This window comes from Proteus sp. MB838, from assembly GCF_054767435.1.
In genome coordinates this window covers 1-56,124 of record NZ_BAABMO010000025.1, presented here as the reverse complement: position 1 = coordinate 56,124, position 56,124 = coordinate 1, and the positions used below count along the sequence as shown (strand labels likewise).

Annotated in this window: 61 protein-coding genes; 26 read left to right on the top strand and 35 right to left on the bottom strand. The window is 40.6% G+C overall.

Annotation, left to right across the window (positions count from 1 at the left end):
* On the bottom strand, window positions 1–960 hold a 960-nt coding region (locus ACYUCW_RS12075), incomplete at its 3' end, for a cation transporter (protein ID WP_460408676.1).
* A gap of 170 nt (window positions 961–1,130) precedes the next feature.
* The gene (locus ACYUCW_RS12070) at window positions 1,131–1,757 is read right to left on the bottom strand and encodes a lysoplasmalogenase (protein WP_071233660.1); all 627 of its coding nucleotides are present in this window, start codon (window positions 1,755–1,757) and stop codon (window positions 1,131–1,133) included.
* 146 nt (window positions 1,758–1,903) lie between these two features.
* Between ACYUCW_RS12070 and ACYUCW_RS12065 the strand changes: the two genes are divergently transcribed.
* Window positions 1,904–2,308 carry a DUF2500 family protein gene (locus ACYUCW_RS12065; RefSeq protein WP_017827656.1) on the top strand — a complete coding sequence of 135 codons (405 nt, stop codon included), beginning with the start codon at window positions 1,904–1,906 and terminating at the stop codon, window positions 2,306–2,308.
* Between the two features lie 63 nt (window positions 2,309–2,371).
* Here the strand turns inward: ACYUCW_RS12065 and ACYUCW_RS12060 are convergent, their stop codons facing one another.
* A complete protein-coding gene (locus tag ACYUCW_RS12060; protein ID WP_460408674.1) occupies window positions 2,372–2,665 on the bottom strand; it encodes a DUF1145 family protein in 294 nt (97 codons plus the stop codon).
* A gap of 17 nt (window positions 2,666–2,682) precedes the next feature.
* Complete coding sequence (gene rsmD / locus ACYUCW_RS12055) at window positions 2,683–3,267, bottom strand: 16S rRNA (guanine(966)-N(2))-methyltransferase (protein WP_004252744.1); 585 nt, start codon at window positions 3,265–3,267, stop codon at window positions 2,683–2,685.
* Between the two features lie 227 nt (window positions 3,268–3,494).
* On the opposite strand from rsmD, the gene ftsY reads away from it, so the two are divergent.
* The 5 genes from ftsY (at window position 3,495) to ACYUCW_RS12030 (ending at window position 9,245) form a co-directional block, all read left to right on the top strand.
* The gene (ftsY, locus tag ACYUCW_RS12050) at window positions 3,495–5,165 is read left to right on the top strand and encodes a signal recognition particle-docking protein FtsY (RefSeq protein WP_460408673.1); all 1,671 of its coding nucleotides are present in this window, start codon (window positions 3,495–3,497) and stop codon (window positions 5,163–5,165) included.
* A 5-nt stretch (window positions 5,166–5,170) separates the two neighbouring features.
* Window positions 5,171–5,836, top strand: a complete 666-nt coding sequence (gene ftsE, locus ACYUCW_RS12045; RefSeq protein ID WP_004245385.1) for a cell division ATP-binding protein FtsE — start codon at window positions 5,171–5,173, stop codon at window positions 5,834–5,836.
* Entirely contained in the window at window positions 5,829–6,806 is a 978-nt protein-coding gene (gene ftsX, locus ACYUCW_RS12040) for a permease-like cell division protein FtsX (protein ID WP_004248880.1), read from the top strand. Before ftsE ends, ftsX begins: the two co-directional genes overlap by 8 nt.
* A gap of 341 nt (window positions 6,807–7,147) precedes the next feature.
* The gene (gene rpoH, locus ACYUCW_RS12035; protein ID WP_004245383.1) at window positions 7,148–8,002 is read left to right on the top strand and encodes an RNA polymerase sigma factor RpoH; all 855 of its coding nucleotides are present in this window, start codon (window positions 7,148–7,150) and stop codon (window positions 8,000–8,002) included.
* Between the two features lie 94 nt (window positions 8,003–8,096).
* Entirely contained in the window at window positions 8,097–9,245 is a 1,149-nt protein-coding gene (locus tag ACYUCW_RS12030; RefSeq protein WP_004245382.1) for a glycerate kinase, read from the top strand.
* Here ACYUCW_RS12030 and panM read toward each other — a convergent pair.
* Both panM and ACYUCW_RS12020 read right to left on the bottom strand, forming a co-directional pair.
* On the bottom strand, window positions 9,221–9,637 hold the full coding sequence (gene panM, locus ACYUCW_RS12025; RefSeq protein WP_004245381.1) for an aspartate 1-decarboxylase autocleavage activator PanM: 417 nt from the start codon (window positions 9,635–9,637) through the stop codon (window positions 9,221–9,223). The two genes, ACYUCW_RS12030 and panM, sit on opposite strands and share 25 nt — an antisense overlap.
* A gap of 11 nt (window positions 9,638–9,648) precedes the next feature.
* Window positions 9,649–10,836: an MFS transporter gene (locus ACYUCW_RS12020; RefSeq protein ID WP_036969696.1), complete on the bottom strand. Its 1,188-nt coding sequence runs from the start codon at window positions 10,834–10,836 to the stop codon at window positions 9,649–9,651.
* Between the two features lie 114 nt (window positions 10,837–10,950).
* On the opposite strand from ACYUCW_RS12020, the gene ACYUCW_RS12015 reads away from it, so the two are divergent.
* Entirely contained in the window at window positions 10,951–11,427 is a 477-nt protein-coding gene (locus ACYUCW_RS12015) for a MarR family transcriptional regulator (protein WP_017628211.1), read from the top strand.
* Window positions 11,428–11,466: 39 nt separating this feature from the next.
* On the opposite strand, the gene loiP is transcribed toward ACYUCW_RS12015, so the two are convergent.
* The 5 genes from loiP to ugpB all read right to left on the bottom strand — a co-directional run bounded on the left by loiP (window position 11,467) and on the right by ugpB (window position 16,909).
* Complete coding sequence (gene loiP / locus ACYUCW_RS12010) at window positions 11,467–12,219, bottom strand: metalloprotease LoiP (RefSeq protein WP_036969674.1); 753 nt, start codon at window positions 12,217–12,219, stop codon at window positions 11,467–11,469.
* Between the two features lie 489 nt (window positions 12,220–12,708).
* Complete coding sequence (ugpC, locus tag ACYUCW_RS12005; protein WP_004248885.1) at window positions 12,709–13,803, bottom strand: sn-glycerol-3-phosphate ABC transporter ATP-binding protein UgpC; 1,095 nt, start codon at window positions 13,801–13,803, stop codon at window positions 12,709–12,711.
* A 1-nt stretch (window position 13,804) separates the two neighbouring features.
* On the bottom strand, window positions 13,805–14,653 hold the full coding sequence (gene ugpE, locus ACYUCW_RS12000) for a sn-glycerol-3-phosphate ABC transporter permease UgpE (protein ID WP_163748425.1): 849 nt from the start codon (window positions 14,651–14,653) through the stop codon (window positions 13,805–13,807).
* Window positions 14,653–15,537, bottom strand: coding sequence for a sn-glycerol-3-phosphate ABC transporter permease UgpA (gene ugpA / locus ACYUCW_RS11995; protein WP_104459391.1), 885 nt, complete (start codon window positions 15,535–15,537; stop codon window positions 14,653–14,655). The genes ugpE and ugpA overlap by 1 nt, the downstream gene beginning before the upstream one ends.
* A 67-nt stretch (window positions 15,538–15,604) precedes the next feature.
* Entirely contained in the window at window positions 15,605–16,909 is a 1,305-nt protein-coding gene (gene ugpB / locus ACYUCW_RS11990; protein ID WP_004248888.1) for a sn-glycerol-3-phosphate ABC transporter substrate-binding protein UgpB, read from the bottom strand.
* Between the two features lie 175 nt (window positions 16,910–17,084).
* Between ugpB and ACYUCW_RS11985 the strand changes: the two genes are divergently transcribed.
* Window positions 17,085–17,801 (top strand): glycerophosphoryl diester phosphodiesterase, encoded by a 717-nt coding sequence (locus tag ACYUCW_RS11985; protein WP_004248889.1) that lies wholly within the window; start codon window positions 17,085–17,087, stop codon window positions 17,799–17,801.
* 62 nt (window positions 17,802–17,863) lie between these two features.
* Here ACYUCW_RS11985 and ACYUCW_RS11980 read toward each other — a convergent pair whose 3' ends face one another.
* Entirely contained in the window at window positions 17,864–19,060 is a 1,197-nt protein-coding gene (locus tag ACYUCW_RS11980) for a cyanate transporter (RefSeq protein WP_460408669.1), read from the bottom strand.
* Between the two features lie 287 nt (window positions 19,061–19,347).
* On the opposite strand from ACYUCW_RS11980, the gene ACYUCW_RS11975 reads away from it, so the two are divergent.
* Window positions 19,348–20,313: a hypothetical protein gene (locus tag ACYUCW_RS11975; RefSeq protein ID WP_004248891.1), complete on the top strand. Its 966-nt coding sequence runs from the start codon at window positions 19,348–19,350 to the stop codon at window positions 20,311–20,313.
* Window positions 20,314–20,343: 30 nt separating this feature from the next.
* On the opposite strand, the gene ACYUCW_RS11970 is transcribed toward ACYUCW_RS11975, so the two are convergent.
* Window positions 20,344–20,760 carry a hypothetical protein gene (locus ACYUCW_RS11970; RefSeq protein ID WP_004248892.1) on the bottom strand — a complete coding sequence of 139 codons (417 nt, stop codon included), beginning with the start codon at window positions 20,758–20,760 and terminating at the stop codon, window positions 20,344–20,346.
* Between the two features lie 38 nt (window positions 20,761–20,798).
* Here ACYUCW_RS11970 and ACYUCW_RS11965 point away from each other — a divergent pair, with 38 nt between their 5' ends.
* Together ACYUCW_RS11965 and ACYUCW_RS11960 are read left to right on the top strand one after the other, a co-directional pair.
* Window positions 20,799–21,119, top strand: coding sequence for a hypothetical protein (locus ACYUCW_RS11965; RefSeq protein WP_036971311.1), 321 nt, complete (start codon window positions 20,799–20,801; stop codon window positions 21,117–21,119).
* 86 nt (window positions 21,120–21,205) lie between these two features.
* On the top strand, window positions 21,206–21,640 hold the full coding sequence (locus tag ACYUCW_RS11960; RefSeq protein ID WP_004248896.1) for a DUF1240 domain-containing protein: 435 nt from the start codon (window positions 21,206–21,208) through the stop codon (window positions 21,638–21,640).
* 40 nt (window positions 21,641–21,680) lie between these two features.
* Here the strand turns inward: ACYUCW_RS11960 and fis are convergent, their stop codons facing one another.
* The 9 genes from fis to acuI all read right to left on the bottom strand — a co-directional run bounded on the left by fis (window position 21,681) and on the right by acuI (window position 29,827).
* Window positions 21,681–21,977 carry a DNA-binding transcriptional regulator Fis gene (gene fis, locus ACYUCW_RS11955; RefSeq protein ID WP_004245342.1) on the bottom strand — a complete coding sequence of 99 codons (297 nt, stop codon included), beginning with the start codon at window positions 21,975–21,977 and terminating at the stop codon, window positions 21,681–21,683.
* 20 nt (window positions 21,978–21,997) lie between these two features.
* Complete coding sequence (gene dusB, locus ACYUCW_RS11950; protein ID WP_004248899.1) at window positions 21,998–22,969, bottom strand: tRNA dihydrouridine synthase DusB; 972 nt, start codon at window positions 22,967–22,969, stop codon at window positions 21,998–22,000.
* A 321-nt stretch (window positions 22,970–23,290) separates the two neighbouring features.
* Complete coding sequence (prmA, locus tag ACYUCW_RS11945; RefSeq protein ID WP_460408666.1) at window positions 23,291–24,172, bottom strand: 50S ribosomal protein L11 methyltransferase; 882 nt, start codon at window positions 24,170–24,172, stop codon at window positions 23,291–23,293.
* A 24-nt stretch (window positions 24,173–24,196) separates the two neighbouring features.
* Window positions 24,197–25,642 carry a sodium/pantothenate symporter gene (gene panF, locus ACYUCW_RS11940; protein ID WP_004245338.1) on the bottom strand — a complete coding sequence of 482 codons (1,446 nt, stop codon included), beginning with the start codon at window positions 25,640–25,642 and terminating at the stop codon, window positions 24,197–24,199.
* Window positions 25,632–25,880: a YhdT family protein gene (locus ACYUCW_RS11935; protein ID WP_004252713.1), complete on the bottom strand. Its 249-nt coding sequence runs from the start codon at window positions 25,878–25,880 to the stop codon at window positions 25,632–25,634. The genes panF and ACYUCW_RS11935 overlap by 11 nt, the downstream gene beginning before the upstream one ends.
* A gap of 230 nt (window positions 25,881–26,110) precedes the next feature.
* Window positions 26,111–27,460 (bottom strand): acetyl-CoA carboxylase biotin carboxylase subunit, encoded by a 1,350-nt coding sequence (gene accC / locus ACYUCW_RS11930; RefSeq protein ID WP_004245336.1) that lies wholly within the window; start codon window positions 27,458–27,460, stop codon window positions 26,111–26,113.
* A 12-nt stretch (window positions 27,461–27,472) separates the two neighbouring features.
* Window positions 27,473–27,943: an acetyl-CoA carboxylase biotin carboxyl carrier protein gene (accB, locus tag ACYUCW_RS11925; protein WP_004245333.1), complete on the bottom strand. Its 471-nt coding sequence runs from the start codon at window positions 27,941–27,943 to the stop codon at window positions 27,473–27,475.
* A 32-nt stretch (window positions 27,944–27,975) separates the two neighbouring features.
* Entirely contained in the window at window positions 27,976–28,419 is a 444-nt protein-coding gene (aroQ, locus tag ACYUCW_RS11920; protein WP_004245332.1) for a type II 3-dehydroquinate dehydratase, read from the bottom strand.
* A 433-nt stretch (window positions 28,420–28,852) separates the two neighbouring features.
* The gene (gene acuI / locus ACYUCW_RS11915; protein ID WP_012368829.1) at window positions 28,853–29,827 is read right to left on the bottom strand and encodes an acrylyl-CoA reductase (NADPH); all 975 of its coding nucleotides are present in this window, start codon (window positions 29,825–29,827) and stop codon (window positions 28,853–28,855) included.
* Window positions 29,828–30,513: 686 nt separating this feature from the next.
* Here acuI and mreB point away from each other — a divergent pair.
* The 10 genes from mreB to ACYUCW_RS11865 all read left to right on the top strand — a co-directional run bounded on the left by mreB (window position 30,514) and on the right by ACYUCW_RS11865 (window position 42,332).
* A complete protein-coding gene (gene mreB, locus ACYUCW_RS11910; RefSeq protein WP_460408664.1) occupies window positions 30,514–31,557 on the top strand; it encodes a rod shape-determining protein MreB in 1,044 nt (347 codons plus the stop codon).
* Window positions 31,558–31,658: 101 nt separating this feature from the next.
* A complete protein-coding gene (mreC, locus tag ACYUCW_RS11905) occupies window positions 31,659–32,705 on the top strand; it encodes a rod shape-determining protein MreC (RefSeq protein ID WP_063215785.1) in 1,047 nt (348 codons plus the stop codon).
* A 5-nt stretch (window positions 32,706–32,710) separates the two neighbouring features.
* Complete coding sequence (mreD, locus tag ACYUCW_RS11900) at window positions 32,711–33,199, top strand: rod shape-determining protein MreD (RefSeq protein ID WP_026090452.1); 489 nt, start codon at window positions 32,711–32,713, stop codon at window positions 33,197–33,199.
* 51 nt (window positions 33,200–33,250) lie between these two features.
* Window positions 33,251–33,838 (top strand): Maf family protein, encoded by a 588-nt coding sequence (locus ACYUCW_RS11895; RefSeq protein ID WP_004248907.1) that lies wholly within the window; start codon window positions 33,251–33,253, stop codon window positions 33,836–33,838.
* Complete coding sequence (gene rng / locus ACYUCW_RS11890) at window positions 33,835–35,304, top strand: ribonuclease G (RefSeq protein ID WP_046335258.1); 1,470 nt, start codon at window positions 33,835–33,837, stop codon at window positions 35,302–35,304. Before ACYUCW_RS11895 ends, rng begins: the two co-directional genes overlap by 4 nt.
* 44 nt (window positions 35,305–35,348) lie before the next feature.
* Complete coding sequence (gene yhdP / locus ACYUCW_RS11885) at window positions 35,349–39,152, top strand: AsmA2 domain-containing protein YhdP (protein WP_460408661.1); 3,804 nt, start codon at window positions 35,349–35,351, stop codon at window positions 39,150–39,152.
* Complete coding sequence (nit1, locus tag ACYUCW_RS11880) at window positions 39,149–40,009, top strand: deaminated glutathione amidase (RefSeq protein ID WP_460408659.1); 861 nt, start codon at window positions 39,149–39,151, stop codon at window positions 40,007–40,009. Before yhdP ends, nit1 begins: the two co-directional genes overlap by 4 nt.
* A complete protein-coding gene (tldD, locus tag ACYUCW_RS11875) occupies window positions 40,006–41,451 on the top strand; it encodes a metalloprotease TldD (RefSeq protein ID WP_004245322.1) in 1,446 nt (481 codons plus the stop codon). The genes nit1 and tldD overlap by 4 nt, the downstream gene beginning before the upstream one ends.
* Before the next feature lie 93 nt (window positions 41,452–41,544).
* Window positions 41,545–42,051, top strand: coding sequence for a ribonuclease (locus tag ACYUCW_RS11870; RefSeq protein WP_012368831.1), 507 nt, complete (start codon window positions 41,545–41,547; stop codon window positions 42,049–42,051).
* Complete coding sequence (locus tag ACYUCW_RS11865) at window positions 42,051–42,332, top strand: barstar family protein (RefSeq protein ID WP_004245317.1); 282 nt, start codon at window positions 42,051–42,053, stop codon at window positions 42,330–42,332. The genes ACYUCW_RS11870 and ACYUCW_RS11865 overlap by 1 nt, the downstream gene beginning before the upstream one ends.
* Window positions 42,333–42,422: 90 nt before the next feature.
* Here ACYUCW_RS11865 and yjgA read toward each other — a convergent pair whose 3' ends face one another.
* Complete coding sequence (gene yjgA, locus ACYUCW_RS11860) at window positions 42,423–42,983, bottom strand: ribosome biogenesis factor YjgA (RefSeq protein WP_460408678.1); 561 nt, start codon at window positions 42,981–42,983, stop codon at window positions 42,423–42,425.
* A 186-nt stretch (window positions 42,984–43,169) separates the two neighbouring features.
* Between yjgA and pmbA the strand changes: the two genes are divergently transcribed.
* On the top strand, window positions 43,170–44,498 hold the full coding sequence (pmbA, locus tag ACYUCW_RS11855; RefSeq protein ID WP_004252702.1) for a metalloprotease PmbA: 1,329 nt from the start codon (window positions 43,170–43,172) through the stop codon (window positions 44,496–44,498).
* Between the two features lie 105 nt (window positions 44,499–44,603).
* On the opposite strand, the gene rnk is transcribed toward pmbA, so the two are convergent.
* The 12 genes from rnk to ACYUCW_RS11795 all read right to left on the bottom strand — a co-directional run bounded on the left by rnk (window position 44,604) and on the right by ACYUCW_RS11795 (window position 53,265).
* Complete coding sequence (gene rnk / locus ACYUCW_RS11850) at window positions 44,604–45,014, bottom strand: nucleoside diphosphate kinase regulator (protein ID WP_004245312.1); 411 nt, start codon at window positions 45,012–45,014, stop codon at window positions 44,604–44,606.
* A 174-nt stretch (window positions 45,015–45,188) separates the two neighbouring features.
* Entirely contained in the window at window positions 45,189–45,461 is a 273-nt protein-coding gene (gene npr, locus ACYUCW_RS11845) for a PTS phosphocarrier protein NPr (RefSeq protein WP_004245309.1), read from the bottom strand.
* Window positions 45,458–46,312: an RNase adapter RapZ gene (gene rapZ, locus ACYUCW_RS11840; RefSeq protein ID WP_004245308.1), complete on the bottom strand. Its 855-nt coding sequence runs from the start codon at window positions 46,310–46,312 to the stop codon at window positions 45,458–45,460. Before rapZ ends, npr begins: the two co-directional genes overlap by 4 nt.
* A gap of 84 nt (window positions 46,313–46,396) precedes the next feature.
* Complete coding sequence (gene ptsN, locus ACYUCW_RS11835) at window positions 46,397–46,864, bottom strand: PTS IIA-like nitrogen regulatory protein PtsN (protein ID WP_004245307.1); 468 nt, start codon at window positions 46,862–46,864, stop codon at window positions 46,397–46,399.
* A 155-nt stretch (window positions 46,865–47,019) separates the two neighbouring features.
* A complete protein-coding gene (gene hpf / locus ACYUCW_RS11830) occupies window positions 47,020–47,307 on the bottom strand; it encodes a ribosome hibernation promoting factor (protein WP_004248916.1) in 288 nt (95 codons plus the stop codon).
* A 23-nt stretch (window positions 47,308–47,330) separates the two neighbouring features.
* Window positions 47,331–48,806: an RNA polymerase factor sigma-54 gene (gene rpoN, locus ACYUCW_RS11825; protein ID WP_004248917.1), complete on the bottom strand. Its 1,476-nt coding sequence runs from the start codon at window positions 48,804–48,806 to the stop codon at window positions 47,331–47,333.
* A gap of 59 nt (window positions 48,807–48,865) precedes the next feature.
* Entirely contained in the window at window positions 48,866–49,591 is a 726-nt protein-coding gene (lptB, locus tag ACYUCW_RS11820) for an LPS export ABC transporter ATP-binding protein (RefSeq protein WP_004245304.1), read from the bottom strand.
* Between the two features lie 6 nt (window positions 49,592–49,597).
* Window positions 49,598–50,131, bottom strand: coding sequence for a lipopolysaccharide ABC transporter substrate-binding protein LptA (gene lptA, locus ACYUCW_RS11815; RefSeq protein WP_004245303.1), 534 nt, complete (start codon window positions 50,129–50,131; stop codon window positions 49,598–49,600).
* Complete coding sequence (lptC, locus tag ACYUCW_RS11810; RefSeq protein WP_004245302.1) at window positions 50,112–50,690, bottom strand: LPS export ABC transporter periplasmic protein LptC; 579 nt, start codon at window positions 50,688–50,690, stop codon at window positions 50,112–50,114. The genes lptA and lptC overlap by 20 nt, the downstream gene beginning before the upstream one ends.
* Before the next feature lie 17 nt (window positions 50,691–50,707).
* Entirely contained in the window at window positions 50,708–51,265 is a 558-nt protein-coding gene (kdsC, locus tag ACYUCW_RS11805) for a 3-deoxy-manno-octulosonate-8-phosphatase KdsC (protein WP_004245301.1), read from the bottom strand.
* A gap of 27 nt (window positions 51,266–51,292) precedes the next feature.
* The gene (kdsD, locus tag ACYUCW_RS11800; protein ID WP_004245300.1) at window positions 51,293–52,267 is read right to left on the bottom strand and encodes an arabinose-5-phosphate isomerase KdsD; all 975 of its coding nucleotides are present in this window, start codon (window positions 52,265–52,267) and stop codon (window positions 51,293–51,295) included.
* 17 nt (window positions 52,268–52,284) lie between these two features.
* Complete coding sequence (locus ACYUCW_RS11795) at window positions 52,285–53,265, bottom strand: calcium/sodium antiporter (protein WP_460408655.1); 981 nt, start codon at window positions 53,263–53,265, stop codon at window positions 52,285–52,287.
* 243 nt (window positions 53,266–53,508) lie between these two features.
* Between ACYUCW_RS11795 and mlaF the strand changes: the two genes are divergently transcribed.
* The 4 genes from mlaF to mlaC all read left to right on the top strand — a co-directional run.
* Entirely contained in the window at window positions 53,509–54,321 is an 813-nt protein-coding gene (gene mlaF, locus ACYUCW_RS11790) for a phospholipid ABC transporter ATP-binding protein MlaF (RefSeq protein ID WP_460408653.1), read from the top strand.
* A 3-nt stretch (window positions 54,322–54,324) separates the two neighbouring features.
* Complete coding sequence (gene mlaE, locus ACYUCW_RS11785; protein WP_004248921.1) at window positions 54,325–55,104, top strand: lipid asymmetry maintenance ABC transporter permease subunit MlaE; 780 nt, start codon at window positions 54,325–54,327, stop codon at window positions 55,102–55,104.
* Between the two features lie 3 nt (window positions 55,105–55,107).
* On the top strand, window positions 55,108–55,644 hold the full coding sequence (gene mlaD / locus ACYUCW_RS11780; protein WP_004252690.1) for an outer membrane lipid asymmetry maintenance protein MlaD: 537 nt from the start codon (window positions 55,108–55,110) through the stop codon (window positions 55,642–55,644).
* Between the two features lie 75 nt (window positions 55,645–55,719).
* A partial coding sequence (mlaC, locus tag ACYUCW_RS11775; RefSeq protein WP_460408651.1) for a phospholipid-binding protein MlaC occupies window positions 55,720–56,124 on the top strand: 405 nt, incomplete at its 3' end.

Below are 56,124 nucleotides of genomic sequence, written 5' to 3'. Positions count from 1 at the left end.
GCGCGCACCTGGTGCAATTTCAATAATATCGCCGGGGCGCAATTGAGCTACAGGGACTGTCTGTTTTTTACCCTCTTTGATTACCACCGCTTCTTCTGGTACAAGAGCCATTAATGCGCTGACTCCGCGGCGTGCACGACCCGCAGCGTAAGACTCAAGCATTTCGCCAATCATAAACAGCAAAATTACCATTGCCGCTTCTTCGGTGGCATTAATAAACAGTGTCCCAATAGCCGCAACACTCATCAAGGTTTCAATCGCGAATGGGGTACCACTACGAATGAGTCGTAGCGATTTTTTTACAATAGGGAATAACCCGATTAATGTCGTTGCAATAAAGGCAGCGCGACCTGCTTGTGGATCAATAAACTCGGCACCCCAACTTATCGCCATTAAAATCGCTAAGATAATGACGAATGAGCTCTCTTTTAAGAGGCTTTGTTTTGCAGGAGGCTGAGATCCCGCTGATGAGATATCAAATAGTTCAAAACCGGCACTTTTAACGGCACTAATCACATCAGTACGTAAATCGGTATCGGCATCGACAACCAGTTTTTCAGTGGCAAACAAGATCTTCGCTTGTTTAACGCCGACCACTTTCAGTACTGCTGTCTCTATCTTTTGCGCGCAGCTTGGGCAATCCATTCCTTGCACTTTCCAACTAAAACGTTGCTGTGCAATTTTTTCAGGCTCTACATTAGAGACAGGGGCGTTGCTGTCACAACAGCCATGGGCATGATCATGACCATCATGAGCGTGATGATTATGCTCATGTTGATGGCCATGATGATGTTCTTCTTCACATTCAGGATCACTCTTATCGATTTTGCTATGAGTGTGTCCACTTTCAGTATGTGAGTGCATACTACTATTATCTGCCTGATTAGAGCAGCATTGAGAGCTTGAACAGCAAGCATCGGTATGTTTATGGTTATCGTGTTGATGAGCGTGTTTAGACATACGCCTCTCCTCGTTCAACAAAGTACAGTTTTATCAATTACCGATACTTTACAGCTTGGAGTAGAGTCCAGAGTCAAGATAAACAGAGCGTATTGATTGTCAAAAAGTGCGGATTTGTTAAATCAATTAATCCCTTGTTTCTATTGATAAAGAAACAAGGGATCAGGGTTTTACAGAAAAAGGGCTCTAACAATAAAGAAGTGACCAATAAAGTAACAGGCACTTACCAGTCCTTTAGAGGCTGAAAAAGAGAAGCGGAAACGGTTGATAAGCCAAATAGAGTAAGCAATTACTAACAAGAGTGAGCCTATCATGATAGAAAAGTTGTAGTCGTTGCTCAGGTAGAAGAATTTCTCTCCTGCAACCCAAAACATCGCAAAAGCCGCTAATAAAGTCAGTAATACAGGAATGGCAAATTTATCCAGTTTAGTCCAGATGATGGCTAACACGATAATTGCGGCAACGATAACAAAACCAAGCAAAGGAAGATAAAAAGAGATTTGTAATGGTAAGGTAAAACTAATTAGGTAGAGAATATAACTTAGGAATAACAAGGCTAAAGAAGGTAGTAAATACTTACCTTCAAACATTTTTAATACATCAGAAAGTAATGTTGCTAATAAAGCGCCGACAATAAGATAACTATTAATGCTATGCTCAGGGACTTGCCATGCCCAAAGGAGTAATAGTAGTAGCGTAATAGGACGGAATAGCCATCGTTGCCAATTAGGGCCACGATACGCGGCATCGATATAAAGCCACCCAGAAAATAAGACAGCGAGAAAAGGCCAACTCATAATATCTTCCTTATTCTTATATAGAGAACTCTTTTATTATTCATAACAGAAAGCATAATTTAAGAATAGCGATTAATGAAGAAACTGGCGTATTAATTAAAATTAACTACAGATAAGCACAATGTGAATTTATAACGATAATAGGAATGAGTGTAATGAATAAAGCGGGAATGTTAGGTATCGCGGTGCTGATTATCATTATCGCTAGCGCAACATATCGTTTTTTTGAGCAAAGAAAACAGCGTATCAGTGATGATAATTCACCCGTTAAATTATATATGGTAGAAGTTGTTGATAAGCAACAAATACCGAAAAACGATCGACGTTCAAGAGAAAATGATGTTAATGGGCCAGAAACAACCTATTACTATCAAGTGACTTTTCGTTTAACAACGGACTCTCAGCAAGATATTATCTTACGTGTGGATAAAACCACTTTCTCAAATGTAGCGCTGGAGATGAAAGGGCGATTATTTATGCAAGGTAGTCGTTTCGTGCAGTTTGAAACCGATGCACCAGATAATGAGAGTGGTAAAACATCAACTAAATAAGCATCAGAGCATCAGAAACTGGGGAGTTAGCGTGTTATCCCCAGTGACTTGAATAGACGATGATTATTGGTTTTTATTTTTTTGTTTTTCTAGATACTCTTTGCGCAACTCTTTTTGTATTCTCAATAGCTCAAAAATACCAAAAAAGAAGATCTTAAATTGGAGTAAGCCAGAAGGTTTTTTATCTTCGGGTTGGCCTGCTTTATACATGGCAATTTGTAAGCCGTGCATAATCACCATAAAGATTAATGCGATATTCATAAAGTACTTTAAAGGTTTAGGGAATGGGGAAATAAGATTTAAACAAAGAAATCCCCACACACCGATCATTAAAAATCGACCTAAAAAGATTAACATAGCAGCTCCATAACAAATTAAGCAGATAAATTGCGAATATAAAGACGATAGGCGACTTGGCCTGCGATTTTTTCTCTATGTAATCGCCAATTTTCTGGTAAAGAATAAACCTGTGCGTTTACTTCTTCTTCAATATAAATATAACAACCTTCGGCTAACCATTGGTTATTTTCTAATAATTGCAGGGTGTTTGCCAACATACCTTGATGAAAAGGAGGATCTAAAAACACCACATCATATGCAGTACCTTGTTTAGCTAGATAATTTAACGCACTATCTTGAATAACATGCCCATTATCAGCGCCAAGCAGCGCTAAATTAGCAGTAATTTGTTGCGCGACTTTACGGTCGAACTCAATGAATGTCGTTTCTTTTGCATAGCGAGAGAGTGCTTCAATACCTAGCCCACCACTGCCGGCAAAGCAATCTAAGCAACGAGCGTCCTGAATAACGGGCATAAGCCAATTAAACAGTGTTTCTTTGACTCTATCGGTGGTGGGACGTAATCCTTGGCTATCAAGCACAGGAAGTTTCCGACCACGCCATTTACCTCCGATTATTCTGATTTGTCCCATCGGCGTTTTTTGTGGTTTCTTAGCCATATTTTTCTGATATATATCGTTTAAGCGTGAATTTTGGCGTGTTTTAATGTTTCAAGGAACAAGTTTGTTGATAACTTGATAACTTACCTTGATTTAAGCGCGAATAATTTACCATAAAATTCGTATAAAAGATGCGTTTATCCTCGATCAAATGATAGACTTCATTATTATTTTTAATATCGTCAATGTTATCGCGCCATGATTTAGTGCGAGGAGTTTAGTAGCTAATGGCAAAAGAAAAAAAAGGTTTTTTCTCGTGGCTCGGATTTGGCCGTAATAAAGAAGAAAATACTGCACAAGAGAAAGAACAACAACGTTTAGAGGCCGAACGTGCAGAGCAGGCGCGTTTAGCCAAAGAAGAAGCTCAACGTCAAGCGCAACTAGAAGCTGAACAAGTGCGCCAAGAAGCGCAAAGAGCAGAAGCTGAAAAATTAGCTGCTGAACGTGCGGAGCAGGCACGTTTAGCCGAAGAAGAAGCTCAACGTCAAGCGCAACTTGAAGCTGAACAAGCACGCCAAGAAGCGCAAAGAGTAGAAGCTGAAAAATTAGCTGCTGAACGTGCAGAGCAAGCGCGTTTAGCCGAAGAAGAAGCTCAACGTCAAGCACAGCTAAAAGCAGAACAAGCACGCCAAGAAGCGCAAAGAGCAGAGGCAGAACGATTAGCTGCTGAACGTGCAGAGCAGGCGCGTTTAGCCGAAGAAGAAGCCCAACGTCAAGCGCAACTAGAAGCTGAACAAGCACGCCAAGAAGCGCAAAGAGCAGAAGCTGAAAAATTAGCTGCTGAACGTGCGGAGCAGGCGCGTTTAGCCGAAGAAGAAGCTCAACGTCAAGCGCAACTTGAAGCTGAACAAGCACGCCAAGAAGCCGAAGCTGAAGAAAAAGCGCGTATTGCACAAGCACAAGCCGAAGCGGAAGATATTGTCGCGTTACGCGAAGAGGTATTAGTCGATAAACCCGTAGAGCAAGAGAGACCGAAAAAAGAAGGCTTTTTCTCTCGCTTGAAAAAGGGATTATTAAAAACACGACAAAATTTAGGCTCCGGTTTTATGGGGCTATTCCGCGGTAAGAAAATTGATGACGAGCTTTTCGAAGAGTTAGAAGAGCAGTTGTTAATTGCCGATGTGGGAATGGATACCACTAGCAAGATCATTAACAGTTTGACTCAGCATGCTAGTCGTAAAGATCTCAAAGATGCTGAATCTCTTTATGGTAAGTTGCGTGAAGAGATGGGCGATATTTTAAATAAAGTGGATAAGCCATTAAATATTGAAGGTAAAAAACCTTTTGTCATTTTAATGGTCGGAGTTAATGGGGTCGGTAAAACGACCACTATCGGTAAGTTAGCCCGCCAATACCAAGCTGAAGGTAAATCGGTGATGTTAGCTGCGGGAGATACCTTCCGTGCAGCGGCGGTTGAGCAATTACAAGTTTGGGGTGAGCGTAATCATATCCCTGTTATTGCTCAGCATACGGGGGCTGATCCAGCATCGGTTATTTTTGATGCTATTCAATCGGCGCAAGCAAAAGGTGTCGATGTTCTGATTGCGGATACCGCGGGACGATTGCAAAATAAATCTCATTTAATGGAAGAGCTGAAAAAAATCGTCCGTGTAATGAAAAAATTAGACGAGGAAGCACCACATGAAGTGATGCTGACACTCGATGCCAGTACAGGGCAAAATGCTGTTAGCCAAGCAAAATTGTTTAATGAAACGGTTGGGCTGACAGGATTAACCTTGACGAAACTAGATGGTACTGCAAAAGGGGGCGTTATCTTCTCTATCGCTGATCAGTTTGGTATTCCTATTCGCTATATCGGCGTCGGTGAAGGTATTGAAGATTTACGTCCGTTTAAGGCCGACGATTTTATTGAGGCTCTGTTTGCCCGCGAGGAGTAGTTGTAATGATCCGCTTCGAACACGTCAGCAAGGCTTATTTAGGTGGAAGACAAGCATTACAGGGGGTTGATTTTCATCTTCGCCCTGGTGAGATGGCTTTTTTAACCGGACATTCTGGTGCTGGTAAAAGTACATTGCTTAAATTAATTTGTGGCATAGAACGTCCAAGTGATGGCGCTATTTGGTTTGCTGGTCATGATATCAGTAGGCTAAAAAATAGTGAGATCCCTTTTTTGCGTCGTCAAATAGGGATGATCTTCCAAGATCACCATTTGCTGATGGACAGAACGGTTTATGACAATGTCTCTCTACCTTTGATTATTGCAGGCGCAAGTGAAGAGGATATTCGACGCCGAGTTTCAGCCGCCTTGGATAAAGTCGGACTACTTGATAAAGCGAAAAATTACCCTATCCAGCTTTCAGGGGGGGAACAGCAACGAGTGGGAATAGCTCGTGCTGTTGTGAATAAACCCACGGTGTTATTGGCTGATGAGCCAACAGGGAATCTTGATGGTGAACTTTCAGAAGGCATTATGCGTCTGTTTGAAGAGTTTAATCGCGTGGGGGTTACCGTGTTAATGGCAACGCATGATATGACACTTGTAGAGCGCAGGAATTACCGTATTCTAACCTTAGGTCAAGGGCGTATGGTGGGAGGACAAAATGGCTAAAGGAAAACACTCCCGTAAGGCAATGCCAACACCAAAAGCGAAAACAAAAGCATTACGTGGTGGACGCCGTGAGCAGTGGCGTTATGCATGGCGTAATACCATGGCCGACTTTTTACGCCAACCTCTCTCTTCTTTCTTAACGGTGATGGTAGTAGCGATTTCATTAACACTACCTAGTATCTGTTACATTGTCTGGAAAAATGTATCAACAGCCGCAGAGCAGTGGTATCCCACTCCGCAACTGACGGTCTATCTTGATAAATCTCTAGATGACAGCTTAGCGCAGGCAACGATAAAAAATATCGAGGCATTAGATAAAGTCGAAGAGGTTAATTATCTTTCTCGTCAAGATTCATTAGTGGAGTTTCGCTCATGGTCTGGATTTAGTAGCGCATTAGATATGCTAGAAGAAAATCCATTACCCGCTGTCGCGATTGTGACTCCTGTTATGGATCCTAATGACGAGCAATTAATGGTTAATCTGCGTGATGCAGTGGCAAATATTGCCGGTGTTGACGAAGTGAGAATGGACGATAGCTGGTTTACTCGGTTATCTACTTTAACCTCATTAGTTGGACAAATCGCAATGGTGATCGGTAGCTTAATGATTGTGGCACTGCTATTGGTTATTGGTAATAGTGTTCGTCTTAATATTTTCAGTCGTCGTGATACCATTAATGTGATGAAATTAATTGGTGCTACTGATGGCTTTATCATGCGTCCCTTTTTAAATTGGGGTTTAGTACTCGGCTTTATCGGGGCTATTTTTGCGATTATTTTCTCTGCATTATTGGTATGGAAGTTATCTGATGTCGTTACGCAAGCGGCGACCGTATTTGGAACAACTTTCTCAATATCTGGATTAGGTTTTGATGAATCGGTTATTTTGATCCTCGTTTCGATGACCATTGGCTGGTTTGCTGCTTGGTTGACCACCATGCAACATTTACGTCAATTCACACCAGAATAGCCATATTAGTCCCTTTTTCCCATTTTATTATGGCGGGTTGCATTATTATGGCAACCTTGCCATTTTATCAAACCCCTATCTTTGGCATAATAATGTTCTACACTTAACCTAGATGAATTGAGTACTATTTTTAATAGATGAATTTGCGGTTTGCTTGGTAAAGTACAAAGATATGTAAACATAGATGCGATATGAACCTTTAGTCTTTATGCTGGTCAATAATGTTGTAAAAACATAATATCTACCACCAACGATGACCTGTTAAGTACTATTAGAAGGTTCTTCCTGCTCACCATACAGTATTAATATTAATTATCTATTTGATTTTCATGAGGATTTGAATGACAAAAGAAATGCAATCCTTAGCATTGGTTCCGCAAGGCAGCATTGAAGCGTATATCCGTGCAGCCAATTCCTATCCGATGTTAACGGCAGAGGAAGAAAAGGAACTGGCTGAACGGCTGCATTACGAGGGCGATTTGGAAGCAGCGAAAACGCTGATCCTTTCTCATTTACGCTTCGTTATTCATGTTGCTCGCAGTTATTCAGGATATGGTTTACCTCAGGCGGATCTTATCCAAGAAGGTAATATTGGTTTGATGAAAGCGGTGCGTCGCTTTAACCCTGAAGTTGGGGTTAGACTGGTTTCTTTCGCCGTGCATTGGATCAAAGCCGAAATTCATGAATATGTGTTACGTAATTGGCGTATCGTGAAAGTCGCGACAACGAAATCACAGCGTAAACTGTTCTTTAATTTAAGAAAAAACAAAAAACGCTTAGGGTGGTTTAACCAAGATGAAGTCGAGCTAGTTGCGAAAGAGCTTGGGGTTTCTGAGAGCGATGTGCGTGAAATGGAATCTCGCATGTCGGCACAAGATATGGCATTTGACATGAGTGCTGATGATAGTGATGACTCACATCCTGTAGCTCCGGTGCTATTCTTAGAAGATAAATCTTCTGACTTTGCTGATGGTATTGAAGAAGATAACTGGGATAACCATGCAGCTGACCGACTGACTTTAGCGATAAAAACACTGGATGAACGTAGCCAAGACATTATCCGCGCTCGCTGGTTAGAAGATGATAATAAATCAACTTTACAGGAGCTTGCAGATAAATATGGTGTTTCTGCTGAGCGAGTTCGCCAGTTAGAAAAAAATGCGATGAAAAAATTGCGTTTAGCGATTGAAGATTAATCACATTTTAAAGCCAATCCAACCTCTCTGATTGTAGAGTATGATATAAAAGCGATATTGATATATCGCTTTTTTTATACGCGGAGAACATGACGTGAAAGAGATAAAAATAGTTATCGCCCCAGATCCTTTTAAAGAGAGCTTAAGTGCCAAAGAGGTGGCAGAGGCGATTAAACAAGGCTTTTCACGTTATTTACCTGATGCTGATTATTGTTGTATTCCTATGGCCGACGGCGGTGAAGGTACAGTAACGTCATTAGTTGATGCTACCCATGGTCGTTTTATCACAACGCCAGTTTGTGATCCATTAGGTAAACAGGTAACAGCCACTTGGGGAGTGTTAGGCGATAATACTACTGCCGTGATTGAAATGGCACAGGCATCAGGTCTTCATCTTATCCCTTCATCTCAACGCAATCCCAATTTAACGACGAGTTATGGTACCGGTGAGTTAATTTGTGCCGCACTAGATTTGGGGGTTAAAAAGATCATTTTAGGCTTAGGAGGAAGTGCCACAAATGACGGCGGTGCAGGTATGATGCAAGCGCTCGGTCTTGGTCTTAAAGATAAGTCTGGAACATCTCTGCCTTTTGGTGGACATGCATTAAGTCAACTTCATTCTATAGATATCAATCAACTACATCCAAAACTTGCCTCTGTTGATATAGAGATCGCCTGTGATGTAACTAATCCATTATGTGGCGAATTGGGGGCTTCAAAAGTCTTTGGCCCACAAAAAGGGGCGACAGAACAAGATATTGCGCAACTGGATAGCGCACTACACCATTTTGGTACTTATCTTGAGAAAATGACACAACGCACTCTTATCAATATTGCAGGAAGTGGTGCAGCAGGAGGATTGGCTCTGCCTTTGCTGGCATTTACGCAAGCAACACTTTCACCAGGTATTGATTTGGTTGCTAACGCTGTTGAATTAGAAAAACAGTTAATCGATGCAGATTTGGTCATAACTGGCGAAGGGCGAATGGACAGCCAATCGGCGCAAGGTAAAACCCCGATAGGTGTTGCTAAATTAGCTAAAAAATACCATCGCCCAGTGATTGCATTAGTTGGTGGTTATTTACCAGATTATGATGTGGTTCATCAGCAGGGTATTGATGCGGTTTTCTCTATCATGCCTGGTGTTGCCACTTTACAACAAGCCTTTGATAATGCTGAGCAAAATTTACAGGAAACCGCTTATAATGTAGCGAGGCTTTATGCTTTATCATTGCAGAAATAATCATAAGTATCAGCCTGTAATGAAGTAGCAAAATGATGATGCGCTAAAAAAGCCTGTGCTACAGGATCGTTGATTTGCCCTGTTTTCAATAAAGCTTGCCAATGTGTAATGGTTGGATTTTTTTCAAGGCATTGTGTTAGTAAGTAATGCCCAACACCACGACGACGAGTCACTTCTCTTACCATAAAATCACTGATAAGCGCTGTTTTTGCTTGGTATTTTATACGACAAGCCGCTAGTAATCGCCCGTTAAAACGGGCGACAAAAAGAGCATGCTCTGTGGTGATTGGTGCAGTGAGTGCCATTTGGTACTCACTATCTTGCCAAATTTTCCCTAAATCTATTTTATCTTGTGCTGAAAGCTGCGGCAGATTTTCAATGGTTAGTTTCATCAAATGTCCTGTTAGTCGATGGTTTGTCGTTGTTGTTTTAATGTGGAAAGTAGCGTTTTGATGGCAAAACACAATGCCAAACTTGTTAAGATCACACAAGAATAAAAGACATATTGATAATGATTATCGGTGACAAAATAGCTTGCGACCATAGGCCCTGCTGCCATACCACAGTAGCGGATAAAATTATAAATACCCATTGCCGTTGCTCTTACTGAACTAAAGTGGCTGGTTAATAAGGTCGTGTGTGTAGGCATAGTTAATCCTAAAGAGAGACCATATAACACCGTTAATATTAACATTATTGGTAATGAGATTTGCCAAAATAGGGCAAATAACGACAACATGGCAAGGTTTATACATGAAGTTATGATCACACCATATTCAGCGCTAAACAAATGACAAACCTTACGGTAAAGGTAACTGCCTAACACCAGTGCAATGGACATAGGAACATAAAGCCCACCAATTTCACTGCTATTTAAGTGATAAAGGTGAAAAGCAATTAAGGGTAAAAATACTAATAGGCAGAAGTAGTTATAAAACACCATAAAACTTATCACAAAAACAGATTTACCCTCTGGGGCGGCGAGCACTTGTCGCATAGCAGATAAGCTTTTAACGAACTGTTTTTGTTCTGGGCGAGTTTCAGGTAAATAAAATAGATGGGCAATCAGCAAAACAAGTCCCACCATACTTAAGAAAACAAAAATACTTTGGTAGTGATAATGTTGTGCTAAATAGCCGCCTAATAAAGGACCACTCGCTGGTGCTAATGCTAGTAACATTTGGTAACTTCCCATTGCTTTAGCACGCTCATTCCCTTGATAGAGATCGCCTAAAATAGTTGCTGCGACAACAGGGATGGCAGCGATACCTATGGCTTGGATCACTCGTCCAAAAATTAATAGGTTAATAGAATTAGCCCATATACAAATAAGTGCGCCGATAATTGAAATCGTTAACCCACTGAGCAAAATAGGTTTTCTGCCCCATTTGTCAATCAATGAACCATAACATAACTGCATAACAGCCATAGCAAAAGTGAAAGCTGATACCGTAAGGTTAACCAGTGATAATGTGGTATTAAATTGCTGCTGGATCAATGGCAGCACAGGAGTATAAATATTTTGTGCTAGAGAGCCTAATAAAGCGCTAAAGCAAACAAGGTAAAACAGACTACGGATTGATAATTTCATTATATTGCCTCTTAGTTTTGTTTCCATGGAAACAAAATAGATAATAGCGATATTTTGATTGTTGTAAATAGTTTTGGTATTATTTTTTTAAAATATTTTTTCCAAGGAAACAAAATGACAAGACAGCAAGTAACCACACAGGAATTGCTTAATGGTTTAAGTGAATTGTTGCACTTAAAAGAAGCGAATAATGATGAAGGTCATAAGAAAGTATTAGCAGAGAAGGGGTTAGAAAATTATTCACTCACAGAGCTTCATGTGATCCATTGTATTGGTGAAGAGAGTATGCGCAACCTCACAACGATCAGTGATTATATGGCAATGACACGTGGGGCAGTCTCAAAAATTTGTCGTCGCTTACAGAGTAAAGGCGCTATTGAGAAAATAAAATTAGCGGATAACCAAAAAGAGATATTTTTTATTTTAACTACTGAAGGGGAAAAGCTGTTTCACACTCATGAATTGTTACATCAACAATCTCAGGCAAAATGGATAACCTTATTTGAACAGTATGATCAAAATGAAAGGCTGGCAATTAAACGCTTTTTAGCTGATGTTGCAAATCGTTTTCGCCACAAGGAAAAAGCATAAAGAAAACCCCCATATGGTTAAATATAGGGGCGATAAAGTTTATTTTTTATCTTCGGCAATGCGGTTACGAATATTGTCAGCACGCTCTTTTGATGGTGGGTGAGAATCAAACATGCTTGAATCACTACCACCTAATTTAGCTAATTTTTCAAAGCCAGTCACTAAGCCTGAAGTATTAATACCGCGTTTTTTCAGCAGATCGTAAGAGAAGTTATCAGCTTGTGTTTCTTGGTGTTGAGAGAACTGGGCATTAACCAGTTTTTCACCCATTTCTGCTAACTGGGAACTACTTAATTGTGCTGCTACTCCCCCCGCTGAAGAGGCTGCAGTACGTGCCGCAACGGTGGCATGTGCTACTTGGATTGCTTTACGTGTATGGCCTAATGCCACGTGTCCCATTTCATGGCCCAATACACCTTCCACTTCGTTGTCAGTCATGATGTCCATTAAACCGCTATAAACACGCACACAGCCGTTTGCCATCGCCCATGCATTGACATCTTTAGTGAGATAAACTTTATAGTTTACTGGAGTACCATTAACTTCATTACCTAACGCTTTCGCGATATTATTTAAGCGTTTAGTGTAGTTACTATTTGCAGGTGCAATTTTGTTTTTAGCATCCATTTCTTTACATGCATCATTAGTTAGCGCTTTGACATCGTCATCACTTAATGTTGCCGCTTGGAAAAGTTGTGTACCTGATTGCGCTAACATAGAAGTATCAAGATTTTTACAGCCAGAGAGTAATGCCGCGGATACCATCACTGTCGCAAGTAGTTTTATTTTCATTATCAATTAAGTCCTTTTCTGCTTAGCAGTTTAATATTATTAGTTGCACATCAAATGCGAGCAAAAGAATAGCAGTGCTTATCTAGTGGTGCAATATGCGGATATTCTAATGATATTATTCTACTGCTATAAAAAATTATTTTTATTATTTTAAACGCGTATTTTTCTATTTTTTAAACTTATTATATAAAATATTAAAATCCTTAATAAGTGTACTTTTATTAATGTAAGTAATCATGGTTTTTAAAATGGATTTAAAGGTATTTATTGTAAAATTTTTATTAAATTTTAATATGTTGTAAATTTTTTATCATCTCTCTTTTAGCAAAGATTAATCGCAATGGATAGCATCAAAATAATCTACTTTATACATTTTAAGTGTTAAGTATATTGATGTTATGTGTGTTTTCTCATCGATGAAAAAATAATAGCAATGCTAAAAACATTGCTATTAAGATTAAACTGAAAATGAATCACAGTGAGAATAAATTAAGAGACTAATCGTTCACTTAACAACATGGTAGGACGTTCAATCCGTTTTTGGGTTTGTCGATCAAAAAAATGTAGATTTTCTGGATAAATAGCAACACCTATTCTATTACCCACATTAACACCATGATCGTTTGCGGCTCGAATAACAATAGATTGTTGGTCACAAGTGGTGGCGTAAATTAAAACATCAGCCCCTAAAGCTTCAATAAAATCGACATTAGCATGAAACAGTGGATTTTGTTGATTTATGAGCAAATGTTCAGGACGTAATCCTAGTTGGATCTCACCATTAGGTAATGAGTGGGCAGAAATAGCAAGATGACCATCCGCAATTTCAATAATACCGCGATTGATATGAGTGGTTAAAATATTCATCGCCGGTGATCCCATAAATGTTGCCACAAATACAGAAGCTGGGCTTTCATAAATCTCTAAGGGGGAGCCAACTTGTTCTATATGACCTTGGTTTAGTACTACTAATTTATCCGCCAAGGTCATGGCTTCCACTTGATCATGAGTGACATAAACAGAAGTAGTGGCTAATTTTTGCTGCAGCTTTTTGATTTCAAGACGCATTTGTACGCGTAGTTTGGCATCAAGGTTAGAGAGCGGTTCATCAAATAAGAAGACTTTGGGATCACGGACAATCGCTCTGCCCATGGCAACGCGTTGGCGTTGTCCACCAGAAAGCTCTTTAGGTTTTCTATCCAGTAAATGGCTTATTTCTAGCATATGAGCAGCGCGATCGACTCGGGCTATGATTTCAGCTTTGGGGACTTTTCGATTACGCAAACCATACGCCATATTGTCATAGACAGACATATGTGGGTAGAGGGCATAATTTTGAAAAACCATCGCAATATCTCGCTCACTAGGCTCATGTTCATTTACGCGTCGATTATCAATCAGTAAATCGCCATCTGTGATGGTTTCTAATCCCGCTATCATGCGCAGTAGTGTTGATTTTCCACAACCACTAGGCCCTACTAAAACCACCATTTCGCCTTGCTCAATAGAGAGATTGAGCGTGGAAATTGCTTGATAACCATTAGGATAACGTTTTTCTAAATTAGTCAGTGTTACGGTAGTCATATTATTTCTCCGTATCAACAAAGCCTTTAACAAAGGCTCTTTGCATCAAAATGACGATAAAGACAGGTGGCAACATTGCAATTAAAGTGGTTGCCATAATTTTGTTCCACTCAATCACGCCATCAGATACGGCCACCATCTGTTTGATGCCCATGACAATGGTGTAGTACGGAGTATCTGTGGTGATAAGCATTGGCCAAAGATATTGATTCCAGCCATAGATAAAGGTGATAACAAAAAGCGCGGCAATATTGGTACGGGATAAAGGCAATAAAATGGTAAAGAAAAATTTTATTGGCCCTGCACCATCAATTTTGGCCGCTTCAATCAGCTCTGGGGTGATGGTAAGAAAAAATTGGCGAAACAAAAATGTAGCCGTTGCACTCGCAATCAGTGGAATGGTCAGTCCTGCATAGGAGTTCAACATATTAAGATTTGTCACTACCTCAAAGGTCGGCATGATCCGCACTTCGACGGGGAGCATCAAGGTAAAGAAGATTGTCCAAAAAGCCAGCATTCTGCCAGGAAAACGAAAGAACACCACGGCGTAAGCGGAGGCAATAGAGATAACCAATTTACCAATAGTGATCACTAACGCCATAACTAAAGAGTTCAATAGCATACCATTAATGGTAATTGCACTATTTTGAGTCGTTCCCGCTGATGAAAAGAGCGTTTTAAAAACCTCGATACCCTCCTGACCAAACCAAAGAGGCGAGCCTGTGGCAAATTCGGTATTTTGGTGGGTAGTCGCAACAACAGCGATCCATACCGGAAATGCTACAGAAAGAATGCCAACAATCAGAATAAGATGGCAAAAAGCGTGGAAGAGAGGTCTACGTTCAACCATTAGTAAGCCACCTTTTTCTCAACATAACGAAATTGAATAATGGTCAATATGGCAACAATCAACATTAAAATAACCGATTGTGCCGCTGATGAGCCTAAATCTAATCCAACAAATCCATCGTTATACACTTTATAAACTAATGTTGAGGTGCTATTACCGGGGCCACCTTGGGTCATGGCATGAATGATGGGAAAGGTGTCAAAAAAGGCGTAGGCAAAATTAACCACCAATAAGAAAAAAGTTGTCGGCGAAATTAATGGCAAACCAATGGTAATAAAACGTTTAATTGGACCACTGCCATCAATGGCTGCTGCTTCTAGCAACGATTTAGGCACAGATTGTAACGCGGCAAGAAAAAACAGGAAGTTATAGCTTATCTGTTTCCATGTGGCGGTTAAAATCACCATCCACATTGCATGAGATGTATTTAAGACCGGATCCCAATTGATACCGATTTTGTTTAATACTCTGCTTAATACACCAATGGTAGGATCGAGCATAAACAACCAGAGAAAACCTGCGATAACAGGAGCAATAGCATAAGGAGCGATAAGTATTGTGCGGTAAAACAATTTACCCCGTAATATTTGCTCAGCAATACCCGCTAAAATAACCGCAGATAACATTGAAAGTAATACAACACTGGTACTAAAAATAAGCGTGGTGATTAAGCTGTCAAAATAATAATTATCATTAAATAAGCGCTGAAAATTTTCTAAACCAACAAATTCACGACTAAGGCCAAAAGCATCTTCTAACTGAAAAGATTGCAACAATGCTTGTCCAGCCGGCCAAATAAAGAAAATTAAAGTAATGGCTAATTGAGGGAAGATCAGCGCGATAGGTAACCATTTTTGTTTAAAGTAAACGGATTGGGAAGCCATACTGTATCCAGAGATCTGACAAAATAACAGGCGAACACTTATTGATGTTCGCCGAATACCAAATACCTTACTGAGTGCGTTCAAATCGGCGTAGTTGTTCATTTCCCCGTTTAACCGCATTATCCAAGGCGGCTTGTGCGCTCTGTTTGCCTGACCACACTTTTTCTAATTCTTCATCGACGATTTCTCGCGTTTGTAAAAAGTTACCAAAGCGCAAGCCTTTTGAGTTTGCTGTAGAGTCAGAGGTGGTCATTTGTAAAATAGCCGTATCAGCACCAGGATTTTGCTGATAGAACCCCTGTTGTTGTGTTAATGCATAAGCGGCTTTCGTCACAGGTAAATAACCGGTTGCTTGATGCCAATCTGCTTGTACTTCAGGACTAGAAAGATAGGTAAAGAATTTAGCGACACCGTTATATTCAGCATCAGGACGACCTGCCATTACCCATAATGAGGCACCTCCGATAATGCTATTAGCAGGTTTATCAACTAAAGTATCGTCATAAGGCAATTGGCTAACACCAATATCAATGCCTTTCATATTCTCTTTAATACCCGCAAAGCCTGCAGATGACTCCATCACCATGGCGCATTCTTGAGTATAAAATAGCGGCATAGCATCAGATTGGCGGCCACCATATTTAAAAATACCGGATTTAGACCAATCCGCCATGCGTTGGATATGAGTAACAAACGGTGCCTGATTAAATAAAAATGAGGTATCAGTCCCATCAAAGCCGTTATTTTTGGTGGCGATAGGTAAGTTATTACGAGCGCCAAAATTCTCTATTTGGGTCCATGATTGCCAAGTGGTGGTAAAACCACATTTCACGCCAGCATCAAGTAGTTTCTGAGAGACAGCCCCCATCTCTTTCCATGTTTTAGGAGGTTGCGCTATGCCTGCTTGTTTAAATAGTGCTTTGTTGTAATAAAGCACAGGCGTTGAGCTATTAAAAGGTAGAGATATCATTTTACCATCGCTGGTGGTGTAATAAGCGGTAACTGTCGAGAGGTAGCTATTAGGATCAAATGGCTCGTTGGTTTTTTCCATTAATTGGTAAACAGGAAAAACGGCTTTTTTAGCTCCCATCATACTTGCTGTTCCCACCTCAAACACTTGAACAATCGCAGGTTGGTTTTTGGCTCGAAATGCAGCAACAGCGCTGGTCATCGTTTCTGGATAAGTCCCTTTATAGACAGGTTTGATCACATATTCTGATTGGCTGGCATTAAAGTCTGAGGCAATTTGATTGACTTTTTGACCTAGGGCGCCTCCCATAGCATGCCACCACTCTATTTCGGTTTTTGCGTAGGTTGGTGAAGTAAATAATGCTATTGCTATGGCAAGCGTACTGAAGGATTTAATCGACATGCAAAATTTCCTTTTTATTTAAATACGAAAGGCGCAATCTAATTTAAGAAATACCCTAAGCGTTCTTTATGACAAATGGGTGACAATTAAATGAAGATATGTTGATGGTGTGACTGTCAAATTGCTGTCATAAATGGTTGTCATGATGGCGATATCAACGAATAAGGAGAGAAAGATGAAAATAGCCGCTCATAGAGGATTTTCTGGAAAGGCACCTGAAAACACATTAGCTGCATTTAAAATGGCAATTGATTTTGGGTGTGAATGGATTGAAACCGATGTGCAATTAACGGCAGATCATGTACCTGTACTGATCCATGACAAGACGGTTAATCGTTGCACGAATGGACAAGGTGCGGTGCGCTTTCATAGTTTGGATGATTTACACCGCCTTGATGCAGGCAGTTGGTTTAGTTCACTTTATCAAGGGGAAAAAATTCCCACACTAAGACAAGGTTTGCAGTTGATAAAGCGCTCAGGCACTAAGCTCAATATCGAACTTAAAACATGGCCTGATGATGATGTAGAGCGCTTATGTTTAGCGGTATCTGAAATGATAAAAAGCGCAGATATCCCTAACGAACAAATCCTGTTTTCCTCTTTCGATACTCACGCATTAATGGTGATGAAACGTTATCTGCCCGCCATTCGTCGAGGACAGCTATGGGATGATATTCCTGATAATGCACTAGAAACTTTACAAGCTATAGAGGGGTTTAGCGTGCATTGTAATTATCAATATTTAACGCAGCAACAAGCGGCTATGTTGAAACAAGCAGGCTATGAAATTTATTGCTATACCCCCAATGATCCTAAAGAAGTGAAAGATTTTGAAGCATGGGGAGTCGATATGTTGATCACTGATGTCCCAGATATTTATCAACAGAATTAATGTGCTTTTTATAAGGTATCTGAGTGAATGACACAGATGCCTTATAATGCTTATTTTTATCACTAATCTGTCAATATATGGCTAGTAGGATAGGCCTTATTATAATTATGAGGATTTAACCGTGCAAATAATCCCATAGTTAATATCACTAAGACAGCATGAAAAGCCCAAGCATAGGTAAAACTACCATCATCTTGTTGTAGCCATACGGCGATCAGCGGCCCAAAAGAGGCAATAATAAATCCGCCACCTTGCATCAAGGCTGATAGTGCTCCTGCGTGTAATGGATGAGGAACATGATCTAATGCGGCAATCATCATCATTGAGAAACAACCACCCAACCCACAGCCTAAAAAGATACTCCATAGATAAGGGGCACTCATTGGCATTGTCATCAGCGCTAAAAATCCAATAAGTTGGCTTGTCGGTGTTAAAAGTAGCCAAAAACGGCGATCATGATTTTTGGCAGCAAGAAATGGAATAATTAATGCTGCTGATGCTTGAAAGAGTGACAAAATAGCAACTAATGAGCCACTTTGTGCACTTGGCATACCTAATGATTGATAGAAGGGAGCTAACCATGCCACCATCGAAGCGTAACCGGCATTAACAAAGCCAAATCCAACAATTAATAAGGCTGTTCTTGGTCGCCAAATCAATGTATTAAGTGGCAGTTTATTGGTTTCGGAAATATTCTTTTTAATTGATAGCGTAATAGCAACTAATGCGACGCTCGCGGGTAACGCAAACCAAGCAAGAGCCTGTTGCCAATTGCCATCAGATGCCGTAAGAACAGGGGATAACTGAGCACCTAATGCACCTCCTCCCATTAGCATGGCTGAGTAGAGACCCATCATAATGGGAGTTTTCTGTCCAAACCACGCTTTGATGATGCCAGGGAAAACCGCTTGGATATAAGCGACACTTAAACCACAAAATAGAGCAGTAATAAGTAACTGATCACCATCAGAAACATAGGCACGAGAAAACGATGCTAATAATAAGATAAGCATCGCAACTTGTAGCCCTCTACGAGCTTGAATATAAGGTTGTAAAAAGGGCACAACCAAAGCACCGACTCCCATTAAAATCATGGGTAATAACGTGAGTAATGAGACTTGGCTATAGCTCATGCCTGTTGAAGCAATAATATTGTCAATAACAGGGCCAGGCCCGGTTAAAAAAGGGCGTAAATTTATTCCTACTAAAATGATAGTAAGGACAATCTGCCACATATTTTTTCGTGGTAAGGCTGTCATAGTAATTCCCTGATAAACATCAACTTTGTCTATTGTATAGACAAAGTTTGTCTAAAAAAATGCTAATAGTAAAGATAAAGTGTCATTGTTTTCAGTTAAGGTTAGCATTATTGACAGAATATAGAACTCTAATCTGAAGATGATATTTTCCCGAATTTAATCTATCAGTTATTTCCTAAGTAAATTTATCTAAATGATATTTGGTTTCTTTTATATTAATATTAGCAGGAAGGTGTAAACTGGTTTATTATTTTATATCGAAAAATATAAATAACTAAGGTAAGTTAATGTTGAGTATGGAAAAAATTAAGCAACCCTATTGGCCAGCATTAAAATTGATATTAAGTTCACTTATTGTTTTTAGTTTCTATTTGAAACAAAGCCATACCCCTGACTTTTCATTACTGATTAATATATTTGATTTAACATTAATTCCTATGTTTGTTTTTATTATCGGGTTTATTACTAAAAATGGGACATGGAAAAGTTGGCGTGATAATTTATTGGCTGCCTTAGTGATTTATGCGACTTTCCAAACTATTGATATGATCCCTCTTTATTATTCAGGGCAATTTGACCTTAATACTTACCTTCTTTTTCCTCAAAATGGTGTTTGGTTTTTTCTTGCTACACCTATTTGGCAAGCTTTTTTCCTATTGTTACCTTCATACATCAGACATCATAAACCAATATTATTCTCTCTTCTGCTTGTCAGTATTTTGCTATCGTTGTTAACTAAAGACTATGAAACTAAACTATCTACTTTCTTGGCTATAATACAATATTTTCCATTTTTTATTATCGCTTATTTAGTAGACCAACAAACTATTGCTAAATTGAGAAGTCAATCTTTTGTGGTTATTGCTTTAATAAGTTTATTATCAATATTTATACTTTATTATCAATATAATATCAATTATATTATTCTAACAAAATTAGAAGGGAGTCTATTTTTTGCAAAGTTAATTATATATATTATTTCTTTATTGATAAGTTTTATTTTAAGTGCAGGAATTATTTACCTTGCACCAACTACTCAAAAATACGCTTCTCTTGCCAATAATGCGTTAGGTGTTTATTTAATTCATCCAATTATTTGTTTTATCCTTTTACAAGGCATAATCTTTTTTCAGTTATCCCTTACGTTACCGATGGTTTTTTCACTCACTGTTATCACCATTAGCCTAGCACTATTATTGGCATCAATTAAGCTTATTCATTGGTTTATTAGCCCAACTTTTAATATCCGATAGCTTAGTCAACATGAGTGGAGAAGAATGCCATTAATTTTTCTCCACTAAGAATAAAATCGTATGTTCACTATTAATTTGTTTTATTTGTATAAATAAATTGTCTTTACGCCAGGATTCATTTCCATCTGTATTCCAATATGCATTTATATCTTTTACATAACCTAGATTTTCAATATAATTTATCAATTCTATTTTACGGTTTGGATTTACATTTGAAAATAGAATTGAATTAGTCATTGGTGCTACACCATCAGGTGAGTCGTAAAATATAATGTAATTGCTTGAAATAATAGGAGCGTTTTTGATTTCATCAAAGGTAAATAAATTATACCTAATGAAATCATGTTTTGTGTATGAAAAATGATTATCTACAAATAAAATGGGTATATTCAGAATAGACCCTACAAGTAATAGAACAATAAAAATAAATTTAATAACCTTATTCAAATTTGATCTCCATATCTCTACGAAATTGATATTATATCTTGTTTTATCTTCAATGTGATGGCATTGTCAAGGGTGCTAAATTCTGTCTAATTTTTTCATTTGCTTATAAAGGATTGGAATGGGTATTTAAGGATCAATATCATTTAGCCGATTTTTTGGGAAATGTAACGGTTGATATGGCAAAAACAGCTTTGGCTGCTGCTGGAGCTTGGGCTGTAGGCACAGTATTATTATCAAGCGCTGTGGTAGGAGGCAGTGTAGTAGCTGTTGGGTTAATTGTCTTTCTTGTAGGGGTTGGTATCACGATGACTTTAGATTATATAGATAAGCAATATGGCTTAAGTGAAAAAGTTATTTAATACTTGAGAGAGGAGTCAAAAAGAAAACCAAGAACACCTGAGGTTGATGTTAATAAAATATTTCACTCATGGCCAAGGTTTTGATTATGCCAAGATGGGATAAAATAATAGTTTCCATATTCTTTCTTATTTTATTTATCGTAATTGGAATACTTGTTTATGGTTACACTATTTCGTTATTTCTGATGGAAGATATTATTATATTTTCAGAGCCTATTGTTATGTTAACACTGGGGGTACCACTTGTCATATATACTTGTTTCGCAATGACAATTGAGTTTTTTCTTGGTGTAAAATCAATTGTTTTTATGTCTTTAATGACATTTAATAAATTAATAATGCGATATTTAGTCTATTTAGGACTTGCCGGTGTATTGCTCAGTTTTCCTATCTCATTTGTAGTAAATATCTTTCTTCTTGATGAAGGATATAAAACGTGTGATAAAATTTCGTGGCTATCACCCACTACATATGTAAAAGAATTATCGTTTTGCAATAACAAAAAAGCCCTTAACAAATAATGAAAAGGGCTTTTTAATTCAATGTATTATACGACTTCTATTAATTCATGCCGTATTTTTTCAGTTTCTTACGCAGTGTGCCACGGTTAATGCCCATCATTTGCGCAGCACGTGTTTGGTTACCACGGGTGTATTGCATCACCATGTCCAACAATGGCTGTTCAACTTCAGCCAATACCAGCTCATATAAGTCATTAACATCTTGACCGTTTAATTGAGCAAAATAGTTCTTCAGTGCTTGTTTAACTGAGTCACGTAAAGGTTTTTGGGTTACCTGATCTTGTGAATTTACAGTGGCAACGGTTAGTACGTCTGAATTTACGCGTTGTTCGAACATAGTTCTGTCAGCTCTTTTATTTATTTACGCAAAAAATTTTCGAAATATGCTTCCAACGCCTCCAGCTGTTCGCTGGCATCCTCTATGGCGTTGAAGGAGCGCCGAAACTGGTCATCAGGGGCATGTTCCTTGAGATACCAAGAGACATGCTTGCGTGCAATGCGAGTTCCTTTGCCTTGACCGTAAAAGTCGTGCAATTCACGCACATGCTTTTGCATTATTTGTTGCACCTTTGCAATCGGCAAAGGAGGCAACAGTTCACCTGTGTCCAGATAGTGCTGGATTTCCCGAAAGATCCAGGGTCTTCCCTGAGCAGCGCGACCGATCATTAAAGCATCGGCTCCAGTGTAGTCAAGCACTGCTCTGGCTTTTAGCGGGTCAGTTATGTCTCCATTCGCAATAATGGGAATAGAGACACTCTGCTTAACTGTCCGAATACTGTCGTATTCAGCTTCACCTTTGAACAAACACTCGCGCGTACGTCCATGAATGGTGAGAGCCGCAATACCACAATCTTCAGCCAATTTGGCAATCTCTACACAGTTTCGTTCATCAGGTGACCATCCTGTACGGATCTTGAGTGTAACAGGTACATCAACCGCATTGACCACCGCAGAAAGGATCTCTGCGACTAAATCCGGATAACGCAGCAATGCCGAGCCTGCTAACTTTTTATTCACCTTTTTTGCCGGACAACCCATATTAATGTCGATAATCTGAGCGCCACTTTCTACGTTTATTTTCGCAGCTGTAGCCATATCAACAGGGTCACTTCCCGCAATTTGTACGGAGCGGATCCCCAATTCATCGCTATGTACCATCCGTAACCGAGACTTGTCTGTCTTCCAAACCTGAGGATTAGAAGAAAGCATTTCAGAAACTGTCATCCCCGCACCCATGTCATAGCAAAGTGACCGAAAAGGTCGGTCTGTAACGCCAGCCATTGGAGCTGCAATGAGGCAATTTTTTAACTGATACTGTCCGATTCGCATAGATGAAAAGAGGGCCAAACTGTGACTGCAAGGGCGCGTATATTACGCATTTTTTACCAGATATGAAAGGACAAAGTTTAACCAAATCGCGAAAAAAAGTTACTTTTTTATACTTGATTTTTTATAAATAGATTATTTAGTCAATAAAAACAATGCGTTAATGTTTTTCTAAAATTTTAAATTTAAATATAGAGAAGTAACAAACTCAAGCAACAAGGTGATATTTATCAGGCAAAATTGTGATTAATGCCTGATAAATAATCATTAAGTGAAACTTTAACTGTTTAATATTATCGCAAATTGTTTAATATTTAACCTTTGTTATTTTTTCACTCCGGTAATACGACACCACTCTTCTTTTTCAGCCACAGGATCTAAAGTAAATTGTTCTTGATAAGCTTGTGCAACACTGTCAGCTTGTGTGGAAAGAACACCGGAAAGACCTAAATGCCCCCCTTGACGTGGCAGTGTGCTGATAATAGGAGCCAATTCACGTAATGGACCAGCTAAGATATTTGCGACCACTACATCGGCACTGAGATTGTCTGGTTGGTCTTTAGCAAGGTATAGCGTCAGTGCATCAGCGACACCGTTACGTTGTGCATTGTCGCGACTTGCTTGGATAGCTTGTGGGTCGATATCGATACCTATCGCTTTCGCAGCCCCCAGTTTTAATGCTGCAATGGCTAAAATACCTGAGCCACAACCAAAGTCGATAACGGTTTTACCTGCGAGATCTAAACCATCGAGCCATTGTAGACATAAAGAGGTGGTTGGGTGAGTACCAGTACCAAATGCCAGACCTGGATCGAGCATGACATTTACAGCGTTAGGATTAGGCACTTCACGCCAGCTTGGGCAAATCCATAAACGTTCGCCAAAGCGCATAGGGTGGAAGTTATCCATCCATTCGCGCTCCCAATCTTTATCTTCTAACTGTTCGATTTTATGTACAAATCCTTTACCCAGCACCGCCGTGTTTTCTAACATAGCCACGATGATACTCATATCGGTTTCTGCATCATATAAGCCAATAACATCGGTATCACCCCAGAGGCGAGTTTCTCCCGGTAATGGCTCAAAAATAGGGGTATCGTGGCTATCTTGAAAGGTTACTGATACCGCGCCACTTTCAACCAACTCATCACCAATGGCTTCGGCGTTTTCTGAGGTGGCATTTAGTCTTAATTGTATCCAAGGCATAATTAATCTCTTTTAAAAACAAGTTCACTGTAATGGAGCAGATTGAGGCAAGGTTTGTTCTCCAAACCTATTTGCGACAAGAAAGGCCACTAAGCTCAATAACAGCGCAGGAATAATAGGATGAAATCCAGCAATCTGGATATTAAATGTTGCCAGTGTAGCATAGAGTGTGGCACCGGTTATCATGCCCGCAATCGCGCCATAACGGTTTGCTTTGTTCCAGTAAAGGCCAAGTACTAGAGGCCATAAGAAAACCGCTTGTAGTCCACCAAAGGCAAGTAAATTGAGCCAAATTATCATTGATGGCGGGTTCCATGCAGCAAATAGCAATAAGATCCCTAAAATCAAAGTAGATAGGCTAGATAAACGCGCAATGCGTTTTTCATTGTTTATGGCATGAGGCGCGAGATTGAGATAGAGATCTTTAACCAATGTCGCTGATGATTGTAGCAGTTGTGCGTTAATCGTTGACATGATGGCTGCCATCGGTGCCGCTAAAAATATACCGGCAGCAAAAGGCGGTAATACATCAACCATTAAGGTTGGAATAACTTGATCTGGCACGGTGAGATCAGGAATGATTGCCCGACCTAATGCGCCCGCAAAGTGCATACCAAACATTAATAACGCCATCACGATGGTGCCGATGATGATCCCTCTGTGCATGGCTTTGCTGTCTTTATAAGAGATACAGCGCACTGCAGTATGGGGAAGGCCGATAACCCCAAAACAGACCAATACCCAAAATGACGCCATAAAGGGGCCAGTTAAAATGCCGTCAGCACCATGAGGTGAGGTAAGGGCAGGATCGATAGCATTTAGTTTTTGTATTGCAATATCTAAACCACCCGCCTTGTAGATAATGGCAAAAAGCAAAATAAAGGTGCCCAATAACATCACAAGGCCTTGTAAGGCATCATTTAATACACTAGCTCTAAATCCACCTATCGCTGTATATAATGCGATTGAGATACCAAATATCAGCAAACCAAATTCATAGGGAATACCCGCCGCGGTTTCTAATAAGCGAGCACCACCAATAAATTGTACGGTCATGGCACCGACAAAAGCTACCAGTAGACTTAAGCTGGCAAACCAGACTAAAAAGCGACTTTGGTAGCGAGCATAGAGCATATCATTTAGGGTGACGGCGTTATAACGACGCGCCAAAATAGCAAATTTTTTACCTAGTACCCCGAGGGAGAGCCAAATAGCGGGGAGCTGGATCATCGAAAGAAGTACCCAACCAATGCCGTATTTGTAAGCCGCTCCTGGTCCACCAATAAAAGAGCTAGCACTGACATAGGTTGCCGTGATGGTCATTGCAAGGACAAATCCACCCATAGAGCGGTTACCAAGAAAATACTCGTTAAGAAATTGCCCTTTTTCACGTTTACGATATGCGTATGCGGATAATAGGAAGACCAATAAGAGATAGCCAACCAGTGGCACAATAACCTCAGTTTGCATTGTCATGCTCATCTCCTAACGGCATATCTTTGAAAAAATAGCGTACCATCAGATAGCACAGTAAAAAAAATAGCACAGGCAAAAATAGGCATGAAAGCTCAAACCAAACCGGTAGGCCGGTTAGTCCCACACTATTATCGGGTAAATAGGCAGTAAGTAACCAACCCAATAAGTAGATAAAAGTAAGCACTAAGGCCAAGAGGGCTTCTTTGTGGGCCTGAACAAAACGCTTGTCCATCTGTTCTCCCAATCTTTATAGGATTAAAACGAATGGGAAGGATTGTACGGGAAAGTGAGAGGTGATTCAGTGAAAATTGATCATAAACTTATTGGTGGCATCAAATGATGAGGAATTGATTGGCGGTTAAGTGTGCTGCAGGAACTTATTTGGGTTATTTAATAGACTATTTAGTCGAATAAAAAAGGCATAGTCGATAAACTATGCCTTTTACTGATAAGCTAAAAAGATTAATTTTCAGTTAAACCTAGGCGTTTTTCTAGGTAGTGAATATTAGTACCACCTTTTTGGAATTGCTCATCATTCATAATGAATTGGTGTAGCTCAATATTGGTTTTAATGCCGTCAATAATAAGTTCTGCCAACGCATTTTTCATACGAGAAATCGCAATTTCACGTGTTTCACCGTAAGTGATCAATTTACCAATCATTGAATCATAGTGTGGTGGAACGGTGTAACCTGCGTAAATATGTGATTCCCAACGTACACCAAATCCGCCTGGTGAGTGGAAACGAGTGATGGTTCCCGGGCTTGGCAAGAAGGTTTTTGGATCTTCTGCGTTGATACGGCACTCAATAGCATGTCCATGAACGTGAATTTGATCTTGCGTGACCGATAATGGTAAGCCTGATGCAATACGCAGTTGCTCTTTGATAAGGTCAACACCGGTGATCATCTCAGTAACAGGGTGCTCAACCTGAATACGGGTATTCATTTCGATAAAGTAGAATTCGCCATTTTCATAGAGGAATTCAAACGTACCCGCACCGCGGTAGCCAATTTCAATACAGGCATTTGCACAGCGTTCACCGATATTTTTACGGATCTCAGGGGTAATACCCGGTGCTGGTGCTTCTTCAACTACTTTTTGGTGGCGACGTTGCATTGAGCAGTCACGTTCAGCTAAATAGATAGCATTACCTTGTCCATCGGCCATCACCTGAATTTCGACGTGGCGTGGATTTTCAAGGTATTTTTCCATATAGACCATATCGTTGCTAAATGCCGCTTTGGCTTCCGCACGGGTCATGGAGATTGCTTGCGCTAAGTCTTTTTCTGAGCGAACAACACGCATACCGCGACCACCGCCACCACCTGATGCTTTGATGATAACAGGGTAACCAATGCGTTTGGCGATTTCGATATTTTTGGCTGTATCGTTACCTAATGGGCCATCTGAGCCTGGTACACAAGGAACACCGGCTTTTTTCATCGCTTCAATAGCGGAAACTTTATCACCCATTAGGCGAATGGTTTCCGCTTTAGGGCCAATAAAAATAAAACCTGAGCGTTCAACTTGTTCGGCAAAATCGGCATTTTCAGACAGGAAGCCATATCCTGGGTGAATGGCTTGCGCGCCACTTATTTCTGCCGCGGCAATAATTGCCGGAATATTTAAGTAACTTTTTGCTGAAGCAGCGGGACCAATACAGATAGTCTCGTCTGCCAGCAGAACGTGTTTTAAATCACGGTCTGCCGTGGAGTGAACGGCGACTGCTTTGATCCCAAGTTCCTTACAAGCTCTTAGGATACGCAGTGCAATTTCACCACGGTTGGCAATGAGGATTTTTTCTAGCATGGGCCTGCCTCGTTATTCGATGACAAAGAGTGGATCGTCAAACTCAATAGTATCGCCATCTTGGCAAAGGATAGATTTAACAACGCCCGCTTTATCAGATTCGATTTGGTTCATCATTTTCATTGCTTCAACGATACACAGTGTATCGCCAACATTGACTTGCTGACCCACTTCAACAAAGACTTTTGCTTCTGGGCTTGGTGAACGATAGAAGGTACCTACCATTGGTGAGCGAACAACATGGCCGCTAATTTCTTGCGTTGCTGTAGCCGCTGGTGTTTCTGGTGCTACAGGTGCAACAGCAGCTGCTAATGCAGGTTGAGGTGCTGCTGGTGCCGCAAAATATTGCTGAGGAGCCATTTGACCCTGAACGCCAGAGTTGCGACTGATGCGTACTGACTCTTCACCTTCAGAAATTTCCAGTTCAGAAATGCCAGACTCTTCGACTAGCTCGATCAGTTTTTTAATTTTACGAATATCCATGAGTTGATTCCGTACTCTTTTGATGTTTTTTATTAAGACAAGCGGTTGACCGCTGCCTGTAAAGCAAATCGATACCCTTCAGCACCTAATCCACAGATTACGCCAGTTGCGATATCAGAAAGATAAGAGTGGTGACGGAAAGGTTCCCGACTGTAGACATTGGATAGGTGAATTTCAATAAATGGAATATTCACCCCTAATAATGCATCACGCAGTGCAACACTGGTGTGCGTAAATGCTGCAGGGTTGATAAGAATATAATCAACATTTCCCCGCGCCGCATGAATTTTATTTATTAGCTCATGTTCAGCATTTGATTGAAAATGAGTCAGTTTCACATTTAATGCTTGAGCATCCGCTGACAAACTTTGAACAATATCATTCAGAGTTAGGTGTCCGTAAGTTTCCGGCTCTCTAGTGCCAAGCAGGTTTAAGTTCGGACCATTCAGGAGCAAAATATGAAAATTTTCCGACATTATGCTTCTATCTCCGTCAATTCGTCAACGAAATGACAAAATAACCTGTGCTTTTCGTTTTGTCATCTTTTATTGTATCGAATGTTACGATACAAATCACAAAGTCCGACATTATAGACATTTCACAGAAGATAACAGCAAAATACTGGTCTAATCAGGGAAAGATGGGATTATTTTGATGAAAAGTTAAAAGTTTTTACAAGATTGTAAAACCAAGAAAGTAAAATAAACAGAAGTTTAAAAAATAATCATAACATGACGTTATTTATTGATGTGACAGGAAATCTACGCTTCTTTGAGCTAGATCGATAATATATGTTATAAATGTGATCTAGATCACATTACTAACCAGGCTTAATATTAAAAACGCAATAATCTGGCATTAAATTAATCCGTTTAATGCCAGAAATTAGCTCAAAATCATGATAAATAATTACAACTTAACTAAGGTTCTACCTGTTACTTGATTATCCATTATCATCTGAGCATAGCGTGGCACCTCATCGAGTGTAATTTCGGTTACTGTTTGCTGATAAAATGTATCAGGCAATAGCTGTAGTAAACGTTGCCATACTTGAGCGCGTTTTTCTGCTGGATAATAGACGGAATCGATACCTTGCAGACGAACATTGCGTAAAATAAATGGCATGACTGTAGTAGGTAACGTATATCCTCCTGCTAATCCACAGGCGGCAACGGTGCCATTGTAATGTGTTTGTGACAAGATATTGGCAAGGATTTGTCCACCTACGGTATCAATAGCGCCTGCCCAACGCTGTTTATCTAACGCTTTACCCGCAGCCTCAAATGCTTCACGGGTGATAATATGCTCGGCCCCCAGTTTACGTAAATAATCGTGATTGCTGGCTCTGCCACTGAGAGCGGTAACCTGATAGCCAAGTGCGGTTAATAAACTAATTGCGGTGCTACCGACACCACCGCTGGCACCTGTAACTAAAATCTCACCACTATCGGGTGTTATGCCACCTTGTTCTAACGCCATCACACAAAGCATGGCAGTAAAACCAGCGGTACCAATGATCATGGCATTTTTTAACGACAGTCCTTCAGGCAGCGCCGTTAACCAATCACCTTTAACGCCCGCTTTTTGTGCTAAACCGCCCCAGTGGTTTTCACCTACCCCCCAACCGGTTAGTAACACATGTTGTCCAATATGAAAGCGGGGATCTTCTGTATGGTGAACCACTCCTGAAAAATCGATACCGGGAACCATTGGAAATTGGCGTAGAATTTTTCCTTTACCTGTTATGGCTAAGCCATCTTTGTAGTTTAGTGTCGAGTAGTGGACATCAACAATGACCTCATGAATAGGGAGTTGTGATTCATCGATATGTTGGACGCCGGCGCTAAGTTTATCGCTGTGTTGTTCGACTAATAATGCTTTCATGATGACCTCTTATTGCTATCCGTTTCTGTCATGATAGGTGATTTTTTAGCAAGCGTTGTGATTGTGCACAATATCTCGTGTAATAATGAGACAAATTAACGCTTTTTAGTGTATAAACGATGGGTTCTATGTTCATTTAAGCAGAGATTATTCTGAGTTTTACATTTTTGTTGTGAGTTGATACTTAAAATATTTTACGATTGGGCCAAAAATAACATTTATCTTCGTTTATTGAAATTAAGCTAATAGGTTGTTTTGGCCACCATCAAGATGAGTATGATGATCGCTATCTTCATCAAATGATGGGGTAAATGTTATCGAAAATAGATATTGCTGATGTGAATAATTAAATGAATAAATTTTATTTGAACTTGAACCCTTACTTTTGTGTCACAGTGTGGCAACCAAGTAAGATTTTTCTTTGTCGATATCTACGTGATTTGTATTGTGATTAAGTCAAATAAATCTTACGTAGGATCGAATTTATGCGTTAATCGTTTTAATTAGCCCATTTTTATGCAGTTTTTTTCTGCTCCAATTGGGAAAAGTAACGTAGAATATTGTGCCTTTATGATTATTCACGTGTCCACTTTTAACTAAGTAGCGGATCGCGCCTTGTCGCTGCTTATTGTGGTTGGTAGAGTAGACGGATTTTTCCGTCCCGGCTTGCAGGATTATCCTTTCGTATGTTTAAAAAATTTCGTGGCATGTTTTCCAACGATCTGTCTATTGACTTGGGTACCGCCAATACCCTGATTTATGTCAAAGGACAAGGTATTGTTCTCGATGAACCTTCTGTAGTTGCGATCCGCCAAGATCGCGCAGGTACATCAAAAAGTGTTGCAGCCGTCGGGCATGAAGCCAAACAGATGCTAGGGCGTACACCTGGGAATATCGCAGCTATTCGTCCAATGAAAGACGGTGTTATTGCTGATTTTTATGTAACCGAAAAAATGCTTCAACACTTCATAAAACAGGTTCATAACAACAGCTTTATGCGTCCAAGCCCTCGTGTATTAGTGTGTGTACCTGTTGGTGCGACACAAGTTGAGCGTAGGGCTATCCGCGAGTCGGCACTTAGTGCGGGTGCTCGCGAAGTCTTTTTAATTGAAGAACCTATGTCTGCTGCAATTGGTGCAGGTTTACCGGTATCTGAAGCGACGGGTTCAATGGTCGTTGATATTGGTGGTGGGACTACAGAAGTTGCGGTTATCTCATTAAATGGTGTGGTTTATTCCTCTTCTGTACGTATTGGGGGAGACCGTTTTGATGAAGCTATCATTAATTATGTACGTCGTAACTACGGTTCATTGATCGGTGAAGCAACCGCTGAGCGTATTAAGCATGATATTGGCTCTGCTTATCCTTCAGGCGAATTAAATGAGATTGAAGTACGTGGACGTAATTTAGCGGAAGGGGTACCACGTAGCTTTACTTTAAATTCCAATGAGATCCTCGAAGCTTTACAAGAGCCATTAACAGGTATTGTAAGTGCTGTGATGGTTGCCTTAGAACAGTGTCCGCCAGAGCTTGCTTCTGATATTTCAGAACGAGGTATGGTCTTAACGGGGGGTGGGGCACTGTTACGTAACCTAGACCGTTTATTAATGGAAGAAACAGGTATTCCTGTTATTGTGGCTGAAGATCCGCTTACCTGTGTGGCTCGTGGTGGTGGTAAAGCATTAGAAATGATCGATATGCACGGTGGCGATCTATTTAGCGAAGATTAATATTATTGTGCGAGTAAGGGAGAAAGGATTCCCCCTTAATCACAATATAACAATATTAACACCTGTTCTTTTACTTCTCCGTGTGAGTGATCTTAGAGTTTATGAAGCCTATTTTTAGTCGGGGGCCTTCCCTGCAACTAAGATTAATAATCGCTGTGATTATCGCGATATCGTTGTTAATTGCTGATAATCGCATAGGTGCTTTTTCAAAAGTCCGTCAGTATTTGGATACTGCTGTGAGTCCTTTCTATTTTCTTGCAAATGGGCCTCGTCGTTTCCTTGATCAACTCTCTGAAACCTTTGCAACTCGCGAACGTTTACAATTTGAAAATCAAGCGCTAAGAAAAGAGCTTCTTGTTCGCAGTGGTGAAAGTCAGCTACTGGAACAATTTAAACAAGAAAATGCCCGCTTACGAGAATTACTTGGTTCACCTTTACGTCAAAATGAGCAAATGACGGTAACACAAGTGTTGTCTGGTAATAGTACGCCTTATCGAGATCAAGTGGTGATAGACAAAGGCACTAATGATGGGGTGTATGAAGGTCAGCCTGTTATTAGTGATAAAGGCGTTGTTGGACAAGTTATTGCCGTAAGTGAGTTAACCAGCCGAGTACTGTTAATTTGTGATACCTCTCATGCATTACCGGTACAAGTATTACGCAATGATATTCGCGTTATTGCCTCAGGGGCTGGGTGTGCGGATGATCTACTGTTAGAGGCACTACCTGCGAATATCGATATTCGTGTAGGGGATGTGTTAGTCACCTCAGGATTAGGGGGACGCTTTCCTGAAGGTTATCCTGTTGGGGTTGTTTCTTCGGTAAAAGTCGATAATCAACGTGCTTATTCGGTGATTAATGTGCGACCTTCTGCTGAATTACAACGTTTACGTTATCTGTTGCTATTATGGAACGCCTCAGAGAAGAAACAAGCGCCACCGTTACCTTCAGAGGTTTACCGTGCTGCCAATGAACGTTTGATGCAATTAATGCCACAGGTACTGCCTAACTATGAACAAGCGGGGCCACCACTGCCTCGTTCTATGTCACAAGAGCCAACGGAAAATAGCGCCACCCCAAGTGATATAGCACCAGTAGCACCAACGGAAAACAGTAAACCTCAACCTAATACGAATCGAGGTAGATAGTGACAATCAATCCTTATCGTAGCCGTGGGCGTTGGATTATTTGGCTCTCGTTTCTAATAGCTTTGGTGTTACAAATTATGCCTTGGCCTGAGCAACTAGAAGTTTATCGCCCTATTTGGCCAGTGTTGTTTCTGATTTATTGGATAACGTCATTACCTCATCGTATTAGCGTTGGAACAGCATTTGTTCTTGGGATGAGCATGGACTTAGTGCAAGGGACAACATTAGGCGTAAATGCGTTGGCTTATACCCTAGTAAGTTATGTTATCGCCTTTAAATATCAATTATTTTGTAACTTAGCGTTATGGCAACAGTCATTAGTGGTAATGTTAGCGATTGGCGTGGTTGATCTTACTGTATTTTGGGCAGAATTTTTGCTTTCTCCCGTGACTTTTCACCCACAAGTATTCTGGAATAGTCCAGTCAGTGGTATTCTTTGGCCATGGCTTTATTTTTTGCTTCGCAAAGTCCGTCACCAGTTTTCAGTTCATTAACCTCTCTGGATCATGACGGTATTTTTGTGTCACCGTCATGAGGATATTATTGTGATCACTCTTTACCTTGCATCGAGTTCCCCCAGAAGGCGAGAGCTTCTGTCACTGTTGGATGTTCAATTTAGCACCATTACACCGGCAATTGATGAAATTTGGCAACAAGGTGAAGCACCGGAAGATTATGTTATCCGTTTGGCGAGAGAGAAATCTCAAGAGGGGGTACGTCAAGCGACAAATGACTATCCAGTATTAGGCTCTGATACTATCGTAGTTCAAGCAGGTCGTATTCTGGAAAAACCACGAGATAAAGCGCATGCAGCACAAATGCTAAGTAATCTTTCAGGTGCAACCCACCAAGTGATGACGGCGATTGCTATTTCAGATAAAACCCGAACAATAAGCCAATTAGTTGTCACGGATGTGACTTTTAGAAAGATGACAGAAAGTGAAATTAGTGCGTATATTGAAACGGGAGAGCCAATGGATAAAGCTGGCGCTTACGGTATTCAGGGAAAAGGAGGCCGTTTTGTACAACGGATTGAGGGTAGCTATCATGCTGTTGTCGGCTTACCGCTTGTTGAAACCGAAGCATTGATAGCTCAATTTTTGTCTCTAGCGAATGATAAGGAGATTTCATGACAGCAGAGCTATTAGTGAATGTGACTCCCTCTGAAACCCGAGTGGCCTATATCAGCGGGGGCATACTACAAGAGATCCACGTTGAAAGAGAAGCCAAACGAGGTCTTGTCGGAAACATCTACAAAGGTCGGGTAAGTCGTGTATTACCTGGGATGCAAGCTGCATTTATTGACATTGGGCTTGAGAAAGCCGCTTTTTTACATGCTTCTGATATTATGCCTCACACGGAATGTATCGCGGGTGAAGAGCAGAAAAAATTTAATGTTCGTGATATTGCGCAACTTGTACATCAAGGTCAGGACTTGATTGTACAAGTGGTGAAAGATCCTCTAGGTACAAAAGGGGCACGTCTTACAACAGATATCACATTACCATCACGTTACTTGGTGTTTATGCCGGGGGCTTCTCATGTGGGTGTTTCACAACGTATTGAAAGTGAAGAAGAACGTGAGCGCTTAAAACACTTGGTAGAAGAGTATTGTGATGAAAATGGTGGGTTTATTATTCGCACCGCCGCTGAAGGTGTCGGCGAACATGAAATAAAACAAGATGCTGCTTTTTTAAAGCGCCTATGGAATAAAATCATTGAGCGTAAAAAAAGAAATAAAACGCGCATTCAAATTTATGGCGAGCTCGCTTTAGCACAACGTATTCTACGTGATTTTGCAGGGGCTGAATTAGATAGCATTCGAGTTGACTCTAAATTGACTTATCATCAATTACAGGAGTTTATTGGTGAGTATATTCCTGAATTAACCGCTAAACTTGAATTACACCAAGGTAATCAACCTATTTTCGATCTCTACGGGGTTGAAAGTGAAATTCAGCGCGCGTTAGAGCGAAAGGTTGAGTTAAAATCAGGAGGCTATCTGATTATCGACCAAACCGAAGCAATGACAACGATTGATATCAATACGGGCGCTTTTGTTGGTCATCGTAATTTAGAAGAGACGATTTTTAATACCAATGTTGAGGCGAGTCAGGCGATAGCGCGGCAACTGAGATTACGTAATTTAGGCGGCATTATCATTATTGATTTTATTGATATGAGTAATGAAGATCATCGCCGTAGAGTATTAGCTTCCTTAGAACAAGCATTGAGCAAAGATCGCGTGAAAACGACCATCAATGGTTTTTCACAATTAGGTTTGGTTGAGATGACACGTAAACGAACCCGTGAAAGTCTCGAGCATGTACTTTGTGATGACTGTCCTACTTGCCAAGGCCGTGGTACAGTAAAATCAGTTGAAACGGTATGTTATGAAATATTACGAGAAATTGTTCGTGTTCATAAAACCATAGACGCAGATCGCTTTTTGGTTTATGCCGCCCCCGCTGTTGTGGAAGCACTAAAAGGTGATGAATCACATGCTTTAGCCGAAGTGGAAATTTTTGTTGGGAAGCAAGTCAAAGTGCAAACTGAGCTACTCTATAGTCAGGAGCAGTTTGATGTGGTGATGATGTAATGGATTCGCCTTGCTAATAAATATGATGGCAGAAAGGAGACTAAATGAAGCGGCTGTCTAAATCTTTATTATTGATAACCCTTTTTTGCCTGATTATTTTCGCCGTAGTATTAAGTGGATTTCGTTATTTTCTGCCTCGTTTAGATAATTATCGTCCTGAAATTGAAACCTATTTATCTAAACAGTTCAATAGCCCAGTCACCATGACACAGGTGAAAGGGGAATGGCAAAACTTTGGTCCTGATATCCAAATTACTGGGCTGTATATTGATAATAACAGTGTTGAAGTGAGTGCTGAACAGATCATTTTCTCTTTTGATGTTTGGCGTTCACTGCTTCATTTTCAACTCTATTTTCGTGAATTAACCTTTGAACAATTAGCAGTAAATTACAAAAAGCCTATTTTTACTGGGCAAAATGGTGATATTACTTTCACTGAACCCGATGATATCTCTTCCATTTTCTTAAAACAGTTTGACCGATTTAAATTGGTTGATAGCCGTTTCGTGTTTTTATCACCTTCTGGTGACACTAGCACGCTCCATATTCCCGAATTAATGTGGCTCAATCAGAAAAACCGCCATCGTGCGCAAGGGGAAGTTACTTTAGATACCCCAATAAATCACTATGGTGGACTAAAAGTACGTCTTGATCTCTATACGAAAAAGCAGGGGGCACTGGATAAAGGACAGGTGTTTGTCACCGCTGATGAGGTTGATATTTCCCCTTGGTTAAGCCAATGGGTTAAAAGTAACAGTGGTCTTGGTGAAGCGAAAGCCAGCCTATCTAATTGGATAGAGATCAGCAATGGGCGGATCACGGGTAGCCAGTTACAAATCCATCAAGGTGAAATGGATTGGCGTAATGAAGGGCGCACACATGTATTAAAGGTAGAAGATTTAATTCTACGTATGAGACGCCAAGAAAATGGCTGGCTTGCTGATATCCCTTATACCAGAAAAATAACGATGGATGGTGATGAATGGCCAGATGGTTATTTAGCGGTACTTTATCAACCTAAAGAAAAACAACAGGATGAAGCTTGGCGTATCCGTGCTAAAAATATTGAATTAGAACGGTTATCTGCGTTATTGCCTTTGTTCTCCTTTTTAACGCCTAATGTCGTGCGCCAATGGCAGTATCGTCAATTTTCTGGCATGGTCGACTCATTTGCTCTTGATTTAACTCCCGATGATTTTAAACGTAGTGCCATTGATATCAGTTGGCAAAATGTTGCTTGGAAACGCTGGCAAGAAATCCCTTCTGTGGCACATTTTAATGGTCATTTAAAGGGCACATTACAGCAAGGAACGCTTAATTTTGCGCTTAATAACAGTGAAATTGATACTGCTGGGCTTTTTAAAGCGCCACTTAATATAGAAAAAGGCACTGGTACGGTTTACTGGCAGCATCAGGGAGATTCTCTGTCGTTATGGAGTCAAGGGATTGATATAAAAGCCACCTCCGCTTGGGTTGCCGGTGATTTTCGTTATCAAAAACAAGGAGAGCATCAACAACTGTCTATTCTTTCGGGAGTGAATGTGACCGATGCCGGTGAGACATGGCGCTATTTACCTGAAAAATATGTCGGTAAAGATTTAACACAATATCTCTCTGACGCGATTATTGCCGGAAACGTTAAAAACGGTACGTTTATTTTTCATGGTGATCCGCGGGATTTCCCTTTTGAACAACATAATGGTTGGTTTCAAGTCTATGCCCCAGTAAAACAGGCGACCTTCAAATATGATAGTGAATGGCCGGCACTGTTTGATCTTAATGTTAATCTTAATTTTAAGAATAACGGCTTATGGATGTCCTCTGATAATGTTCAGGTTGGTAAAGCCACCGCTAAAAACTTGACGGCGATTATTGAGGACTATAACAAAGAAAAAATTGTTATTGATGCAGATATTGAAGCTACGGGGGATGATTTAAAAGAGTATTTTCTAGCTTCGCAAATGGCAACGATTGGCCATACACTTGAAATACTAAAAGTGGCTGGAAAAATTAACGGGAGTTTGCATCTCGACATTCCTTTTGATGGCGAGCAGGTGGTCGCTTCTGGTCAGGTAAACTTAAACAATAACGATGTCACATTAGCCTTTATGGATACCACCCTAGAAGGTGTTACGGGACAATTTCGTTACCATAATGATAAATTAGAGAGTGATACTTTAACCGCGAATTGGTTTGGTCAACCTCTGGCATTTTCTTTTGCTGGTGGTGATCAACGGGATGCTTATCAAGTTGGTGTTGATCTAAAAGGACAATGGGATATCGCGAAAATTAAGGGATTACCTAATGATATACAACATAAATTAAGTGGTTTTTTACCTTGGCATGGCGCGGTGAGTGTTAATATTCCAGAAACAGCGGATGTTAATTATCAAGTGGATCTGACCGGACAAGTGAATGCGCTACAAAGTCAGTTAGCTGCGCCAAGTACCGATGACTTTAAAAACGCTTCCCCCATTGTGATTTCAGCAAAAGGGAATAGTGAAAAACTTAACGTTAGTGCCGATGCACAAGATCAGTGGTCATTAAATAGTGAATGGGCGTTAGGTGAACCATTACGTCTATTACAAGGTAATTTAGTCTCTTCCTCGCTCACACTACCTCAATTAAATGATCAATCACGATTGACTATTGCTTTGCAGGGATTGCAAGGCGATAAATGGCTACCTACTTTAATGGCTTTTTCATCATTAGCCCCTTCTGAAAACGCGATACGTTTCCCTACCAATATTCATATTAGTTTGTCTGAACTTAATTTTGCTGGTCAGCAATGGATTGCGCCACAAACAGAAATTATGCGTGCTGATGATGGCGTAAAATTATCCTTCTCAGGGAGTGAGTTACGAGGTGACTTATTTGTACCCAATACGGCACAACCTTGGCAGGTGAATATTACCTATCTCTATTTTAATGGCGCTAGCCCAACAGAAGAAAATAAATCCTTAAAAATGGCAAATGTGCCTGATGCCAAAAAAGCAGTTCAATTTTCACTTAAAGATATTCCTGCTATCAATTTCGCCTGCCAAGAGTGTTGGGTGAATGGATTATTACTAGGGAATATTGAAGGTGCAATACAGCCTCGTGACGGAGCATTATTGTTAACTGCAGGTAAGCTTAAAAATAGCAGTGGCGAGCTATCTGTGAGTGGTGTGTGGTCAGAAGATAGTTTAGGCAACAGTATCACTAAGTTGGCAGGTAAACTAACGGCACCGGAAGTCGATGAAATGGCGGCTTACTTTGGTTATATCATTCCGATTGTTCAGTCACCACTTACGGCAGATTTCTCACTGCAGTGGCACAATACCCCTTGGAATTTTGATCTAAAAACACTCAATGGTGAAGTGAATGCTTCTCTTGGAAAAGGGCGTATTGAAAAGGTGGATGTTGGGCAAGCGGGAAAATTATTACGTCTAGTCAGTTTTGATGCTCTGCTACGTAAGTTGCAATTCGACTTTAGAGATACTTTTAGTGATAATTTTGAGTATGATTCCATTAAAGGTGATCTGACGGTTAAACAAGGTGTTTTAAACGCGAAAAGTGTTGCTGTAGATGGTGTTATTGCCGATATTGCTATAAAAGGTCAAGTGGATCTGTTGGCGCGTAAAATGGACTTACAAGTAGTGGTAACTCCTGAAATATCAGCTACAGTAGGCGTTGCTACCGCATTTGCTATTAACCCCATCGCTGGTGCTGCTGTATTTGCAGCTTCAAAAGTACTGGGGCCACTTTGGAGTAAGATTTCAGTTATACGTTATCATGTTACCGGAACGGTAGAACAACCCAAGATTGACGAAGTACTGCGTCAACTTAAGGAGGATCAGGCGTTATGAAAAAAGTTAATGTCGCACTTTTGCAGCTTTGTAGCGGAAAAAATATAAAAAATAATCTGGCGCAAATAGAGCAACAGATTAAGCAACTCCCCGATTCAGTCAAGCTTGTATTAACGCCTGAAAATGCATTACTTTTCTCCAGCGCAAAAGATTATCATAAACATGCTGAAATTCAGGGGAAAGGGCCATTACAAAATGCGATTGCTAATATGGCGCAGCGCTATAAGGTGTGGATCTTAGTGGGTTCAATGCCATTGATTAGCCGAGATTCTCCTGAGCAAATCACCAGTAGTAGTTTAGTTTTTGATGATGAAGGGGTGATCCGCGCTCGTTATGACAAAATTCATATGTTTGATGTGAACATTGATGATGAACAAGGCGAATATAATGAATCAGCCATTTATCAACGTGGTGAACGCTTGACTGTAGTGGATACACCTGTGGGGAAATTAGGTTTAACGATTTGTTATGATTTACGTTTTCCCGGTCTTTTCCAAGCATTAAGAGAAAAAGGTGCTGAAATTATTTCTGTACCGGCAGCCTTTACTCGTTTAACAGGTAAAGCGCACTGGGAGCCATTGTTACGCGCGCGGGCTATTGAAAATCAGTGTATTATTTTGGCACCGGCTCAAGTCGGTACCCATGATGCTCGTCGCACATGGGGTCATACAATGGCAGTGGATGGTTGGGGGAAAGTATTGAAAAAGAACCCTGATGCGGTCAGTGCCCTAACGCTCAATATTCGAGTCGATAGTTTAGAAGGTATGCGTGAACAGATACGGGTTGTGAAACATAATCGCTTTCGCCCGAAACTGACACACTTAATAAAAAAAGTTAAGGATAAAAAAGAATTATGAGTTTAGCTGTTGTCAGCGAAAGTCTGTTGGAAGCGAACAACCTGAGTTTAGATGATTTAGCATCGACACTAGAGCAGCTTGCACAGCGTCAAATTGATTATGGTGATCTTTATTTTCAATCAAGCTACCACGAAGCATGGATATTAGATGATCAGATAATTAAAGATGGCTCTTACAATATTGACCAAGGGGTTGGCGTTAGAGCGATTTATGGTGAAAAAACAGGTTTTGCTTATGCAGACCAATTAACACTCAACGCACTTAACCAAAGTGCTCATGCTGCGCGTAGTATTGTGCAAGCACAAGGCAATGGGCAGATCCATACACTGGGTGCTATTCAACATACTCCGTTATACAACCTAAATGATCCATTACAAAGTTTGTCTCGTGAAGAAAAAATAGCACTATTACATGACGTTGATCGTGTGGCACGGGCTGAAGATAAACGTGTTAAACAAGTCAATGCCTCATTAACGGGAGTGTATGAGCATGTGCTAGTTGCTGCAACGGATGGTACTTTAGCGGCGGATGTGCGTCCTCTTGTACGTCTTTCAGTAAGCGTACTGGTCGAAGATGACGGTAAACGTGAACGTGGTTCGAGTGGTGGCGGTGGTCGTTTTGGTTATGATTATTTTCTGACTAAAGAAAATGGCGAAACCCATGCAGCGACTTATGCCCGTGAAGCGGTACGCATGGCATTAGTTAATTTATCGGCTATTGCTGCACCAGCAGGTACAATGCCTGTGGTTTTAGGCGCCGGATGGCCCGGTGTTTTATTACATGAAGCTGTTGGACATGGTTTAGAAGGTGATTTTAATCGTCGTCAAACATCGGTATTCTCTGGGCGTATTGGCGATAAGGTGACTTCTGAGTTATGTACTATCGTGGATGATGGTTCAATTGAAGGCCGACGAGGCTCCGTGGCGATTGATGATGAAGGCGTACCAGGCCAATACAACGTATTAATCGAAAATGGCATCTTAAAAGGCTATATGCAAGATAAGATGAATGCGCGTTTAATGGGGGTAAAACCGACGGGCAATGGGCGTCGTGAATCCTATGCACATTTGCCAATGCCACGTATGACCAACACCTATATGCTTGCGGGTAAATCTTCTCCTGAAGAGATCATCGCCAGTGTCGATCGCGGTATTTATGCGCCAAACTTTGGTGGTGGGCAAGTTGATATTACCTCCGGTAAGTTTGTTTTCTCAACTTCAGAAGCCTATTTAATTGAAAAGGGTAAAATTACTAAACCAATTAAAGGCGCAACCTTGATAGGTTCAGGTATTGAAGCGATGCAACAAGTTTCTATGGTGGGTAATGATCTCGCATTAGATAAAGGTGTCGGGGTGTGTGGCAAAGAGGGGCAAAGCTTGCCGGTAGGGGTTGGGCAACCGACACTGAAATTGGATAAGTTAACCGTTGGTGGTACTGCTTAACACTTGTTATTGTTATCTATTTATACAAATTACCCCAATAAAACTCCATCGCTATGATGGAGTTTCTATTTAAGTGAGTAAATGGAGCTATTTATGGGCAAACGTCTATTCCCTGTTCTTATTGTTGTGGCTGTTTTATTTTTTGTTCTGTATAAAGGATTAGTACCTGAAACGCAGATACCAGCAACAGCGCCTCCTACATCGACAACATCTACATCGTCAAAGAGTTCAATCAGTCAGCCTGAGTCTCAACGTCCTTTAGCAATTGATGAAAAGACACAAGCTAATAAAGTGGCTGATTATTTGCAACAACACGCTCGCTTACCTGATTTTTATATCAGCAAAAAAGAGGCTCGAGCTAAAGGTTGGAATGCGAAAGCGGGCAATTTATGTGACGTTTTACCAGGACGGGCGATTGGTGGTGATCGCTTTATGAACCGTGAAAAACAGTTACCTGAAGAAGCAGGGCGCCAATGGTTTGAAGCAGATGTCAATTATCAATGTGGACATCGTGGTAGCGATCGCCTGCTATATTCTAATGACGGATTAATTTATTTAACCACCGATCATTACCGTACCATGCAAAGAGTTGCACCTTAATGAAACAGATTATTTTTGATTTCAGCACATTGGCGGATCGAGATGCTTTTTATCATCAGTTTGCTCAGCAATTTCAATTAGATGAAGCATTCGGTAATAATCTTGATGCGTTATGGGATGTATTAACAGGAGAAATTGAATTGCCTGTTAATATTGTTTTCAGACATGCACCGCATCATTCCCGCACCTTCCAGCCCATTATTGAGATAATGCAAGAAGCGCAAGAGACGCTGGGTAAAGAGCTATTTCGCTTTCATTGTGAACATAAAAAAGCTAAGTAGAGCTAGCTGAAAGCCCATAAGTATTACAAGGTATCCTGAAAACCGCAGTGGTATCATGATTTAGCACTGCGTTTTCAGGAGCATCAGTCGTTAAGCTGACTCTGAGAGATCTTTTAGATATTGAAACAATAAGCGGAATGATTTTGGCGGTTTATTGGCTTCTTTCTCTTTTTTAGCATTACGAATAAGTGTGCGTAATTGCTGGCGATCGGCCATAGGATAAAGCGCTACCACTTCCTCAATCACTTCATTACCACCGTCAATCAGACGTGTACGCAGATCTTCTAGTTTATGTAACACTAAAATTTGCTGATTATGGCGATTTTTTAGTTTATCTAGTGCTTGGCGGATCGGCTCTTCATCAACATTACGGAGTAACTTACCGATATATTGAATTTGGCGACGACGCGCTTCGCGTTGTACCTTTTGCGCCAATTTAATTGAAGCGAGTAGTTTTTCATCAAGAGGAACACGTTCAAGCTCTTGAGTACTTAACTCAACAAGTTCGGTGCCTAATTTCTTTAACGCTTCAGCATCACGTTTAATTTCACTTTTGCTGACCCAAATGATCTCTTCCTCTTCTTCCTCTTCTAACGGTGTATTGTCAAATTCAGGATTGAGGTAGTGCCACTCTTCTGGCTGCTTTGCCATAATAAAAATTCCTGTTGCAGAGTAAGCCGGGAGTGTGATTTGGTGAATGACCAAAAGCCCGACGGGTGATAACATTCATATATCTTCTATTGTAACTGGGAAAATCGCTTGTTGACCACCTGTCAATTGATTTACTTTAGCAAAAATAAGTAAAAAGTGATGTTCTCCTTAGGAAAATGGTTCTCAATGAATAATACAGATCAGGTAAAACAGCTGGAAGAGGCAGTTTCTCTTGCACTGGAGATCGCCTCAAAACAGTGTGACGGTGCAGAAGTTGCAATTAATAAATCAACAGGCATAAGCGTTAGTACACGCTATGGTGAAGTAGAAAATGTTGAATTTAATAGTGATGGTGCCTTAGGGATCACCGTCTATCAGCAACAACGTAAAGGGAGTGCATCTTCTACAGATTTAAGTCCTGATGCGATTAAACGTGCAGTACAAGCGGCGGTAGATATTGCGCGCTACACTTCTGTTGATCCTTATGCAGGGCCTGCTGATAAAGCCCTGTTAGCCTTCGATGCCCCTTTTCTTGATCTCTACCACCCAACAGACATAACAGCAGATAAAGCGATTGAGCTGGCGTCTCGAGCGGAGCAAGCTGCATTAGACAGTGATAGCCGTATCGTCAATACCGAAGGGGGAAGCTTTAATAGTCATAGTGGAACTCGCGTCTTTGGTAACAGCCTTGGTTTATTAAAAAGCTACTCTTCATCTCGTTATTCAATGTCGAGTTGCGTTATCGCTCGTGAGGGTGAGGATATGGAGCGCGATTATGCCTATACCATTAGTCGCCGTTTTGAGGCATTACAATCTCCTGAATGGGTAGGACAAGAGTGTGCACGCCGTACCTTATCTCGTCTAGCTCCCCGTAAATTATCCACCATGAAGGCGCCTGTTCTCTTCTCAGCGGAAGTAGCAACGGGGATCTTCGGTCATTTAGTGGCAGCCATCAGTGGTAGCATGATCTACCGTGAGTCATCTTGTTTGTTAGATAGCTTAGGAAAACAGATTTTCCCTCAATGGTTAAATATTCAAGAGCGTCCACATATTGTGGGAGGATTAGCATCAACGCCTTTTGATAGTGAAGGGGTACGCACATCAGATGCAGATATTATTAAAGATGGGGTACTGCAAGAGTGGCTCCTTACTAGCTATTCCGCAAGAAAATTAGGGTTAAAAAGCAATGGACATGCGGGGGGCATTCATAACTGGCGTATCCCAGGGCAAGGTCTCTCCTTTGATGAGTTGTTAAAAGAGATGGGCACAGGGCTTGTGGTCACTGAGTTAATGGGACAAGGGGTTAGCACGGTGACAGGGGATTATTCCCGTGGTGCGAGCGGTTTCTGGGTCGAAAATGGTGAAATTCAGTATCCAGTGAGTGAAGTGACTATTGCCGGTAACTTGAAAGAGATGTGGGCGAATATTGCCACAATAGGTGATGATATTGAAACACGCAGTAATATTCAGTGTGGATCACTACTATTACCAGAAATGAGTATCGCAGGTCAGTAGCACCTTGCCTTTAATCTCAGCCCATAAGTGGGCTGAGATATCGCGCTTACTTGTATTTTATTGCGTTAATAAGATAAAAAATAACACGCGAACCTTCAGCATTGCTTAACGGTGTAATTCACCAGCAGCTTCAGGTTGGTAGAGAATTTCTAATACTTTGACCTTAGTTTCAAGGCCATTAGGAAGCTGCCAACTGATCTCATCATTGATAGCTAAACCTAATAGTGCCGCCCCCATTGGCGCCATGACTGATAATTCAGTCGCACTATCTTTTAATGAAGCAGGGTAAACTAAAGTACGAATACGCTCTTCATTATTTTTTAAGTCCATAAAACGGACTTTGCTGTTCATGGTGACGATGTTAGCAGGGATATCAGCTGGTGTAACAATGTCAGCACGATCTAACTCTTCATTTAAAGCTTCTGCAATTGGGCTGTCTGCAAAGGCAGGTTGCTCTAGTAATGAATCTAAACGTTCTGCATCAAGTTCATTGATGATAATTGTTGGCTTTGTCATACCACACTCCAATTTGTTCCAATGCAAAACAACACCCCCACGGATTAGGTGGGGGTGTTGTTAAACTCTATGTAAGATAATAGGCGGTTCTGTAGCAAAAAGAAAGAGGCAGTGATCACAGTCTCTTTCTGGGATTTTTGTTAAGAAATGCTAATCTATTGTTTTTAATTAGAATTAATCTTCATCAAACCCTGATTCAAATAATGCAATAATCGCATCAATCGCTTCTTTTTCATCACAGCCACTGGCTTCTATATCGATGTGACTGCCTTGTTCGGAATCTAACATCAACATCGCAATCACACTATCTGCTTGCGCCTCAACGCCTTCATGGTTACGTAACGTCACCGTTGATTGAAATGTATTGACCAAATCAAACAATTTCATGGCAGGCCTTGCATGCATGCCTAAACGGTTTTTTATCGCTACGCGTCGATATTGGGTCATTTGCGCTTTTCAAGTGTTCTATGGCGTGATTGTACGTTTTTCCCTCTAGAGCGGAAATAGTCAGCCAGTTGTTCAGCCACGTAAACAGAACGATGTTTGCCGCCAGTACAACCAATAGCAACAGTTAGGTAACTACGATTATTCGTCTCTAACATCGGTAGCCAAAGTTCTAGATAACTTCTTGTTTGATAAATAAAGTTATGCACTTCGGTATGGCGATCGAGGAAGGCTGCGACTGGACGATCTAACCCCGTCATTGGGCGTAATTTGGGATCCCAGTGGGGATTAGGTAAAAATCGTACATCAAAGACATAATCAGCATCGATAGGAATACCATGTTTAAAACCGAAAGACTCAAATACCATGGTCAATTCGCGTTCACGTTTACCGAGTAAGCGTGTACGTAGCATTTCGGCTAATTCATGCACTGACATCTCTGAGGTATCAATAATCAGGTCAGCCCGTGATCGTAAAGGTTCGAGCAGATCACTCTCTGTATCAATCGCCATTTCTAGCGAGAGGTTTTTCGTTGAAAGAGGGTGTAAGCGTCGAGTATCACTATAACGGCGGATCAGCGTATTTCTATCAGCATCTAAAAATAACAGTTGTGGAGAATATTCCGCGGGTAAACTTTCCAGCGCCTTTTCGAAAATCTCCGGTGATTCTGGCATATTACGTACGTCAATACTGACTGCGGCAGCGGCAGCATCACGCTCAGCCAGTGTTTTCGCAAGCTCCGGTAACAGATCGACAGGTAAGTTATCAACGCAATAAAATCCCATGTCCTCAAGCGCACGCAAAGCGACTGACTTACCTGAACCAGAGCGTCCGCTGACTATCATCAGCACCATGAGGTAGCTCCCCTTAATTTCCCAGTGATGAATATCATTCCACTGTATGCTATTCGCGTCCTGATAAACCCAAACCCATTAGGTTTATTCTGTGATAATCTGATAAAGCTCTTCATCACTTTGTGCGGAGCGTAGTCGGCGACATAAATTTTTGTCAGCCAACTGTTTTGCAATCAAAGACAGTGTGTGTAAATGTTCCTTACATTGTGTTGCAGGAACGAGTAATGCAAACAACAAATCGACAGGTTGATTATCAATAGCGTCGAAGGCAATAGGCTCGCTTAGGTGAAGAAACACACCAACAACTTTTTCAGTTTCATCACTTTCAATACGCCCATGAGGGATAGCCAATCCACCCCCAATCCCTGTTGTACCGACTTTTTCACGCGTTAATAAAGCCTCAAAAATCAGTGTTTCTGGTAAATTTAGTGCTTGAGCTGCATTCTCACTGATAATTTCTAACGCGCGTTTTTTACTTGTGCAATGCACATTGTTATGTGTACATGCCAGAGTAAGTACGTCGCTAATATTCATCTTTGTATCGTTGTTCATTGTCTTATTCACTTAGACCAGCAAACCAGATGCCACAGAGTGACATCTGGTTTTTGTTAGCGGATTATTTAGGCGCTGTTTTTAATTGAACAAACGCGACATCAATAACACCCTAACATCGCCGATTGTATTCCCATTTTACAATGGGAAATGAATTAATGTTGTCTCAGTTTATCTTTGTGTTTGGTTAATTGACGAGCCAGTTTATCCATTAATCCATCAATTGCTGCGTACATATCTTCTGCTTCCGCAGAGGCATGTAATTCACCGCCATTTACTTGAATCGTCGCTTCCGCAATTTTAGTCACTTTTTCGACTTTGAGGATAACTTGGACGTTATTAATTTTGTCAAAGAACTGAGGTAATTTAGCGCTTTTTGCTTTGACGGTATCACGCAGAGCATCAGTTAATTCAATATTATGACCAGTGATTTGAAGTTCCATAGTGTCTTCCTTCTCAATTATGCTCAAACCAACTCTTTACGTTGATTTGAAGGCGGGATGGATAATGACTCTCTATATTTCGCAACAGTTCGTCGAGCAACCTGTATACCAAGCTCGGCGAGCATATTTGCCAGTTTACTATCACTTAGTGGTTTCGCTGGGTTTTCTGCTGCGATTAGTTTCTTCACTAAAGCCCGAATTGCTGTTGAAGAGGCTTCACCTCCGTTATCAGTATTTACGTGGCTTGAGAAAAAATACTTCAATTCGAAAATTCCCCGAGGACAATGCAAATATTTTTGCGTTGTAACGCGAGAAATGGTGGACTCGTGCATCTCAACCTGTTCTGCAATATCGGCCAAAACAAGGGGTTTCATATGCTCTTCACCGAATTCGAAAAACGCCTGCTGTGTGTCAACAATGCAATGAGCGACTTTTAATAATGTCTCATTACGGCTTTCTAAGCTTTTTATCAGCCATTTAGCCTCTTGTAAATTGTCACGAATAAATTTCCCATCGCTTTCGTTTTGAGCTGATTGCCCAAGCGCTGCATAAGTCTCATTTATGCGTAGGCGGGGAATGCTATCCGTATTTAACTCAACTTGCCAGTGTTCTCCTGATTTTTTTACCAGTACATCAGGAATAACATACTGTGATTCCTCTGTATCAATACTTAAACCCGGTTTTGGATCAAGAGATTGAATGGTCTCAATTACTACTTTTAATGTCTCTTCACGTAGCTTAGTGTGACGCATTAATTGGCGAAAATCACGATTACCTAATAACGCTAAATAGTGCTCAATAACAAGTTGAGTCTCTTTCAAATAAGGTGTATTAGTTGGAAATGTCGACAATTGAATTAACAGACACTCTTTTAAGTCTCTGGCAGCGACACCTACGGGATCAAAGCGTTGAATACGCTTTAATACCGCTTCAATCTCATCAAGCTCTAACTCATCATCACCCATTCCGGCAAGAATGTCATCTGTTGAAACTGTTAAATATCCTGTTTCATCGACAGCATCAATAATGCTTGTCGCGATAGCACGATCAGTATCAGTAAAAGGTGTTAGGTCAGCTTGCCAAGTTAGGTAATCTTGCAGTGAAGCCGTGGTTTCACCTTGATAGAGTGGTAATTCATCAGCCGCATAATCATTACTGGTGCCTGAAGGGGTGCCTGCGGTGTAAATTTCTTCCCATTGGGTATCGAGAGGAAGATCGTCAGGCATCTCCTTTTGCTCTAGTGCATCTAGGGTATCTAACACCTCATTATCACGCTCATTGTCTGGTGTACTATCATCACTCTCTTGTGTTGATGAGCTATCAGAATGCGTTACATCCGCTTGATCGTCTTCTTGTTCAAGCAATGGGTTAGATTCAAGGGCTTGTTGAATTTCTTGTTGTAATTCAAGCGTAGAAAGTTGCAACAAACGAATAGCCTGTTGGAGCTGTGGCGTCATGGCCAATTGCTGACTAAGACGAAGTTGCAGACTTTGTTTCATAGTGATGCGATGGATCCTCTTATGTTGTCATCCGTGACGAAATAAAAGTGTCACTCAGATCACAGGCGGAAGCCTTCACCTAAGTAAACACGTTTAACTTGCTCATTTGCCAAAATTTCTTCTGGTGAACCATGGGCAATAAGGTGTCCTTGACTGACGATATAAGCACGTTCACACACATCTAAGGTTTCGCGTACATTATGGTCGGTAATTAATACGCCCAAGCCATAATCGCGTAGATGTTGGATAATTTTCTTAATATCTAAAACGGAAATAGGGTCAACACCGGCAAAAGGCTCATCCAATAAAATAAATTTAGGATTTGCCGCTAGCGCCCGTGCTATCTCTACACGACGGCGTTCACCCCCTGATAAAGATTGCCCTAAACTATTACGTAAGTGACTGACATTAAACTCTTCAAGTAGCTCTTCTGCACGATCTTTTCGTTGTTCGGCCGTTAAATCATGGCGTATTTCTAAAATTCCCATGATATTGTCATAAACGCTTAAGCGTCTAAAAATAGAGGCTTCTTGTGGCAAATAACCAATACCCTTACGTGCACGTTCATGTAACGGGAGTAAGGTAATATCTTCATCGTCGATAGTAATGCTACCCGCATCACGGGCGACAATACCTACCACCATATAAAAGGTGGTGGTTTTCCCCGCACCGTTAGGGCCAAGTAAGCCAACAATCTCACCGGAGTTAACATTGAGGCTCACATCACCGACAACGGTGCGCCCTTTGTATGCTTTTGCTAAATTTTCAGCTTTTAACAGCGCCATAAAGTGTTACTTACCTTTGTTGTTAACACCGGGACCTTTCTCTTGTAACTGAGAAGGGAGTAAAACGGTGGTGACTTGTTTTCCCTTACCGCTAAATGCTTCCATTTGTTGTGTCGGTACGAGATAAGTGATTTTATCACCGGTGATATTACTGTCTAATTGTTCAAGATAAGCTTTACCTGTTAAGGTCACCAGCTCTTTGTCCATCTCATAGGTCATTTTATCACCACGACCTTTGATTGGTTTACCATCATCTTGTAACTGATAGAATGTCACAGGGTTACCAAAAGCTTCAATCACGATTTTTTTAGAATCGCCACCAGGACGTGTAACCACTACTTTATCAGCTCTTATATCAATAGAGCCTTGTTTTACCACAACATTTTGTGTGAAAGTGGTAATGTTTTTTTCTAAATTAAGTGACTGTTTCTCGGAATTAACAACAATAGGTTGTTGTGTATCATCTTTAAGTGCCATAACTGGGACACTTATTGAGAATAACGTACTGATAATTAGTGTATTACGGATTTTTCGATTCATTAGGGATCTCATAATAGGTGTTCACCTGTTCAATCAGCTCTGCACGTTTTTCACGCAGATTGCCTCGCATTTTTAAGCCGACTGATTTCAGTCCGACGCCGATAATAGTCACTTCATCATCAGAGGAAACATCTTGTGTATCCAGATCTGCGATAGCATTTTCTGTGCTGATCCGCTGAAGTTGGGAGTCATCAGTTAAACTATCAATTTGAACGTCGCCATAAAGATAGAGCATTTTACTGTTTGTCAGTTTGGCTTTATTTGCACGCACGGTCCATGTTGCATCTCCTGTCGGCGAATAAGTCGTTAAGACAGGATTAGTAAACCATGTAAACTTTTGCTGAGCATAGTTTTTGACATCATCAGCAACTAGTTTATATCCCAGTATACCTGTTGGTTCATAAACAAAGGATATTGATGATTTAGATTGGTAGGTGGGTTGACCATCTTCAACAATCTTTCCATCATCAAGCTCAGTATTGTTAGTATAGTTCCAGCCAATCAGCCCAAGAGCAATAATGGCTAAAATCAGGGTAAACCAGGATTTTAATTTATTCATTCTGTGTCGTTATACGTTTAAATCGATAAACCTTTAGCTTCTTCAAGTCGACCTTGGGCTAATAGGATCAAATCACATAATTCTCGTACTGCACCGCGTCCACCTAAAATATGGGTAACATAGTCGGCACGAGGTGTGAGTAATGGATGGGCATCAGCAACGGCAACTGACAGTCCTACTTTTTCCATTACCGGTAAATCAATCAGATCATCGCCAATATAGGCTGTCTGTTCTGGTTTAAGGTTTAGTGTATCTAACAGTTGTTGATACGCCAAAAGCTTATTATGCTGTCCTTGGTAAAGATATGTAATGCCAAGTGTTTTGGCTCTATCTTCTAAAAGCTTAGATTGACGACCCGTAATGATAGCGACCTCAATACCCGATGTAAGTAAACAACGAATGCCATAGCCATCACGGACATTAAACGCTTTCAACTCTTCACCGTTATTGCCCATATAAATAAGTCCGTCAGACATCACACCATCAACATCGCAAATCAGCAATTGGACTTTTTCTGCTTTTTGCATTATTTGCTTGCTTACTGCACCGTAGCAGGTCTCTATCATTGTATTCATCTTTATCCTTATGAACGCATAACAAGCTTAAACAACCCCAGCTTGCAATAAATCGTGCATATGTAAAACACCTAATAAAATATCACTATCTGGTTCAGTGACTAACAGTGAAGTGATATGTTTTGCTTGCATTAAATTAAGCGCTTCTACCGCTAAGCTATCTGGGGAAATGCGAATTCCGCCTTTCGTCATTACATCTGATATTTTGGCATTATTAAGATCAATACCTAAATCAAAGATACGACGCAAATCACCATCAGTAAAAATACCGTTAATCAACATATTATCATCACAGATAACGGTCATACCTAATTTTTTACGGGTGATCTCTACCAGTGCTTCGCGTAATGTCGCTTCTTTGCTGACGCGTGGAATATCATCCTCTTTATTCATTAAATCACTGACATGAAGCAATAATTTACGCCCCAATGCACCACCGGGATGCGATAGTGCAAAGTCTTCCGCCGTAAAACCTCGAGCGCGCAATAAAGCGATAGCTAAGGCATCTCCCATCACCAGTGTTGCCGTTGTGCTGGTGGTAGGGGCTAAACCTAACGGACAAGCTTCTTTAGGGACTTTTATACAAAGATGAATATCAGCAGCTTTCCCCATTGTACTTTGAGGTGAGCGTGTCATACAAATTAAAAGGATCTGTTTACGCTTGAGGACAGGGATAAGGGCGAGAATTTCACTGGCTTCACCTGAATTTGAAATTGCCAGCACAATGTCTTTTTCTGTCACCATACCTAAATCGCCATGACTGGCTTCACCGGGGTGAACAAAAAAAGAAGGGGTGCCGGTACTGGCAAAGGTGGCGGCAATTTTATGCCCAATATGACCTGATTTTCCCATGCCCATAACAATCACTCTTCCCTGACAGTGAAAGATTTTTTCACAGGCAAGAGAAAAATCGTCATTGATATATTGTGCTAACTCAGCTAATCCTTCTTGTTCAATTTGAAGAACCTTTTTACCTGCTTGCTGAAAATCAAATCCGGTCATTTTTTGTACCATTTATTTTAGGTTAAGAGAGAATGTGCAACGCACAACACCGTAATATAAACAATAAAACAAACTAATAAGAAAATCCCCTTTCCACGGTTTAGCCGCTGTTTGCGCCCCAATGAAAAGAGTGAGAAAAGTAGGCCCGCGACCATCAGCACAGTAAAACTAAAATAGAATGCTTGCATATTAAATGTGCTAGGAGAGAGTAATGCGGGCATGCCTAGCACAAAGGTGAGATTAAAAATATTAGCGCCAATAATATTGCCTAGAGCCAGTTCATTTTCACGTCTTAAGGCTGCCACAACGGTCGTTGCTAATTCAGGTAAACTGGTGCCAATAGATAGCAAGGTTAGTCCAACTAAAAAACCGCTGAGATGATACTGTTGCATGATGATAAAAACATTATCAATGATCATTCTTGTTGCAACAGGGATTATCAGTAATGCAATAACCACCCAAAATAGGGCAACAGAATTACGTGGATTAGTTTGTAATTCAAAACGTGAAAGTGTCTCTAGCGGTAACACATGGCGCACTTGTGTTAAGGTTTTATGGAGCATTTTTATCATTAGAAAAAGAGAGGCGAAGCCGATGAAAAAAAGTAAACAGCCTTCTCTCAACCCTAGATGACCATTAGAAACCACCAGTCCTGCTAATAAGATGACTATAATCATCAAAGGAAGTTCTTTTTTTAGTACCGCAGATTGGATATTCATGGGATAAATCATCGCTCCAATCCCAGCAATCAGTAGCAGATTCGTTAATGAAGATCCTATTGCTATACCTATCGCTATCTCGGGTAAATTGTGGATGGCCGCGTCGGTTGCAACAAAAAGCTCCGGCAATGAAGTACCCATTCCCACAATAACAATACCGATAACGGCAGGAGGGAGCTTTAATGATTGAGCAAACACACTTGCACCATACACCAGTCGGTCTGATGCATAGACTAATAACATCAACCCAACAATGAGAAGAGACAAAGTAATCAACATGCCATCAGTTTTCCAACAATGAGTGAAAAATAAAGAAAAAACCAATAAGACAGGGCTGATAAAAAACATTATTGTCAAAAGGTTTTGCTAATTCACCATATTTTGACTAGCCAAGCACGAAAAGTAAAATCAACCGTGCAATAAATTGCTAAATAGTGGTGATTTCTTTGTAACATTGACAATGACCTGCCAAAATAGCGTATAAATTTTGTTTATGCAGACAGGCTTAAGGACGTTTTATTCATGAACGCACAACCAGACAATTTAATTGAAGTGCGCAATATGAACTTTACTCGCGGTAGCAGAAAGATTTTTTCGCAAATCAATCTGGATGTGCCTAGAGGAAAAGTGACTGCAATAATGGGGCCTTCAGGGATAGGTAAAACCACCTTATTACGCTTGATGGGGGGACAAATTCTGCCTGATAGTGGTGATATTTGGTTTGATGGTGACAATATTCCTAAGTTATCACGCTCTGCTTTATATCAGTCAAGAAAAAAAATGAGTATGCTTTTTCAATCAGGCGCCCTTTTTACTGATATGAATGTATTTGAAAATGTCGCCTTCCCATTAAGAGAGCATACTAATTTACCCGAGGCGTTAATTCACACTACCGTGATGATGAAGTTAGAAGCGGTAGGGTTAAGAGGGGCTGCTAATTTAATGCCATCTGAATTATCGGGGGGAATGGCGCGCAGAGCCGCTTTAGCAAGAGCGATAGCCCTTGATCCAGATTTAATCATGTTTGACGAGCCATTCGTTGGACAAGATCCCATTACCATGGGGGTATTAGTAAAACTGATTGATGAATTAAACCATGCATTAGGGGTCACTTGTGTGGTGGTGTCTCATGATATCCCTGAAGTACTGAGTATTGCCGATTATGCATATATTATTGCAGAACAGAAAATCATTGCTCAGGGAAGTGCAAAAGAGCTACAGGAAAATCCAGACAGACAAGTAAGACAGTTTTTAGATGGTATTGCTGATGGACCTGTACCTTTCCGTTTTCCTGCGGGGAACTATCAGGATGATCTATTAGGACGAGGTAATTAGTACGTGGTTAATTTACTAGCGCGGTTAGGCGCGCGATCACTGTCGATTTTTGCGACTTTTGGTAGAGCCGGCATCATGCTATTTCGAGCATTGATCGGTAAGCCTGAGTTTCGTAAGCAGTGGCCATTATTAATGAAGCAACTGTACAGTGTTGGTGTTCAGTCGCTACTGATCATTATGGTTTCTGGACTTTTTATTGGCATGGTTCTTGGTTTACAGGGCTATCTAGTACTGACGACATTTAGTGCGGAAGCGAGCCTAGGTATGATGGTAGCACTTTCTTTGTTACGAGAGTTAGGCCCTGTGGTGACAGCACTATTATTTGCTGGACGTGCAGGCTCAGCACTGACCGCAGAAATAGGTTTAATGAAAGCAACAGAGCAGATATCCAGTTTAGAAATGATGGCTGTCGACCCTCTTAGACGAGTGGTTGCGCCACGTTTTTGGGCCGGGTTTATTAGTATGCCATTACTTTCACTGATCTTTGTTGCGGTGGGGATCTGGGGTGGTGCTATTGTCGGCGTGGATTGGAAAGGCATTGATGAAGGCTTTTTCTGGGCATCAATGCAAGGTGCGGTTGAATGGCAAAAAGACTTAGTGAATTGTTTTATTAAGAGTGTCGTGTTTGCCATTACCGTGACTTGGATAGCGCTGTTTAACGGATATGACGCAATCCCAACATCGGAAGGGATTAGCAGAGCAACAACGCGTACCGTTGTTCATTCATCGTTAGCCGTATTAGGTTTAGATTTTGTGCTAACTGCACTGATGTTTGGGAATTAAGTCATGCAAAGTAAAAAAATTGAAGTTTGGGTTGGTTTATTTGTTGTTATTGCACTGATAGCGGTTGTCTTTTTAAGCTTAAAAGTGGCTGATATTAAAGAAGTGGGTAATCAACCTACTTATCGTGTCTACGCAAGTTTTGGTAATATTGGTGGTTTAAAAGAGCGTTCACCGGTTAAAATCGGTGGGGTGGTAATTGGTCGCGTTGCCTCTATTACCTTAAAAGAAGAGATGGAAGGTAACTATCGTCCTGAAGTTGCTCTCGATATTTTAAACATTTATGACCATATTCCTGACAGCAGTTCTCTTTCTATTCGCACATCAGGTTTATTAGGTGAACAGTTTTTGGCCTTAAATCTCGGCTTTTATGATGAAGATTTAGGTTCTGATTTTCTAAAGGATGGTGGCAGAATTACCAATACCCATTCAGCCATGGTGCTTGAAGATTTGATTGGTCAGTTCCTTTATAAAACCGGTGACGGAGATGGAAAAACAACCTCTGACTCAAAAACGCAAACCGAACAACCAGCATTACCTTAATGATCATTCGCTTACGGTGTGGCTTATTTAATACATCGTATTTACTAAAATATAATCCCAAGAGGAAGCGAGAGTATGTTTAAACGCTTATTAATGGTCGCATTATTGGTGATAACACCTTTTGCGATGGCGGTCGATAAAACCAATCCTTATGCATTGATGGAAGATGCCGCGCAAAAAACCTTTGATAAATTAAAAACTGAGCAACCAGAAATTCGTAAAAATCCAGAACTGTTACGTGAGATTGTTCAACAAGAGTTGTTACCTTATGTACATATCAAATATGCTGGAGCATTAGTGTTAGGGCCTTATTATCGTAATGCAACGCCGGCTCAGCGTGATGCTTACTTTGCCGCTTTTAAAGATTATCTTGCACAAGTGTATGGTCAAGCATTAGCAATGTATGAAGGGCAAGAATATCGCATAGAACCCGCTAAACCTTTTGCGGATAAATCAAACCTGACTATTCGTGTCACTATT

What these genes read in the sequence shown, in the direction of transcription:
- ptsN (WP_004245307.1), bottom strand. Translation starts at nt 46,864, where the DNA reads ATGAACAACGATACAAAGATGAATATTAGCGACGTACTTACTCTGGCA.
- ACYUCW_RS11935 (WP_004252713.1), bottom strand. Translation starts at nt 25,880, where the DNA reads ATGGACAAGCGTTTTGTTCAGGCCCACAAAGAAGCCCTCTTGGCCTTA.
- rsmD (WP_004252744.1), bottom strand. Translation starts at nt 3,267, where the DNA reads ATGGCTAAGAAACCACAAAAAACGCCGATGGGACAAATCAGAATAATC.
- ACYUCW_RS12065 (WP_017827656.1), top strand. Translation starts at nt 1,904, where the DNA reads ATGAGTGTAATGAATAAAGCGGGAATGTTAGGTATCGCGGTGCTGATT.
- ACYUCW_RS11870 (WP_012368831.1), top strand. Translation starts at nt 41,545, where the DNA reads ATGGGCAAACGTCTATTCCCTGTTCTTATTGTTGTGGCTGTTTTATTT.
- mlaD (WP_004252690.1), top strand. Translation starts at nt 55,108, where the DNA reads ATGCAAAGTAAAAAAATTGAAGTTTGGGTTGGTTTATTTGTTGTTATT.
- ACYUCW_RS11795 (WP_460408655.1), bottom strand. Translation starts at nt 53,265, where the DNA reads ATGTTGATTACTTTGTCTCTTCTCATTGTTGGGTTGATGTTATTAGTC.
- fis (WP_004245342.1), bottom strand. Translation starts at nt 21,977, where the DNA reads ATGTTCGAACAACGCGTAAATTCAGACGTACTAACCGTTGCCACTGTA.
- accB (WP_004245333.1), bottom strand. Translation starts at nt 27,943, where the DNA reads ATGGATATTCGTAAAATTAAAAAACTGATCGAGCTAGTCGAAGAGTCT.
- rpoN (WP_004248917.1), bottom strand. Translation starts at nt 48,806, where the DNA reads ATGAAACAAAGTCTGCAACTTCGTCTTAGTCAGCAATTGGCCATGACG.
- rpoH (WP_004245383.1), top strand. Translation starts at nt 7,148, where the DNA reads ATGACAAAAGAAATGCAATCCTTAGCATTGGTTCCGCAAGGCAGCATT.
- panF (WP_004245338.1), bottom strand. Translation starts at nt 25,642, where the DNA reads ATGCAAACTGAGGTTATTGTGCCACTGGTTGGCTATCTCTTATTGGTC.
- ACYUCW_RS11980 (WP_460408669.1), bottom strand. Translation starts at nt 19,060, where the DNA reads ATGACAGCCTTACCACGAAAAAATATGTGGCAGATTGTCCTTACTATC.
- ACYUCW_RS11985 (WP_004248889.1), top strand. Translation starts at nt 17,085, where the DNA reads ATGAAAATAGCCGCTCATAGAGGATTTTCTGGAAAGGCACCTGAAAAC.
- ftsX (WP_004248880.1), top strand. Translation starts at nt 5,829, where the DNA reads ATGGCTAAAGGAAAACACTCCCGTAAGGCAATGCCAACACCAAAAGCG.
- panM (WP_004245381.1), bottom strand. Translation starts at nt 9,637, where the DNA reads ATGAAACTAACCATTGAAAATCTGCCGCAGCTTTCAGCACAAGATAAA.
- kdsC (WP_004245301.1), bottom strand. Translation starts at nt 51,265, where the DNA reads ATGAATACAATGATAGAGACCTGCTACGGTGCAGTAAGCAAGCAAATA.
- yhdP (WP_460408661.1), top strand. Translation starts at nt 35,349, where the DNA reads ATGAAGCGGCTGTCTAAATCTTTATTATTGATAACCCTTTTTTGCCTG.
- yjgA (WP_460408678.1), bottom strand. Translation starts at nt 42,983, where the DNA reads ATGGCAAAGCAGCCAGAAGAGTGGCACTACCTCAATCCTGAATTTGAC.
- ACYUCW_RS12015 (WP_017628211.1), top strand. Translation starts at nt 10,951, where the DNA reads ATGACAAGACAGCAAGTAACCACACAGGAATTGCTTAATGGTTTAAGT.
- acuI (WP_012368829.1), bottom strand. Translation starts at nt 29,827, where the DNA reads ATGAAAGCATTATTAGTCGAACAACACAGCGATAAACTTAGCGCCGGC.
- ACYUCW_RS12060 (WP_460408674.1), bottom strand. Translation starts at nt 2,665, where the DNA reads ATGTTAATCTTTTTAGGTCGATTTTTAATGATCGGTGTGTGGGGATTT.
- dusB (WP_004248899.1), bottom strand. Translation starts at nt 22,969, where the DNA reads ATGCGAATCGGACAGTATCAGTTAAAAAATTGCCTCATTGCAGCTCCA.
- mlaF (WP_460408653.1), top strand. Translation starts at nt 53,509, where the DNA reads ATGAACGCACAACCAGACAATTTAATTGAAGTGCGCAATATGAACTTT.
- ugpC (WP_004248885.1), bottom strand. Translation starts at nt 13,803, where the DNA reads ATGACTACCGTAACACTGACTAATTTAGAAAAACGTTATCCTAATGGT.
- nit1 (WP_460408659.1), top strand. Translation starts at nt 39,149, where the DNA reads ATGAAAAAAGTTAATGTCGCACTTTTGCAGCTTTGTAGCGGAAAAAAT.
- rng (WP_046335258.1), top strand. Translation starts at nt 33,835, where the DNA reads ATGACAGCAGAGCTATTAGTGAATGTGACTCCCTCTGAAACCCGAGTG.
- ugpB (WP_004248888.1), bottom strand. Translation starts at nt 16,909, where the DNA reads ATGTCGATTAAATCCTTCAGTACGCTTGCCATAGCAATAGCATTATTT.
- rapZ (WP_004245308.1), bottom strand. Translation starts at nt 46,312, where the DNA reads ATGGTGCTGATGATAGTCAGCGGACGCTCTGGTTCAGGTAAGTCAGTC.
- lptA (WP_004245303.1), bottom strand. Translation starts at nt 50,131, where the DNA reads ATGAATCGAAAAATCCGTAATACACTAATTATCAGTACGTTATTCTCA.
- hpf (WP_004248916.1), bottom strand. Translation starts at nt 47,307, where the DNA reads ATGGAACTTCAAATCACTGGTCATAATATTGAATTAACTGATGCTCTG.
- aroQ (WP_004245332.1), bottom strand. Translation starts at nt 28,419, where the DNA reads ATGTCGGAAAATTTTCATATTTTGCTCCTGAATGGTCCGAACTTAAAC.
- lptB (WP_004245304.1), bottom strand. Translation starts at nt 49,591, where the DNA reads ATGGCGCTGTTAAAAGCTGAAAATTTAGCAAAAGCATACAAAGGGCGC.
- rnk (WP_004245312.1), bottom strand. Translation starts at nt 45,014, where the DNA reads ATGACAAAGCCAACAATTATCATCAATGAACTTGATGCAGAACGTTTA.
- ugpE (WP_163748425.1), bottom strand. Translation starts at nt 14,653, where the DNA reads ATGGTTGAACGTAGACCTCTCTTCCACGCTTTTTGCCATCTTATTCTG.
- mreC (WP_063215785.1), top strand. Translation starts at nt 31,659, where the DNA reads ATGAAGCCTATTTTTAGTCGGGGGCCTTCCCTGCAACTAAGATTAATA.
- loiP (WP_036969674.1), bottom strand. Translation starts at nt 12,219, where the DNA reads ATGAAAATAAAACTACTTGCGACAGTGATGGTATCCGCGGCATTACTC.
- ugpA (WP_104459391.1), bottom strand. Translation starts at nt 15,537, where the DNA reads ATGGCTTCCCAATCCGTTTACTTTAAACAAAAATGGTTACCTATCGCG.
- ACYUCW_RS11865 (WP_004245317.1), top strand. Translation starts at nt 42,051, where the DNA reads ATGAAACAGATTATTTTTGATTTCAGCACATTGGCGGATCGAGATGCT.
- npr (WP_004245309.1), bottom strand. Translation starts at nt 45,461, where the DNA reads ATGACCCAATATCGACGCGTAGCGATAAAAAACCGTTTAGGCATGCAT.
- pmbA (WP_004252702.1), top strand. Translation starts at nt 43,170, where the DNA reads ATGAATAATACAGATCAGGTAAAACAGCTGGAAGAGGCAGTTTCTCTT.
- accC (WP_004245336.1), bottom strand. Translation starts at nt 27,460, where the DNA reads ATGCTAGAAAAAATCCTCATTGCCAACCGTGGTGAAATTGCACTGCGT.
- mreB (WP_460408664.1), top strand. Translation starts at nt 30,514, where the DNA reads ATGTTTAAAAAATTTCGTGGCATGTTTTCCAACGATCTGTCTATTGAC.
- ftsE (WP_004245385.1), top strand. Translation starts at nt 5,171, where the DNA reads ATGATCCGCTTCGAACACGTCAGCAAGGCTTATTTAGGTGGAAGACAA.
- ACYUCW_RS11975 (WP_004248891.1), top strand. Translation starts at nt 19,348, where the DNA reads ATGTTGAGTATGGAAAAAATTAAGCAACCCTATTGGCCAGCATTAAAA.
- ftsY (WP_460408673.1), top strand. Translation starts at nt 3,495, where the DNA reads ATGGCAAAAGAAAAAAAAGGTTTTTTCTCGTGGCTCGGATTTGGCCGT.
- prmA (WP_460408666.1), bottom strand. Translation starts at nt 24,172, where the DNA reads ATGCCTTGGATACAATTAAGACTAAATGCCACCTCAGAAAACGCCGAA.
- tldD (WP_004245322.1), top strand. Translation starts at nt 40,006, where the DNA reads ATGAGTTTAGCTGTTGTCAGCGAAAGTCTGTTGGAAGCGAACAACCTG.
- kdsD (WP_004245300.1), bottom strand. Translation starts at nt 52,267, where the DNA reads ATGACCGGATTTGATTTTCAGCAAGCAGGTAAAAAGGTTCTTCAAATT.
- lptC (WP_004245302.1), bottom strand. Translation starts at nt 50,690, where the DNA reads ATGAATAAATTAAAATCCTGGTTTACCCTGATTTTAGCCATTATTGCT.
- ACYUCW_RS12070 (WP_071233660.1), bottom strand. Translation starts at nt 1,757, where the DNA reads ATGAGTTGGCCTTTTCTCGCTGTCTTATTTTCTGGGTGGCTTTATATC.
- ACYUCW_RS11960 (WP_004248896.1), top strand. Translation starts at nt 21,206, where the DNA reads ATGCCAAGATGGGATAAAATAATAGTTTCCATATTCTTTCTTATTTTA.
- ACYUCW_RS12020 (WP_036969696.1), bottom strand. Translation starts at nt 10,836, where the DNA reads ATGAAATTATCAATCCGTAGTCTGTTTTACCTTGTTTGCTTTAGCGCT.